Here is a 55,726-nt window from a genome sequence, read left to right on the forward strand (position 1 = left end):
TTGCCCGTCGTGAGCCTTGCGCGCAAGACTCACCGCGGAATATCCGCTGGACGCAGTCTTGCGCAGCTTTACGGGCCTTGAGCCCCGCAAGTTGCGCAAGCAGCAGTCACAGGTGGCGCGGCACTCATAATGAGCGCAGCGCCGAATGCGCAGTACCTAACGAAGACGGTAAAAAGCATGAATCTTCACGAGTATCAGGGTAAGCAGCTGTTCGCTGAATACGGCCTGCCAGTTTCCAAGGGCTACGCAGTAGACACCCCGGAAGCAGCAGCAGAAGCTTGCGACAAAATCGGCGGCACCGAGTGGGTTGTCAAAGCCCAGGTCCACGCTGGTGGTCGCGGTAAAGCGGGCGGCGTTAAGCTGGTTCGCAGCAAAGAAGACGCCAAGGCCTTCGCACAGCAGTGGCTGGGCAAGCGTCTGGTGACTTACCAGACTGATGCCAATGGCCAGCCAGTCACCAAGATCCTGGTTGAATCGTGCACTGATATCGCTAAAGAGCTGTACCTGGGCGCTGTCGTTGACCGTTCGAGCCGTCGCATCGTGTTCATGGCTTCCACCGAAGGTGGCGTGGACATCGAGAAGATCGCTCACGAAACCCCAGAAAAAATTCTGAAAGCCACTATCGACCCACTGGTTGGCGCCCAGCCATTCCAGGGTCGCGAGCTGGCTTTCCAGCTGGGCCTGGAAGGCAAGCAAGTTGCCCAGTTCGCCAAGATCTTCGTAGGTCTGGCCAAACTGTTCCAGGATCACGATCTGGCCCTGCTGGAAGTGAACCCGCTGGTGATCAAGGCTGACGGCGATCTGCACTGCCTCGACGCCAAGATCAACATCGACGCCAACGCCATGTACCGTCAGCCTAAGCTGAAGACTTTCCACGATCCGTCGCAAGACGATCCGCGCGAAGCGCACGCTGCCAAGTTCGAACTGAACTACGTAGCCCTGGAAGGTAACATCGGTTGCATGGTCAACGGTGCCGGCCTGGCCATGGGTACCATGGACATCGTCAACCTGCATGGCGGCAAACCAGCCAACTTCCTCGACGTGGGCGGTGGTGCTACCAAGGAACGCGTAACCGAAGCCTTCAAGATCATCCTGTCCGACTCCAACGTCGCTGCAGTACTGGTCAACATCTTCGGCGGCATCGTTCGTTGCGACATGATTGCCGAAGGCATCATCGGCGCAGTGAAAGAAGTCGGCGTTAAAATCCCGGTTGTTGTTCGCCTTGAAGGCAACAACGCTGAACTGGGCGCTAAAGTACTGGCAGAAAGCGGTTTGAACATCATCGCGGCTACCAGCCTGACCGACGCTGCTCAACAAGTTGTCAAAGCTGCGGAGGGCAAATAATGAGCGTCCTGATCAATAAAGACACCAAAGTTATCTGCCAGGGTATTACCGGTTCGCAAGGTAGTTTCCACACCCAGCAAGCCATCGAATACGGCACCAAGATGGTTGGCGGCGTAACCCCGGGCAAAGGCGGCACCGAGCACCTGGGCCTGCCAGTGTTCAACACCGTGAAAGACGCTGTAGCTGCCACTGGCGCCACCGCCAGCGTGATCTACGTTCCAGCTCCTTTCTGCAAGGACTCGATCCTGGAAGCGGCATTCGGCGGCATCAAGCTGATCGTGTGCATCACCGAAGGCATTCCTACCCTGGACATGCTGGACGCTAAAGTTAAGTGCGACGAGCTGGGCGTAGTCCTGATCGGCCCTAACTGCCCAGGCGTGATCACTCCAGGCGAATGCAAGATCGGCATCATGCCAGGTCACATTCACTTGCCAGGTAAAGTCGGTATCGTTTCCCGTTCCGGCACCCTGACCTACGAAGCTGTGAAGCAAACTACTGACGCCGGTTTCGGTCAGTCGACTTGCGTCGGCATCGGCGGTGACCCGATCCCGGGCTCCAACTTCATCGATATCCTGAAGCTGTTCCAGGAAGACCCGAAGACCGAAGCGATCGTGATGATCGGTGAGATCGGCGGTTCGGCTGAAGAAGAAGCGGCTGCCTACATCAAGGCACACGTGACCAAGCCGGTTGTTTCCTACATCGCTGGTGTGACTGCCCCTGCGGGCAAGCGCATGGGCCATGCTGGCGCAATCATCTCTGGCGGCAAAGGCACTGCAGACGAGAAATTCGCTGCACTGCAAGACGCAGGCGTTAAAACCGTGCGTTCGCTGGCAGACATCGGCAAGGCCTTGGCCGAGCTGACCGGTTGGGCTGTCAAGTAAGCCTCGCGCTTAGCTGACGCTTTACCAGCAAAGGCCACCTTCGGGTGGCCTTTGTGCATTCTGCAGATTGTTGACGATTCAAATGTGGGAGGGGGCTTGCCCCCGATTGCAGTGCATCAGCCAGCTGATGTGGGACTGACGCACCGCTATCGGGAGCAAGCCCCCTCCCACAATTTTGTTTGTATTGCCAAATTAAGTATGAAAACGCGACATCGAGATGTCGCTTATCGGACAGTACGCCCCGCAACAGTGCGTTTGTCAGGCTAATTCTGTACCCTAGCCGCCTCTTTATGCGTCCGCCTCCCAAAAGGAAGCTGCGCGCTAGACCGGTCGGTGCCCATAAGGGCCGGCAGCATTTCCCTCATCCATAGGGAATCCCTCTCTAAATTCCGATTCAGTAGTGTGGTATTTCCTCAAATGAAAGTGTTGAAAAGCCAGGACATCCTGGCGTTGGGCTTCATGACCTTCGCCCTGTTCGTGGGCGCCGGCAACATCATCTTCCCGCCTATCGTTGGTTTGCAGTCCGGGCCTCATGTCTGGATGGCGGCGCTGGGCTTCCTGATCACCGCCGTTGGCCTGCCGGTGGTCACCGTGATCGCCCTGGCCAAGGTCGGTGGCGGCATGGACGCGCTGAGCAGCCCGATCGGCAAGATCGCCGGTGGCCTGCTCGCGGCGGCGGCGTATCTGGCGGTAGGGCCGCTGTTCGCCACCCCGCGTACCGCGACCGTGTCGTTTGAAGTGGGCCTGGCGCCGCTGACCGGCGAAAGCCCGCTGGCGCTGTTCCTCTACAGCTCGGTGTATTTCCTGGTGGTGTTCTTTGTCTCCTTGTACCCAGGCCGACTGCTGGACACCGTGGGTCGCTTCCTGGCGCCGCTGAAGATCATCGCCCTGGCCATCCTCGGCATTGCCGCGTTTGCCCTGCCGGCAGGTGAGGTGGGTGTCGCCACCCCGGAATACGTCGCCGCACCGTTTTCCCAGGGCTTTATCAATGGCTACCTGACCATGGATACCCTGGGGGCGCTGGTGTTTGGCATTGTGATCGTCAATGCGATCCGTTCCCGTGGTGTCGAATCGCCCAAGCTGATCACCCGCTACGCGATCATTGCCGGGTTGATTGCCGGCGTCGGTTTGGCGCTGGTGTATGTCAGCCTGTTCCGCCTCGGGTCGGGCAGCCATGAAGTCGCTGCCGGCGCTGCCAATGGCGCCGCAGTGCTGCACGCTTATGTTCAGCACACCTTCGGTTCCCTGGGCAGTGGGTTCCTGGCTGTATTGATCTCCCTGGCATGCCTGGTCACTGCCGTCGGCCTGACCTGCGCATGTGCCGAGTACTTCAGCAAAATCCTGCCGCTGTCCTACAAGACCCTGGTAGTGATCCTGGCGCTGTTCTCGCTGTTCGTGTCGAACCTGGGCCTGACCAAGCTGATTGCGTTCTCGATCCCGGTACTCACCGCGATCTACCCGCCGTGCATCGTGCTGGTGGCCTTGAGCTTCTGCAAAGACTTCTGGCAGGAACAGGGCCGTATCGTCGGGCCGGTGATGCTGGTGTCGTTCATCTTTGGTTGCATCGACGCGCTCAAGGGCGCAGGCCTGGCAGGCTGGATGCCTTCGCAGCTGGCGAACCTGCCGCTGAGCGAGCAAGGCCTGGCGTGGCTGGTGCCGTCGGTGATGACGCTGGTTGTGGCGGTCGTCATTGATCGCATGCTGGGTAAGCGCAGCGAAGCCATCGCATAACAAGCGGGTTTCATGCAGTACGGAAATGCCTCGTATCAATCGATACGGGGCATTTTTTTTGAGCGCAAGGCAGTGTCTTTTTCTTTGCGCTAACGTCGAACAGACGCAAAAAGTTTCTCAATCTTCTTTCTGCAAGGACCCGCATGTCGTTCGTCGAAGCCAATCAGATCCACCTGCTTGCCGCCCTCTGGTTCATCCTGTGCTGGGGCGGCTACACCCGTTATGCCACCTGGAAAGCCCGAGACACCGCGTGCCTGGCCAGCGTGCTGCATTTGTATCGCGAGGACTGGATGCGCCGCATGCTGCTGCGTGACAACCGCATCGCCGATGCCAGCGTGATCGGCAACCTGGAGCGTAATGCCTCATTCTTCGCCTCCAGCACCTTGATCATCCTCGCCGGCATTCTCACGGTGCTGGGGGCTTCCGAGCGGGCGGTGTCATTGCTGGCGGACATACCCATGGTGCAGCAGGCCTCCCAGGGCATGTCGGAGATCAAGCTGCTCTGCCTGGCGCTGGTCTTCGTGTATGCCTTCTTCACCTTCAGTTGGTGCATGCGCCAGTACAACTTTGCCGCGGTGCTGGTCGGGTCGGCACCGATGATCGGTGAACGGCATGTGTCGGAGCAGGAGCGCAAGGCGTTTGCCCTGCGTGCGGCGCGGGTGATCTCCATGGCCGCCAACCAGTTCAACTTTGGCCTGCGTTCTTATTACTTCGGCATGACCATGCTGGCGTGGTTCGTCAGCCCCTGGTTGTTCATGTTGATGAGTGCCGGGGTGGTGTTTGTGTTGTATCGCCGGGAGTTTCATTCCGACGTACTGCAAGTGATGGTGTATACGCAGACGGATACACCGATGCCTGAGCCCGCCAAAGAGGAGATTTAATGCGTGACGCGCTGAGTTAAAAACAACAGGCAAAGTAAAGCCCGCTCTATAAGCGGGCTTTCTTTTTATTGCAGCGAAGCTATTTCATGCAGCGGTATCAGGAACCGGTGGCAGGAGTAGCTGGTGCTGCTTCTTTTGCGGCGGCTTCGTTCGATTCAGCCTGAGCTTTGGCAGCATCGGCGTTTTCTTTCGCAGCGTCGTTCACTTTATCCTGAGCTTTCGCCATGTCTTTTTGAGCTTGCTCAGAATGCGCTGCGGCATCTTGGGCTTTGTCTTCGGATTTCTTGTCGCAAGCAGCGAGACCGAGGGCAGCGGCCAACATCATGGAAATAGCTAAAGTCTTACGCATGGGGTGTTTCTCCTTAGTGAAGATATCTACTGGCCTTTCGAGCATGGCCGTTCAGCATTAGTTCCTTTTATTCCACAGATATATAAACAACGACCTCAAAGGAACTTTCGCCCGCACCGTCTATTTCGCCCATCAACACTAATAAGAGTCTGCAACGAATGACCGAAAATCCCTTGTTAGAGCGCGCGACGCGCTTTGTCTCGGCCTTGCGCCATTGTCAGGTGCTGGGTATCAGCGTTCATCATGCCAGCGAGGAGGGCATCACGTTGGCCATGCCTTACGCCCCGCAGTTGGTGGGTGATCCCCAGACCGGCGTGATCCACGGTGGCGCGTTGACATCCTTGATGGATACCGCCTGCGGCATGGCCACCCTGTGTGTCCTGCCGGAGTTCGAGGTGTGCCCGACCCTGGACCTGCGTGTCGACTATATGCATCCCGCCGAGCCGCATAAGCCGGTATATGGTTTCGCCCAATGCTACCGGGTGACCACCGACGTGATCTTCACCCGTGGTTTTGCCTACCAGGACGATCCGCAACAACCCATCGCCCATGTGGTGGGCACTTTCATGCGCATGGGCAAGCGTCTCAAGGGCACCCACGGGTTGGGGCGCGCGATCAAGGGAGAGCAGGCATGACCCATCGATTCAAGACCCGCCTGGAACAGGCTCATCAGCGCGGCAACTACGAGGCGCTGCTGGACCTGATCCCCTACGCCAAACTGATCGGTATCGAATGCACCCGGCTGGGGGATGAATTGCTGTTTCGCCTGCCGGCCCACAAGGACAATATTGGTAACCCCATATTGCCGGCGCTTCACGGCGGGGTGATTGCCGGCTTCATGGAACTGGCAGCGGCGTTGCACCTGCTGGTGTTTACCGGAGCGCCGGGCCTCCCGAAAATCATCGATTTCTCCCTCGATTACCTGCGCGCCGGCCAGTTTCGCGACACTTACGCCAAATGCCAGGTGTGGCGCCAGGGCCGACGGGTGGCGAATGTGGCGATCACCGCCTGGCAAACCACCGCCGCCGAGCCCATCGCCACCGCCCGTGCGCATTTCAAGATCGAGGACGTGGTCCGCCCTTGAAATCCTGCTCTTAGCCCCCAACTTTGATGACAACCCGCCGCCAACCCTTCAGGGCGCGGCCACTGCCATCCAATTGGAGTTTGATGACCATGAGTGTGGAAACTCAAAAGGAAACCCTGGGCTTCCAGACCGAGGTGAAGCAACTGCTGCACCTCATGATCCATTCGCTGTATTCCAACAAGGAAATCTTCCTTCGCGAATTGATCTCGAACGCCTCTGACGCTGTCGACAAATTACGTTTCGAAGCCCTGTCCAAGCCTGAACTGCTGGAAGGCGGCGCGGAACTGAAAATCCGTGTGAGCTTCGACAAAGACGCCAATACCGTCACCCTCGAAGACAACGGTATCGGCATGAGCCGTGAAGATGCGATCACCCACCTGGGGACCATCGCCAAATCCGGTACCGCCGACTTCATGAAAAACCTGTCCGGCGACCAGAAGAAAGATTCGCACCTGATCGGCCAGTTCGGTGTGGGCTTCTACTCGGCCTTCATCGTGGCCGACAAGGTTGAAGTGTTCAGCCGTCGTGCCGGCCTTGACGCCAGCGAAGGCGTGCACTGGGCTTCCAAGGGCGAGGGCGAATTTGAAATCGCCACCATCGACAAGGCTGACCGTGGTACCCGCATCGTCCTGCACCTCAAATCCGGTGAAGACGAGTTCGCCGACGGCTGGCGCCTGCGCAATATCATCAAGAAGTACTCCGACCATATTGCCTTGCCGATCGAGCTGCCGAAAGAACAAGCGGCTGCCGAAGGTGAAGAGAAGCCTGCCCAGGAATGGGAAACCGTCAACCGCGCCAGTGCCCTGTGGACCCGTCCGCGTACCGAGATCAAGGACGAGGAATACCAGGAGTTCTACAAGCATATCGGCCACGACTACGAAAACCCGCTGAGCTGGAGCCATAACAAGGTCGAAGGCAAGCTGGAATACAGCTCGCTGCTCTACGTGCCGACCCGTGCGCCGTTCGACCTGTACCAGCGTGAAGCGCCAAAAGGCCTGAAGCTCTACGTGCAGCGCGTGTTCGTGATGGACCAGGCGGAGTCGTTCCTGCCGCTGTACCTGCGCTTTATCAAGGGTGTGGTCGACTCCAATGACCTGTCGCTGAACGTGTCGCGGGAAATCCTGCAAAAAGACCCGATCATCGATTCCATGAAGTCGGCGCTGACCAAGCGCGTACTCGACATGCTGGAAAAACTGGCGAAGAACGAGCCAGAGCAATACAAGGGTTTCTGGAAAAACTTCGGCCAGGTCATGAAAGAAGGCCCGGCGGAAGATTTTGCCAACAAGGAAAAAATCGCCGGTCTGCTGCGCTTTGCTTCCACCCAGGGTGAAGAGGGCGAGCAGGTGGTGTCCCTGGCCGAGTACCTGGCACGTGCCAAGGAAGGCCAGGACAAGATTTACTACCTCACCGGCGAAACCTACGCACAGGTCAAGAACAGCCCGCACCTGGAAGTCTTCCGTAAGAAAGGCATCGAAGTGCTGCTGCTGACCGACCGTATCGATGAGTGGCTGATGAGCTACCTCAACGAGTTCGACGGCAAATCCTTTGTCGACGTGGCCCGTGGCGACCTGGACCTGGGTAACCTGGACTCCGAGGAAGAGAAGAAAGAAGCCGAGGAGGTCGCCAAGGCCAAAGAAGGCCTGGTTGAGCGGATCAAGGCGTCCCTGGGCGATGCCGTCAGCGAAGTGCGGGTTTCCCACCGTCTGACCGATTCCCCGGCGATCCTGGCCATCGGCGAGCAGGACCTGGGCATGCAGATGCGCCAGATCCTCGAAGCCAGCGGCCAGAAGGTCCCGGACTCCAAGCCGATCTTCGAATTCAACCCGGCTCACCCGTTGATCGAGAAACTCGACGGCGAGCAGAGCGAAGAGCGCTTTGGCGACCTGTCCCACATCCTTTTCGACCAGGCGGCCCTGGCCGCTGGCGACAGCCTCAAGGACCCGGCCGCCTACGTGCGCCGACTGAACAAGCTGTTGGTTGAACTGTCGGTTTGATACCGTTGTAGAAAAACCCGCTTCGGCGGGTTTTTTCGTTTGTAGGAGCGAGCTTGCTCGCGAAAAAACTGCGGGCGGCGCTGGGTGTCAGGTTGCCCGCGTGATCGTTGAGGTTCTTCGCGAGCAAGCTCGCACCTACAGCCTATTTCCGTTCTAGTGATCTTCAACTGGAGAAAATGATGAGCCAAGTCACTGTGCGTTCCGTGGTCTATCAGATTGATGGCCAGTCTTATGAAAGCCGCCTGGCGTTCGATGCCAGCCAAAAGAACCCGCTGCCCGGCCTGCTGATGGCGCCGAACTGGATGGGGGTGAGTGCGGGTGCCGAGGAGATCGCCAAGAGCGTTGCCGCCAAGGGCTACGTGGTGCTGATCGCCGACCTCTACGGGCAAACCGTGCGCCCGTCGAATGGCGATGAAGCCGGCGCCGCAATGATGCCGTTGAAGAATGATCGCCCGTTGCTGAACAAACGCATGCAGGCTGCCCTTGAGCAGCTGCAGGGCCAGACCGAAGCGGCAGTGGACACCTCGAAGCTGGCCACCTTTGGTTTCTGCTTCGGCGGTTGCTGCTCCCTGGAGCTGGCACGTACCGGTGCGCCATTGAAGGCTGCCGTATCGTTCCACGGTACCCTCGACACGCCGAACCCGGCAGACGCGAAAAACATCAAGGGTCCAGTGCTGGTACTGCACGGTGCTTCCGACCCGTTGGTGCCGAAAGAGCAACTGCCGGCGTTCGAAGATGAAATGAACGCGGCCGGCGTGGATTGGCAATTGCTGAGTTACGGCGGTGCGGTGCATTCCTTCACTGACCCGGATGCCAATGTGCCGGGCAAGATGATGTATGACGCCAAGACCGCTGCACGGGCGTTCCGGTCGATGCATAACTTGCTGGATGAAGTGTTCAAGGGCTGAATCTTCAGCGCCTGTTCCGGCGTCATCGGGGGCTTGCCCCCGATAGCTATCTCACCGGCAACTCAATTCTTTCAGTTTCACCCGGCACCGTCGGCCAATCCCCAGCGGCCCAGCGTTGCCTGGCCTGCTCGATCTTCAACGGATCGCTCGCGACAAAATTCCAATTGATCCGCCGTGGCCCATCCAGCGGTGCTCCGCCAAACACCACCAACTGGCAATCGCTCTCGGCGAACAGGGTCATTGCCTGCCCGGCCGGCAATACCACCAGGCTGTGCACCTCAAGCCGCTCACCCTCCAACTGGGCTTCACCCTCCAGCACATACACCGCGCGTTCCTCGTGCTCGTCAGGAATCAGCAGGGTCGTGGCCGTTTGCATGTGTACATCTGCATACAACGTAGGCGACAGCACCGGCACCGGTGATTTGAGGCAGAAGCCACTGCCGGCGATCAGGCGAATCCGCACGCCTAGGTTGTCACTCACCGGCAGGCTCGCTGCAGGGTGATGGCTGTAGTGTCCCGGCCCCGCTTCGTGGTCCTTGGGCGACGCCAGCCACACTTGCAGGCCATGCATGCTGAAACCGTGGGCCTTGAGTGCCTCGGGTGTGCGCTCGACATGGGCGATTGCACCGCCTGCAGTCATCCAGCTGACATCACCGGCCTCTACCACTTGATCCGACCCCAGGCTGTCCTTGTGCTGCAGTGCGCCTTCGAACAGATAGGTGAGGGTGGACAGGCCGATATGCGGGTGCTGGCGGATGTTCATGCCGCTGCCCGGTGCATAGCGGGTAGGCAGCACATGGTCGAAAAACACAAAGGGCCCGACGCTGCGACATTCCCGCGAGGGCAGCGGGCGCAGGATCGGCTGGCCTTCGACATCTTCGGGGCGTGGGCGGATCACGGTGAGGGTGGTCATGGTGCGTCCCAGTCTGAGCGGGTTGTAGGGTAATGAGCATAACCCGCTCGACGGGAGGTTGCCGCTATTGGCTGAACGCGCCTTCAGAGAGGCGGGTTTCGATGGTGACCTCGGCGGTGGTCATCAGCTTGTGTACCGGGCAGCGATCGGCCACACGGTGCAGCTCGTCGCGCTGTTCGTCGGTGAGTACGCCCTTGAGCGTCAGCTTGACGTTGAGCCTGTATTTGCCCTTTTGCTCTTCGCTGGCGTCGTGGGTGACTTCCACGGTCACGCCGGTCAGGGGGATGTCTTTTTTCTGGGCATAGAGCTTGACGGTCAGCGCCTTGCACGATGCCAGCGCGGCGTCGAAGTAATCGTGGGGGGAGGGCGCCGAGTCGTCACCACCCAGGCTCTTGGGCAGGTCGGTAAACAGCTCGTGGTTATTGATATTGACGCTGTGGCGGAAGTTGTCGGCGTTCAGCGTATTGACGGTAACAGGCATGGCAAACCTCACGGGGTGGCAGAAGGAAGGTCATGCAGTTATAGAGCATGCTGGCACGGGGGTGTTCCACATTTTTTTGCCGGCTGAACCCCGGTACGACACGCAAGGTCTACCGGTATTCGCCCTTATCGAGGTTATACCGTGCCCTGGACCCGCTTGAGTCTCGCCCTGTTGCTCGCCGCCAACAGTCTTGCCGCGCAGGCTCGCGACTATGCCTACAGCGATGCCCACCTGCATTACGTGGATTTCTTCCAGGAAACGGCGGGGATGGACACGTTGCTCAAGGCGATGGCAGAAAATCGCATCGAGCATGTCATGATTTCCGGCATTCCCGTCGCAAAGAAATGGCACGAAGACGAGCCCAAGCGCCCGCGCTACTACACCGGTGATGACGCGGATGCCTATTGGTACAGCGCCACGGACGTGATTGTTGCCGCAGCGGTAAATAAACTGACACCTGAACAGCGCCAGCACTTTCATCCATTTCTGTCCGGCTTCAACCCCAATGACAAGAATTCGGATGCCCATATCCAGCGCATGCTCGACCTCAACCCGGGGCTGTGGCAGGGCATCGGTGAAGTGTTTACCCGTCACGACGACCTTACCGCCCTCACATCGGGGGATACCCCGCGCGCCAACAACGAGGCCATGACGCGCATCTATCACCTGGCGGCGGAAAACGACTTGCCGGTGATGCTGCACTCCAACATCACCTCCAAGCGCGAGCGTAACCCGCTGTACCTCGCCGAAGTGGAAGAGCCGCTGCGCAACCACCCGCACACCCGCTTTATCTGGGCTCACGCCGGCACCAGCAAGGAAATTCACCGCCACCAGGTGCAAATGGACTTTTTGCTGCCCACCTTGAACCGTATGCTCGAGGCTTACCCCAACCTGTATATCGACCTGTCCTGGAGCATGCTCACGCCGTACTTGCTGGATGATGGGGGCAAGCCTCGGCCGGAGTGGGTAACGCTGGTGGAGCGCTTCCCGGAGCGCTTTATGCTGGGTTCGGATGTCGTCGGGCGTTTCAACAAGCTGGGTGAGGAAATGCACCGCTTTGATGTCTTCCTGGATGCATTGCCTGAAGACGTTGCCCGCAAAGTGGCGAGGGACAACTTCCTGGCCATCCTGCCTAAACCTCGCGGCGATGAGGGTGCGCGTTGATATTGCGTTTTCGTCTCACGCAACTGCGGTTACGGTCTCAAATCCCGTCGCCCATAAAAAAGCCCCGAACCAGTCGGGGCTTTTCATGTGATCAACCTGCGGGGCTCACTTACCCTGCCAGCGTTTCAGCACCAGGGTGGCGTTAGTGCCACCGAAGCCGAAGCTGTTGCTCATCACGGTGTCGACTTTGACGTTTTCAACCGTCTTGGTCAGGATCGGCATATCGGCGACGACCGGGTCGATCTCGTCGATGTTGGCCGAACCGGCCATGAAGTTGCCTTCCATCATCAGCAGGCAGTAGATCGCTTCGTGGACGCCGGCGGCGCCCAGGGAGTGACCCGACAGGCTCTTGGTGGAGCTGATGGCTGGGGCTTTGTCGCCGAATACCGCGCGTACACCTTCCATTTCCTTGGCGTCGCCGACCGGAGTCGAGGTGCCGTGGGTGTTCAGGTAGTCGATCGGGGTATCCACGGTGGACATGGCCATCTGCATGCAACGGATGGCGCCTTCACCGCTTGGCGCAACCATGTCGTAGCCATCGGAAGTGGCGCCGTAGCCGACGATTTCCGCGTAGATCTTGGCGCCACGGGCCAGGGCGTGCTCCAGCTCCTCGACCACCACCATGCCGCCACCGCCGGCGATGACGAAACCGTCACGCTTGGCATCGTAGGCGCGGGAGGCCTTTTCCGGGGTTTCGTTGTACTGGGTGGACAGGGCGCCCATGGCGTCGAACAGGAACGACTGGCTCCAATGTTCTTCTTCGCCGCCGCCGGCGAACACGATGTCCTGCTTGCCCAGTTGGATCTGCTCGACGGCGGTACCGATGCAGTGTGCACTGGTGGCGCATGCGGAGGAGATCGAGTAGTTCACGCCCTTGATCTGGAACGGCGTGGCCAGGCAGGCCGAAACGGTGCTGCCCATGGTCCGCGTGACACGGTACGGGCCAACGCGCTTCACGCCTTTTTCGCGCAGGATGTCCAGCGCTTCCATCTGGTTGAGGGTCGATGCGCCGCCGGAGCCGGCGATCAGGCCGGTGCGTACGTTCGATACCTGGTCTTCGCTCAGGCCGGAGTCGGCGATGGCGTCTTTCATGGCCAGGTAGGCATAGGCGGCAGCGTGGCCCACGAAGCGATAGATCTTGCGATCGATCAGTTCTTCGAGGGGCAGGTCGATGGAGCCGGAAACCTGGCTACGCAGACCCATTTCGGCATATTCCGGGTTGAAGCGGATGCCAGGGCGACTTGCACGCAGGTTAGCGGTGACGGTCTCTTTGTCATTGCCCAGGCAAGAAACGATGCCCAGACCAGTGATAACGACGCGGCGCATGCGGATAACCCTTAAAAGTTGTCAGTGGAAGTAAATACGCCGACCCGAAGGCCTTCGGCAGTATAGATCTCGCGACCGTCGACAGTCACCGAACCGTCGGCGATGGCCAGGTTCAGCTTGCCCTTGAGGACGCGCTTGATTTGAATGTTGTAGGTGACTTTCTTGGCGGTCGGCAGGACCTGGCCGAAGAACTTCACTTCGCCCGAACCCAGGGCGCGGCCACGGCCTGGCAGGCCTTGCCAGCCCAGGTAGAAGCCGACCAGTTGCCACATGGCGTCGAGGCCCAGGCAGCCAGGCATGACAGGGTCACCTTCGAAGTGACAGGCGAAGAACCACAGGTCCGGGGTGATATCCAGCTCGGCGACCAATTCACCTTTGCCGTACTTGCCACCCTCTTCGCTGATATGGGTGATGCGATCCACCATCAGCATGTTCGGGGCGGGCAGTTGCGCGTTACCTGGGCCGAACAGCTCACCGCGACTGCAGCGCAGCAGGTCTTCCCGAGTAAAGGCGTTTTGTTTGGTCATGCGAGCTCCTCAATAATCCCATGCGGCAGGGTAGGGCAAATCTTCCCGAACCGAATGAAGCGTTCATGCCTCATGTCGGCAGCCTACACATAGACTATTGCGTTGTAGTGAAAGTCACAGCGGCAAGGTACTGAATGTACACTTGTTCACTGAAATTTTAAACCGAGCCTGTTTATGGGCCCGTTCGGGTGCCTAAGACTGCCGCACTTTCGTCTTTCACGCCAGTCGGAGTTGGCTAGTGGCGCGCCGCTATTGCACCCAGCGCTGCAGGATTTGCTGCAGATCCGTGCGTTTGAACGGCTTGGCCAGGTAATCGTTCATTCCAGCCGCAAGGCAGGCTTCCCGGTCGCCCTGCAAGGCGTTGGCCGTCAGGGCGATGATCGGCAGGTCGGCGCAGCCGGGCAGTTGGCGAATCTGCCGGGTGGCTTCATAACCGTCGATCAAGGGCAGGCGACAATCCATCAGGATCGCGGTGAATATCAGGCTCTCGGCACTGCGGATCGCCTCGGCGCCATCGGTGGCCAGGCTGACTTCAAAGCCCAGGCTGCGCAGCATGGCTTCGACCACGGCGCGGTTGACCGGATTGTCCTCCACCAGCAACACATTGCGACCCTCGCCGGCGCTGTGCTTGCCCTCGGCATCCAGGGCGATCGACGGCTGGCTGTGGGGGTCGATGGCCAGCGGGATTTCCAGGGTAAACACCGAGCCACGGCCTTCTTCGCTCTGCGCGCGCAGCGTGCCACCCATGCGTTCGGCCAGGGTACGGGCGATGGGCAGCCCGAGACCGGTACCGCCGTAACGTCTTGAAATGGAACTGTCGGCCTGCTGGAACGCATCGAACATCAATTCCAGGCGCTCGGCGGAAATCCCGATGCCGCTGTCACGCACGGTGCAGGTGAACCACACCAACTCATGGTCGAGCACCTGCCAATGGGGCTCGACGCTGACGGTGCCGTATTCGGTGAACTTCAAGGCATTGCCGATCAGGTTCACCAGGATCTGGCGGATCCGCGTCGGATCGCCCTGTACCCGCAGTGCGTCCATGCCGGGCGGGATCGGCAGCTTGAGCGCCAGCCCGCGCTGCTGGGCGCTGTGCTGGAAGGCCTGGGCGCAACTGTTGATCAGGTCGGCCAGGTTGAAGGGGATATGTTCCAGCTCCAGGGCCGCGCGTTCGATGCGCGAGAAGTCGAGAATGTCGTTGATCACCTTGAGCAAATGCTCGGTGGATTCGGAGGCCAGCGCCGCGTATTCGGTCTGTTCCTCGGTCATGTCGGTGGTTTCCAGCAGTTGTAGCATGCCCAGTACACCGTTCATCGGCGTGCGCAGTTCGTGGCTCATCATGGCTAGGAAGTCTGACTTGGCGTTGTTGGCCCGTTCGGCCTCTTCGCGGGTCTGGATCAACTGGGCCATGGCCTGCTGTTGTTCGCGGCTGGCCTGGTTGAGGCCTTCGGCGAGGTTGTTGATATGCCGCGACAGGTCGCCCAGCTCCGAGTCATCCACAATCGGCAGCGGCGTCTTGTAGTCGCCCTGCTGGATGGCCTTGACCGCATTGCCCATGGCGCTGATCGGTTGCGACAGGCTCGCCGCCAGGCGCCGGGCGAGCAGGAACGTAAACAGCAGGGCGAACAGCGCGAGGATACCGGCCTTGAACAGGATCTCCTGCTGGCGCTGGCTGAAGGCGTCATTGGACATGCCGACGATCACCCGGCCCAGATAGTCCGCGCGGGGGGCCTTGGGTTCGTTAAGGTTGTCCTGGAAAAAGTCGTTGCCCAACTGGATATGCTGCAGGCGGATCGGCGCCTGGAACACTTTGACCGACAGCGCGCGGTCGTGTTTCTCCGCGGGTTGCTCGACGTACACCAGGATATTTTCGCTGCTGTCCTGAATCTCCAGGAAGCGCACATGGGGCGTGGCCAGCGTGGCGCGCAGCAGGCTGTCGAGCACATCGTTGTTGCCCGAGATCACCCCATATTCGGTGGCGGGTGCCAGTTGGTTGGCGATCAATTGGCCGGTGTGGTCCAGTTCCTGGCGCAGGTCCTGGATACGCACGAAGGTGAAGAAGCTGATCAACAGCAACGTCAGCAACAGCGCCGGGCCCAGGGTTATGAGCTGGGTGCGGGTATTGATGTCCCAACGACGACGCAAGGTCATGGGCGTTTTTCTCCTTCGGCCATTCGGGCGGCGACGCTGGCTTCGTCCACCTGTTCGATGCCCAGTGAGCGTGCGACCTGCGCGTTGCCCACGACTTTGAAGTGGTCGGGGTACAGCGCGCGTGGCCAAGCGGCCGGCGGCTGGTCGAGCAAACGATCGAGTACCGCCAGCCAATCTTCCTGGTCGCTGTAGGTGCTGGCGAGGCTGCCGGCGCGCACAAACCCTGCATTGGGCCCGAACAGCGGCAATTGCTGGGCGTAGCTGCTCAGCAGCAGGTTTTTAGCGGTCTTCGGGTTGTACAGCTGCGGGTCATCGAGGCCGAGCAGCACGTCGCTGTTCCTGAACAGGGTTTGCAGCGGACGACTGTCGTTAGTGTTGTCCCAGCGCTGCGGCACGATCTCCAGCTCCAGGGCCGCCGCATGCTGGCGCAATTCGGGCAGCAGGAATTCGCTGTCGGTGCCGTAGAGCACGCCGATGCGCCGTGCCTGGGGCAGGACGCTGCTGATCAGGCGCAGCTGCCGCTCCAGCGGCGGGTCGCTCCACAACAGGCTGACCCGCGCGTGCCGTGAGGCCTCCGGGCGCTGATGGGCTTGGAGCCGACTGATACGCAGCACCAGCGTCGGCGGCCCTTGAGTATCCCGCAGGCGCCAGTCGAGGCCGGGCAGGTCGAGCAGGATCAGGCGCGTGCCGGCGGGCAGGTGGCTGGGTGCCGGCAAGGCCGCAAGGGACGTGAAGGTGACGCGGTCTTCGGGGCGTTGCCGGGCCAGCGCCTGGGTAAAGGCCTGCACCCCGGCGCCGTCTTCGGCGGCGGTCAGCAGGATCTCGGCGCTCCACGCCGGTGCGCACAGCAACAGGCCGGCCAGCAGCCCGGCAAGTTGCCGCAGCCTATAGATAAAGAAGAAGGTCATCCGTGACGAGTCGCCCATGTCAGAACTCCAGCTCCGCGCTGAAGTAGAGTACGTGACGATGGTCGTAAGTGTTGTCGGCCCAGGTGGTGGGCTGGTTATCGAGGCGTTGTTGCAACATGCCGGCCAGCTCCACGTTGGCTTTGCCCAGGGCAATGCGCTTGGCCACCCGCAGGTCGACCCGTTCGAAACGATATTGGTTGAGTGCGTCGTCGCCATAGTAGAACAGCGCGCTGGACCAACCTTGGCCCCATTCGCGCAACCAGCCGGCCGAGCCACTGTTACGCGCGGTCTGCGCTTTGTCCAGTGGGTTGCTGGTGGTGGCGTCGACATACGCGTAAGTCAGCCGCAGGCGGTCGGCGTTGCTCACGCGCCAGTCGAACTGGGACTCGGCGCCGGTGAAGCGTGAGCTGTTGGCGTTGCTGGCAATGTACTGGTTATTGCGCAGCGGCGAGCTGATCATGTCGGTGATTTCGTCGTAGAACACCTTCACGTCCATGTTCAGCCCGATGTCGGCAAAGAAGCCGTTGTAGCCCAGTTCCCGCGAGCGCATCAGTTCTTTGTCGAGGTTGCCCGGGCCCCGCGTCTTCACGAAGTACTGTCCGGAACTCTGCCCATAGGTCGGTGAGCTGAGGTTGGTGACGCGGTAGCTCCAGTTGACATTGTTCTCGAACATGTCCGGCGAACGGATGGCTTCCGAGTACACCGCGCGCAAGCCGTGGCGCGGGTTGATCAAATAGTTGACCGCCACCCTTGGCGTCAGCGAATGGCCGCTCAGGTGCGTGTCTTCGAACATGGCGCCGCCTTGCAGCAGCCAATGTTCACTGGCGCGCCATTCCAACTGGCCGAACAGGCGCCAGGTGGTGTCGTCCAGGGTGCCGTTGAAGTAGGTATCGGAGTCGGCGCGGTCGTAGCGGTAATTCATGCCGCTGACCAGGCGCAGGCTGTCGGACAGGCTGAGGGTGTCCTGGATTTCCACATCGTAGCGGCTTTCGCGGGTGCTCTGGTCGATGTCGCCGCATACGCTCTGGTTGGCGCCGTTGCGCCACTGGTCCAGTACCTGGTTGGCCAAGGCTTGTTCGGCGGCGCTGCCCGGTGGTGCGGTGCCCTGGCTGTAGGTGTCCATATGCCGGGCCAGCCGTTCGGCATAGTTGGGGTTGAGCTGCCACAACTGGGTCAGCTCGGGGCTGAACGAGACCTTGGCGTCACAGGCCTTCCAGATTTGCCGGCGGTCCCACTGCTGGGCCGAGCCTTGGATATACAGGCTGTGTTCTGGGTTGAAATCAAAGTTCCAGCGCAGGGAACCGGCGTAGTCCTTGGCCGTGACATCGGAATTGTCGCCGCCCTCGGTAATCCCGGCGAATACGGGGGTGTAGGTGTAAGGGCGCTGGTTGGTGCCTTCCTTGGCATTCAGTTGCCAGTCGATACTCTGTTGCGCGTTCAAGGTCTGGCTCACTGCCAGGCTGAAGCGGTTGAGGCGACGGCCGTCTCGGCGGTCGGCGCCAACGGCATCGCTGTCAAAGCCATCGTCCTGTTGCCCGGACAGCGACAGGCGCAGATCGCCGGTTTCCCAGCCCACGCCCTGGCTGGCATAAAAGTCATTGATACCGCGCTCACCGCGAATCACCTTCACCCGTGAGCCATGGCTGTTGGCCGGTGAGCGCGTGAGGATATTGACCACCGCCATCAAGGCATTCGCCCCGTAGCTGACGGTGTTGGGGCCGCGGAAGACCTCGATGCGCTCGATGTCTTCCATCGCCACCGGAATGTCGCTCCAGTCCACCGTGGCCAGGCCGGCGCGGTACACCGAACGCCCGTCGATCAACACCTGCATGCGTCGCGCATCGCTGGCGCTGGTGCCGTGGTAGTTCACCGCCGCCTGGTTGCCGGTGGTGTAGCCGACCATCATCCCCGGCACCAGGCGCAGCAGCTCGCTGATATCCCTTGCGCCGCTGGCCTTGATCAACTCGCTGTCGATCACGGTCATGCTGCCCGGCACGGCGGCGGCCGATTGCTTGAGGCGCGTGGCGGTCAAGACCTGCGGCAGCGGCTGGCTGTCGAGGAACAGGTCGTCAGCCAGCGCAGGTGCACTGCACAACAGCATAAGCAGTAGAGATGAACGGGAAGGAGGGCCCAAATACACGACATGGCCTTGATAGTGACGGATAGCCGTCCATGTTAACCGAGGCGAGGCTATTTGCCAGTCGCCGCCCTTGCAATTCCGTCCCACAGGCGTGGCATTTCCCGACAGGCCCACGATTTGATACGGGGGCTGGCCGCAAGCGGGTCGCCCCGTATAATGCCGCCATCGCCACTGGTATGGATTAACGGATTGCATATGACTGAACAGCGCCCTATTGCGGTCCTGGGAGGCGGAAGTTTTGGTACCGCCGTGGCTAACCTGCTGGCCGAGAACGGTCATGCGGTGCGCCAGTGGATGCGCGATCCCGAGCAGGCCGAGGCCATTCGCGTACACCGCGAAAACCCGCGTTACCTTAAAGGCATCAAGATTCATCCGGCGGTCGAGCCGGTCACCGACCTGTTGGCCACCCTGGCGGACTGCGACCTGTGCTTTGTTGCGCTGCCTTCCAGCGCCTTGCGCGCGGTGCTGGCGCCCCATGCCGAGCGCCTGGCGGGCAAGCTGCTGGTCAGCCTGACCAAGGGCATCGAGGCGCAGACCTTCAAGTTGATGAGCGAAATCCTCGCCGAGATCGCCCCCCAGGCGCGCATTGGCGTGCTGTCCGGGCCGAACCTGGCGCGGGAAGTCGCCGAGCACGCGCTGACCGCCACGGTGATCGCCAGCGAGGATGAGGCGTTGTGCGAGCGCGTCCAGGCGGTGCTGCATGGCCGGACCTTCCGCGTGTACGCCAGTGGCGACCGCTTTGGCGTGGAACTGGGCGGGGCGCTGAAAAACGTCTACGCGATCATCGCCGGCATGGCGGTGGCGCTGGGCATGGGCGAAAACACCAAGAGCATGCTGATTACCCGTGCCCTGGCGGAAATGACCCGCTTCGCGGTGAACCAGGGCGCCAACCCCATGACCTTCCTGGGCCTGGCCGGCGTGGGCGACTTGATCGTCACCTGCTCGTCGCCGAAAAGCCGCAACTACCAGGTGGGTTTCGCCCTGGGCCAGGGCCTGAGCCTGGAAGACGCGGTGACGCGCCTGGGTGAAGTGGCCGAAGGGGTCAACACCCTCAAAGTGCTCAAGGCCAAGGCCCAGGAAGTCGGTGTGTACATGCCGCTGGTCGCCGGGCTGCACGCGATCCTGTTTGAAGGGCGCACCTTGAACCAGGTCATCGAGTTGCTGATGCGGGCCGAGCCCAAAACCGACGTCGACTTTATTTCCACCAGTGGTTTCAACTGAGGAACGCGCCATGAACGATCCAAAAGCAGCCCCCAAGTACGAGTCCATTGTCCTGCGCATCCTGTGGATGCTGGTGTTTGCCCTGGTGTGGCAGGTGGCGCAGTTCCTGCTCGGCGCATTGGTGGTGGTGCAGTTGATCTACCGCCTGGTCTACAGCGCGCCGAACCTGGGCCTGATGAACTTCGGCGACAGCCTCAGCCAGTTTCTTGCCCAGATCGGCAGCTTTGGCAGCTTCCACACCGAGCAGAAGCCCTGGCCGTTCGCCGACTGGCCAACCCCGCGCGCTCCCGAGGGCGAAGCCGCCCACAGCGTGCCGCCGGCGCCGCACCCGGTGCGGGATGAGGAGCCGAAGCTATGAAGGTGTGGGTCTTGCGTCACGGTGAGGCCGAGGCGCATGCCCGCACGGATGCCGAGCGCAACCTCACCGAACATGGCCGCGCCGAGGTGTTGCGCAGTGCGGCGCACCTGATCGGCCAGCCGCTCAGCGCGATCATTGCCAGCCCGTACGTGCGTGCGCAGCAGACGGCACAGCTGGTGCGGGACGCGTTGGGTTTTGCGCCGGACATCCGCACGGTGCCTTGGCTCACGCCGGAGGGCAATCCGCTGGAGGTCCTGAGCAAGCTCGACAGTGATGACAACGTGCTGCTGGTCAGTCATCAGCCCCTGGTCGGCAGCTTGATCAGTTTTCTGCAGCATGGCCATCAGCGCCAGCCGCAGCCGATGTCCACCGCCAGCCTGGCAGAGCTTGAGGGCGACTTCCCGCTGGCGGGGTTGATGAGCCTGGTCAGCGTGAAGAATCCGTAGGCTACCGCCAGGCCACAGAGGATCGGGTCTTATGTCCGTCGCTTTTCGTTGGAGCGAGCGCAGCGAGGCAGTTGTGTGGCAGGATTAGGGCCGTAATAAAACTAATAAGGACAATTCCATGAGCTTGTGGCGCACCCAACCGAATATCGAGCAACTCAATGCCGGCCAGAAAAACACCATCGGTGAACTGCTGGACATCCGTTTTGAAAGCTTCGACGAGGAATCCCTCACCGCCAGCATGGTGGTCGACCACCGCACTCACCAGCCCTACGGCCTGCTGCATGGCGGTGCGTCGGTGGTTCTGGCCGAGAGCGTCGGCTCCGTGGCGGCCTATTTGTGCATCGACCCGAGCAAGTTCTATTGCGTGGGCCTGGAGGTCAACGCCAATCACCTGCGCGGTGTGCGCAGCGGGCGGGTGACGGCGGTGGCCAAGGCGATCCATATCGGCCGCACCACCCAGGTCTGGGACATTCGCCTGACCACCGATGACGGCAAGTGCAACTGTGTCTCACGGCTGACCATGGCCGTGGTGCCTTTGGGCGAAACCCCTCCGGCGCGATAGGTGTGGCGTGAGTGTCATCATTCCTGGCAGTTACGGTCATTGCTGTGGGGCTTGGGCCTGGTGACAATCAATCTCGGTTTTTGCAGATGGATCCGCTATGTCGCAGCACGTGTTTTTTGCCCACGCCAATGGCTTCCCCTCGGCCACCTACGGCAAGCTGTTTGCCGCCCTGGCCCCGGAGTATGCGGTGGCTCACTTGCCGCAACACGGTCACGACCCCAGGTTTCCAGTGGACGATAACTGGCAGAACCTGGTGGACGAGTTGATCCATCATCTGGAGCAGCAACCGCAGCCCGTCTGGGGCGTGGGCCATTCCCTGGGTGGCGTGCTGCATTTGCACGCGGCCTTGCGCTGCCCGCAGCTGTATCGCGGGGTGGTGATGCTCGATTCGCCGGTATTGACCCGCGCCGACCGTTGGGTGATCCGCGCCGCCAAGCGCTTCGGTTTTATCGACCGCCTCACGCCGGCCGGGCGCACCCTGGGCCGTCGTGAAGAATTCAGCGACCTGGACGCCGCGCGCAGCTACTTCGCCGGCAAGACCCTGTTCCGAGGCTTTGACCCGGAATGCTTCGACGCCTACCTGCAACACGGCCTGTACCAGGCGGGTGATCGCCTGCGCCTGCGTTTCGACCCGGCCACCGAAATCAGCATCTACCGGGGCGTGCCCCACACCAGTCCCGGCCAGGTGCGCCAATTGAAAGTGCCGCTGGCGGTGGTGCGCGGTCGCCAGAGCCGCGTGGTGATGCGTCACCACGCCAGCGGCGTCGACCGTCTGCCCATGGGCGAAATGCTCACCATGCCCGGCGGCCATATGTTTCCCCTCGAACGCCCCCAGGACACCGCGACCTTGATCAAGACCCTGTTCGCCCGCTGGGAAGCCCGGGAGCGCAGCTGCGCATGAGCACACCCGTCGAAGAGGTTCGCCTGAGCCTGCCGCACATTGAGTTGGCGGCCCATCTGTTTGGCCCCGAGGACGGTTTGCCGGTGATCGCCCTGCATGGCTGGCTGGACAATGCCAACAGCTTTGCACGCCTGGCGCCGAAGCTTGCGGGTTTGCGTATCGTGGCGCTGGACATGGCCGGCCATGGGCATTCGGCGCATCGTCCTACAGGTGCCGGTTATGCCTTGTGGGATTACGTCCACGACGTGCTGCACGTTGCCGAGCAACTGGGCTGGAAACGTTTTGCATTACTCGGCCACTCCCTCGGCGCCATCGTGTCCCTGGTGCTGGCCGGTGCCTTGCCGGAACGGGTGACGCACCTGGGTTTGATTGACGGCGTGATCCCGCCCACTGCCAGCGGTGAGAACGCCGCCGAGCGCCTGGGCATGGCCTTGCAGGCGCAATTGAATCTGCAGGATAAGCGCAAGCCGGTCTACACCACCCTCGACCGGGCGGTTGAGGCGCGTATGAAAGGTCTGGTCGCCGTGAGCCGTGAAGCCGCAGAACTGCTGGCCCAGCGCGGTTTGATGCCGGTGCCGGGCGGTTATACCTGGCGCTCGGACAGTCGCCTGACCCTGGCATCGCCGATGCGCCTGACCGATGAGCAGGCGATGGCTTTCGTGCGCCGCGTGGGTTGCCCTACGCAGTTGGTGGTCGCCGCCGATGGCATGTTGGCGAAACATCCCGAATTGCTTTCCCAGCTACCCTTTACGGTAACCACGTTGCCGGGTGGCCATCATTTACACCTGAATGATGAGCCTGGTGCGGTCCTTGTTGCAGACTGTTTCAATCGGTTCTTCTCCGCGCCTTGACTTGGGGCGGTCAACTGCCGAGGCTGGGCGGATTGAAAGGGAGTCAACCATGAACCAACTCAACACTGCTGCGACCTCCGATGGCCAGGGCTCACCGATCCGATGAGCCTGCGTAAAGGATGTATACGTGCTCTCGGACTGTGCTGTTTCAGCCCCTTGGTGTTCGCCGCCGATGTGCCGGGAAGCCAGGACCTGCCTGCCGTGGCCCGTCAGGTCGACGCACAGATCGTCGATTACCGTCCCGCTGAAGAAAAGGAACGCATCTACCCCATGGGGGCGATCCGCAAGATCAGTGGCCAGTTGCGTTATGAGGGCCAGGCCACCGCCCGTGGGCAAGCCACAGCGATTACCTACGAGCTGCCTGCCGAACACACCTCCAGTGCTGCGTTCACGTCGACGCGCGAAGCGTTGCAGGCCAACGGCGCGCAGTTGTTGTTCTGGTGCCAGGCCCGCGATTGCGGTGAAAGCAGCCTGTGGGCCAACGAAGTGTTCGGTAATGCCAAGCTGGTAGGTGCCGACGGCCAGCAGGAATACCTGCTGCTGCGTCTCGCCGCCCCGCAGGAAAACTCCCTGGTGGCCATCTACGGCATCACCCGAGGCAACCGTCGTGCCTACCTGCATGTGGAGCAGTTGGATGCCGGCGCACCGCTGGGCGACCTGCTGCCCACCTCGGCCACCTTGTTGCGCGAGCTCAAAAGCACCGGTGAGCTGGATTTCCCCGCGCTTGGCGGCGACCCCGACGACACCTGGCTGACCCTGATTTCCCGGGGCTTGAACCTCGATACGACCTTGCGCGTCAGCCTGACCGGCCCGAAAGCCGAAGCCTGGCGCCAGGCTTTGGTCGACAAAGGCGTGCGTGCCGCGCGCCTGGAAACCGGCAGCACTGAAACCAAAGGCCTGCACCTGCATCTGATACGCTGACCGCAACAGGGCGAACGGACCCGTGCCGTTCGCCTAAGCTCTCTTCCTACAGCCTTTTCTAGAGATACCCCATGCTCAATAACGATCGCCTGCTGGTGCAAATCCTGCTGCTGGTGCTGTTTGGTGCCAGCTTCTGGGTGATCGCGCCGTTCTGGTCGGCGCTGTTCTGGGGGGCGGTGCTGGCGTTTGCCAGTTGGCCGCTGATGGTGCTGCTGACCCGCGCGCTGGGTGGCCGTGAATCCCTGGCCGCCGGCATCCTGACCCTGGGCTGGATGTTGCTGGTGGCGGTGCCGCTGGTATGGCTGGGGTTCAATCTCGCGGACCATGTGCGCGATGCCGTGGCGTTGATCAAGGATATTCAGGTCGATGGGCTGCCCGAGGCGCCAGCCTGGTTGGGGGCGATTCCCTTTGTGGGGGAACGCCTGGTCGGCATGTGGAACAGCATCGACGAGCAGGGCGCGGCGCTGATGGTCAGCCTCAAGCCGTACCTGGGGCAGGTGGGCAATTGGCTGTTGGCGCGCAGTGCGCAGATCGGCGGCGGCATCCTCGAACTGACCCTGAGCCTGGTGTTCGTGTTCTTTTTTTATCGTGATGGGCCGCGTCTGGCGATGTTCGTGCATCGCTTGCTGGAACGACTGATCGGTGACCGTGCCGGTTACTACATCGAACTGGTGGCCGGTACGGTGCAGCGGGTGGTCAACGGTGTGATCGGCACTGCCGCCGCCCAGGCCCTGCTGGCACTGATCGGCTTCCTGATCGCCGGCGTGCCGGGTGCGTTGGTGCTGGGGATCGTGACGTTCCTGCTCAGCCTGATCCCGATGGGCCCGCCGCTGGTATGGATCCCGGCCACGGCCTGGCTGGCGTGGAAAGGCGACTACACCTATGCGGTGTTCCTTGGCGTGTGGGGGACGTTCATCATCAGCGGCGTGGACAACGTGCTCAAGCCCTACCTGATCAGCCGTGGCGGCAACCTGCCGCTGGTGATCGTGTTGCTCGGGGTCTTCGGCGGCTTGATTGCCTTTGGCTTTATCGGCCTGTTTATCGGCCCGACCCTGCTGGCCGTGGCCTACAGCCTGCTGATGGATTGGAGCGCAACCCAGGCCCAGGTTCGGCGTGAAGACAAGCCCCTTTAAGCCCTGGGCAACCACATCACGGCGGTCAAGCCGCCGCCTGGGGTCTCTTCCAGGCTCAGGCGGCCGCCCAGGCGCTCCGCGGCTTCCTTGGAAATGGTCATGCCCAGGCCAACGCCGCCGGAATTGCGGTTACGCGAGCCTTCCAGCCGATAGAACGGCTCGAACACCGCCTCACGCTTATCGGGCGCAATCCCCGGCCCGTGGTCGATCACACGGATGACCAGCGCTTCGCGGCTGTCCTCCAGCTCCACGCGGGCGGTGCCGGCATAACGCAAGGCGTTGTCGATCAGGTTGTTGAGGCATGAGCGCAGGGCCATCGGTTGCACCTGCAAGGGCAGGCAGCTGCCCGCACATTGCACATCGGAGCCTTGGTCCTGGGCGTTTTCACTCATGGACTCCACCAGCGCCTGCACATCCAGCCAATGCCGGGTTTCACTGGTGCGCTGTTCGTGCAGGTAGCTCAGGGTGGCGTCGAGCATGTCGATCATGTCGTTCAGGTCCTGGCGCATCTGGCCCTGCAGCCGGGTGTCCTCGATCTGCTCCAGGCGCAGCTTGAGGCGTGACAGCGGGGTGCGCAGGTCATGGGAGACGGCGCCGAGCATGCGCGCGCGTTGGCTGACCTGCTCGCGAATACGCCTTTGCATCAGGTTGAAGGTCGAGGCGGCCTGCCGTGCTTCCCTCGGGCCGGATTCATCGAGGGGTGGGCTGTCGAGGTCCAGGCTCAAGCGTTCCGCCGCTTCACTCAGGCGCTGTATCGGCCGGCTCAGCAGTTTGGCACCGTACCAGGCCGCGATAATCAACGAGACGAATTGAAAGGTCAGGGGCACCACCGGGCCGCCAAACCAGGGGCGTGGGTGCTTGTCGCGCATCGGCGCCAGGGTCCCGTCCGGCTGCTCGATAAATCGCTCAGGAGGGGGCGGCGGCGGTTGGCCGTAGTGGTGAAACCAGAAGAACGCCAGCCCATGGGCCAGCACAATCGCCACCAGTAACACGCCGAACAGCCGACCGAACAGCGTGTTGAAGGGCGCGCGCATCAGCCAATATCCCGGGCGTCGAACAGGTAGCCTTCGCCGCGCACGGTCTTGATCAACTGCGGTGCCTTGGGGTCATCCCCGAGTTTTTGCCGCAGGCGTGACACCAGCAAGTCGATACTGCGATCAAAGGCCTCTATCGAGCGGCCACGGGCGGCATCAAGCAGCTGCTCCCGGCTCAGCACCCGGCGCGGGCGTTCGATAAACACCCACAACAGGCGGAATTCCGCGTTGGACAGCGGCACCACCAGGCCATCGTCGGCCACCAATTGACGCAACACGCTGTTGAGGCGCCAGTTGTCGAAGCGGATATTCGCGCGCTGTTCGGTGCGGTCATCGCGCACGCGGCGCAGGATGGTCTGGATGCGAGCTACCAGTTCACGGGGTTCGAAGGGCTTGGACATATAGTCGTCGGCCCCCAGTTCCAGGCCGATGATGCGGTCGGTGGGCTCGCAGCGGGCGGTGAGCATCAGGATCGGGATATCCGATTCGGCGCGCAGCCAGCGGCACAGGGTCAGGCCGTCTTCCCCCGGCAGCATCAGGTCGAGTACCACCACATCATAGGTTTCGGCTTGCATGGCCAGGCGCATCGCGGCGCCGTCGGTCACGCCGGTGGCGAGGATATTGAAGCGTGCCAGGTAGTCGATCAGCAATTCGCGGATCGGCACATCGTCGTCGACGATCAGCGCACGGGTGTTCCAGCGCTTGTCATCGGCGACCACCGCGCCTTTTTGCTCGTCGTTCACGGGGACGGAAGGGGTATGCATAGTGCGATCATCTGCCTGGTTGTTACGGTCAGCATAGGCGCCCAGCCCCATGGCTGGTAGTGCTGGTCGGTGGGTCGTGCGGGCGAGGCTAGCGGCAGGGCGTGTTGTGGGCATGTCATGAATGTATCAGCTTTGAAATAATCATCTGGAATGCCTGGCTGATGGCGGTTGGTCAGTATTTACCGATCATCGGATCCCGCAACGGCGCTGCTTGCGCTACAATCCGCGCCGATTTCGACTTGCCTGAGAGCCCATTCCAATGTCCGTCTGCCAGACTCCTATCATCGTCGCCCTGGATTACCCCACCCGTGACGCCGCACTGAAGCTGGCTGACCAGTTGGACCCCAGGCTTTGCCGGGTCAAGGTCGGCAAGGAACTGTTCACCAGCTGCGCCGCGGAAATCGTCGGCACCCTGCGTGACAAAGGCTTCGAGGTGTTCCTCGACCTGAAATTCCACGACATCCCCAACACCACCGCCATGGCGGTCAAGGCTGCGGCCGAGATGGGCGTGTGGATGGTCAACGTACACTGCTCCGGCGGCCTGCGCATGATGACCGCCTGCCGCGAAGTGCTGGAACAGCGCAGCGGTCCCAAGCCGTTGCTGATCGGCGTGACCGTGCTGACCAGCATGGAGCGCGAGGACCTGGCGGGCATTGGCCTGGATATCGAGCCTCAGGAGCAGGTGCTGCGCCTGGCCGCCCTGGCGCAGAAAGCCGGCCTTGATGGCCTGGTGTGCTCGGCGCTGGAAGCCCAGGCCTTGAAAACTGCCCATCCGTCGTTGCAATTGGTGACCCCGGGGATTCGCCCTGCGGGCAGTGCCCAGGACGACCAGCGCCGCATCCTGACCCCGCGCCAGGCACTGGACGCGGGTTCCGACTACCTGGTGATCGGTCGTCCGATCAGCCAGGCGGCGGATCCGGCCAAGGCGTTGGCGGCGGTAGTCGCCGAGATCGCCTGATCGATGCGCGTTCCCACGTTCGCGTGGGAACGCGCGGATCTGCCGTGTATCAGCTGACCTTGAGCACCAATTTGCCAAAGTTTTCGCCGTTGAACAGCTTCATCAGCGTCTCCGGGAACGTCTCCAGCCCCTCGACGATATCCTCCTTGCTCTTGAGCTTGCCCTGGGCCATCCAGCCGGCCATTTCCTGCCCGGCGGCGGCAAAGTTCGCCGCGTGATCCATCACCACAAAGCCTTCCATCCTTGCGCGGTTGACCAGCAGTGAGAGGTAGTTGGCCGGGCCTTTCACCGCTTCCTTGTTGTTGTACTGGCTGATGGCCCCGCAAATCACCACGCGGGCTTTCAACGCCAGCCGACTGAGCACCGCGTCAAGAATGTCGCCGCCGACGTTATCGAAATACACATCCACGCCTTTAGGGCACTCGCGCTTCAGGGCGGCGGGCACGTCTTCGTTCTTGTAGTCGATGGCGGCGTCGAAGCCCAGCTCATCCACCAGGAACTTGCACTTGTCGGCGCCGCCGGCAATGCCGACCACGCGGCAGCCTTTGAGCTTGGCGATCTGCCCGGCAATGCTGCCCACGGCACCGGCCGCGCCGGAGATCACCACGGTTTCACCGGCCTTGGGCGCGCCGGTGTCCAGCAGTGCGAAGTAGGCGGTCATGCCGGTCATGCCCAGCGCAGACAGGTAGCGGGGCAGGGGCGCCAGATTGGGGTCGACCTTGTAGAAGCCGCGCGGTTCGCCCAGGAAGTAATCCTGCACGCCCAGGGCGCCATTCACGTAGTCCCCGACGGAGAATTTCGGGTTATTCGAGGCAATCACCTTGCCTACACCCAGCGCGCGCATGACCTCGCCGAGGCCTACGGGCGGAATGTAGGACTTGCCTTCATTCATCCAGCCACGCATGGCCGGGTCGAGGGACAGGTATTCGTTGTGCACCAGCACCTGCCCGTCCCCGGGCGTGCCCACCGGCACGACCTGGTAAGTGAAGGTTTCCCGCGTGGCCGCGCCGACCGGGCGTTTGGCGAGCAGGAATTGGCGGTTGGTCTGGGCGGTCATGGCAAGGACTCTTTAGAAGTGAAGCATGATTGATAGACCTTGGACGGCCCGGGGGCAAGGTCAGCCTAGGGTGCGAATGCTCATCGATAGGTGCCATTGATAGTGAGCCCGGTTGCCTTATCACTATGACTCATGCAGCACTAACCGGACTTCTGATAGTGCTGACGTGTGCGTCTCGGCGTTGGCTAGACTCGTGCCACTGCCATTAATCCCAATAGGACATCCTCCATGAGCATGACGTTTTCCGGCCAGGTCGCCCTGGTGACTGGCGCCGCCGCCGGTATTGGTCGCGCCACTGCGCTGGCGTTCGCCGCCGAAGGCTTGAAGGTCGTGGTCGCCGACCTGGACGTAGCTGGCGGCGAGGGTACGGTCGCGCTGATCCACCAGGCCGGGGGCGAGGCGCTGTTCGTGCGCTGCAACGTCACCCAGGAGGCGGATGTGCAGCAGTTGATGGCACAGACCATCGGCGCCTATGGTCGCCTGGACTATGCGTTCAATAACGCCGGCATCGAGATCGAGAAGGGCAGGCTGGCGGACGGCAGCCTGGATGAGTTCGACGCGATCATGGGCGTCAACGTCAAGGGTGTGTGGTTGTGCATGAAGTACCAGTTGCCGCTGCTGCTGGCCCAGGGCGGTGGGGCCATCGTCAACACCGCGTCGGTGGCGGGGTTGGGCGCGGCGCCGAAGATGAGTATCTACGCGGCCTCAAAGCACGCGGTGATCGGCCTGACCAAGTCCGCAGCTATCGAATACGCGAAGAAGAAAATCCGCGTCAATGCCGTCTGCCCGGCGGTGATCGATACCGATATGTTCCGGCGCGCCTATGAAGCCGACCCCCGCAAGGCCGAATTCGCCGCCGCCATGCACCCGGTCGGGCGTATCGGCAAGGTGGAGGAAATCGCCAGCGCAGTGCTGTACCTGTGCAGCGACGGAGCGGCGTTCACCACCGGCCACGCCTTGGCCGTGGACGGTGGCGCGACGGCTATCTAGGACCTGGCGCCGGCCCCTTGTTCGAAAACGTCTGGGCGCGCGTGGGGCTTTTCCAAAGCTGTCAAAACGCTGTGACCGAATATGTGTCAGTAGGTAAATAAGTCAATAAAATCAATAATTTAATAAATTTATGCGGCCGGCAACCTGCTGCTTCTGTGCTTAACTCTCCGGGTTGATAACAGACAGTTGAAGTGAGTGGCTCATGGATTTAGGGATCGATCGACAGGCCCTTGTACCGGTAGTGCAGCAAATCGTCAGTGCAGTGGTGCAATGGATTCGCAAGGACGGCGTGAGCCCCGGAACGCGCTTGCCGTCCGTCCGCCAGTTGGCCCTGGATAACCTGCTCAGCCAATCCAGCGTGATCGAAGCATTCGAACGGATGGTCGCCCAAGGGGTGCTGGCGCCCCGGCAGGGCTCGGGATTTGTGGTGGCCCAGCCGGCTGCCTGCCACGAAGGCAATTGGTATGAGGGGGCGGAGCGCGAGTGGGGCGCCTTTGCCGACAATCCGTTGGGCGAGTTGAAGCTGGGCTGTGGCTGGTTGCCCGATGCCTGGCGCGAAAGCGATGACATCAGTTACGCGATTCGTGAAGTCACCCGCACCGACACGGCTGGCCTGTTCAACTACAGCACCCCTCTGGGTCTGCCTGCGCTGCGCGAGCAACTGCTCAAGCGCCTGACCCAGATTCACATCGCCACCAGCCTGGAGCGCATCCTGACCACCGCAGGTGCCAGCCATGCCCAGGACCTGCTGATACGTACGCTGCTCAAGGCCGGCGACAGCGTGGTGGTCGAAACCCCCGGGTATGCCAACCTCTATCGGCAGCTGGCGTTCCAGGGCGTGCAACTGCTGGAAGTACCGCGTACCCGAGGCGGCCCCGACCTCCCGGCGCTTGAAGCGCTGCTGCAGCACCATCATCCCAAGTGCCTGTTCATCCACAGCCTCTATCACAATCCCACGGGCACCAGCCTGTGCCGGCTGGTGGCCGAGCGCTTGCTGGAACTGGCACACCGCAAGAACTTCCTGATCATCGAGGAAGATGTCTACGGCGATCTGCAACAGGCCAGTTGCACGCGGCTTTCTGCATTGCCCCATGATGATCGGGTGATCTACGTCGCGAGTTTTTCCAAGACCCTGAGCAGCGCCTTGCGCGTGGGCTACCTCTGCGCCAGCAGCGCAATCATCACGCAACTGGCCAGCCTCAAGACCTTGAGCGGCTTCGGCACCTCCCGGTTTGCTGAAGCGGTGGTCGCCACGTTGCTGGCCAATGGCACGTATCGCAAGTGGGTGCAGCGCCTGCGCAAGCGGTTGAGCAGTGAAATGGCCGTGACCCTGCAAGTGCTGGAGGACGAAGAGTGGGAGGTGTTCGCCGTACCCACCGGCGGTATGTTCCTGTGGGCACGCCCGGGGACGGCGCAGCCTTCGCGGTTGCAGGCGTGCGCCCGGCAGTTGGGGGTGTTGTTGTCGCCCGGGGCGTTGTTCAGTCCCACCGGCGGGCACAGTGAGTGGCTACGCCTTAATGTCGCCTATGCTACTGATCAACGTGCCTTGGCGTTGTTCCGTGCGATGGGGCCCGCCAGATCGACCTCGACCATTCTGAAAACGACGAGTGTGTAGCTTTTTGCCATTATTGTGGCGCCAGTGCCTTGTGCTCAGTGCCTTTTGGTTGCGAATCTCGTTGCTTGTCCATCGGACTTGATGGCGTCCGCCATTGCAAGAGGATTCAAGTGCAATGATTTCAGGCGTGCAACGACGTTTCGCCAACCTGGGTATGGCGAAAAAACTGGGCTTGGGCTTCACCCTGGTGCTGCTGCTGACGGCGTTGGTCGCGGCTATCGGCGTGTGGTCCCTGCAAACCGTTGGCCAGCGTTTTGAAGGCCTCAAAGCCATGTCGTCGCTCAACAGCGGCTTGCTCAAGGTGCGCCTGATCGAACAGGACTACGCGCTACACGCCGACCCCAAGGCCGTCGACGCCTTGCATGAAAGTCTCGATGCCCTGGCGGCCCAGGCGGCCGGCCTCAAGGCCCGGTCTGCGGCGAATGTGCCGGTGATGGCCGAGGTCGAGCAGGCTCTGGCAGCCTACCGGAAGGCGTTCGATGAGTTCGTCGAGCTGACGCAGACCAAGGATCTGGCGCTGGAAATGGCCAGTTGGTCGGTGTCCAGCGTGGCGAATAACCTGGATGTATTGCAGGCCGGGCTGGCGGACGACGGCGCCTATGGCCTCAAGGAAAGCCAAGGTAAGGAGGGGGCCGAGTTTATCGAGCAGGCAGGCCAGATCAGTCAGGTTTCCCGCTTGATGTTGCAGGCCATGAACGAAGCCCATGTGCGCCTGGACCAGAGCCGCAAGGCGGATGCTGACGACGCCGAGCAAGGCAAGATCGAGCAGGCCGACCAGGCCCTGGCCCAGGTCGAGCAATTGAAAACGTCGGTCAAGGACCCTGGTTATCAGACGGTGCTCAACGAAGTTTCCGGGCATATCGCCGCCTTCAGCGAAAAGCTGGGGGAATACACCGGCCTGCTGGCCCAGGAAAAAGTCGTCTACAAACAACTGCATGATCGAGCTGACCAAGTCGTCAGCCGGGTCAACCAGGCCTATGACGCTGAAGACCTGTCGATGCAGGCGCAACTGAAGAAAAGCGCGATGTTGATCATTGGCTCGTCGGCCCTGGCCTTGCTGGTGGGGTTGATTGCGGCCTGGGTGATTACCCGCTTGATTGTCGCGCCGCTGCGCAGTGTGATCGCGGTAGCCCGACAGATTGCCGCCGGGGATCTGAGCGGGCGCATGGAGGTCAGCCGCCGTGATGAAATCGGCCAGTTGATGCAGGCGATGCAACAGATGGGCGGCGGCCTTAGCCAGATGGTCAGCGGCCTGCAGGCCGGTATCGAACAATTGGCCAGCTCGGCGCAGTCGCTGTCCAGCGTGACCGAGCAGACCAATGTCGAGGTCAGCAGCCAGAAGGAAGAAACCGAGCAGGTCGCTACCGCGATGAACCAGATGACCGCCACCGTGCACGATGTGGCACGCAACGCCGAGCAGGCCGCACAAGCCGCGCAGACGGCGGATGAAAAAGTCGACAGCGGCCAGCAGGTGGTGCGCCAGAGTTTGCAGCGTATCGAATTGTTGGCCACGTCCAGTACACGCGCGAGCACCAGCATCGAGAGCCTCAGTGCCGAAATCCAGAATATCGGCACCGTGCTGAGCGTGATCAAAAGCGTCGCCGAACAGACCAACCTGCTGGCCCTGAACGCAGCCATCGAAGCCGCCCGCGCAGGCGAACAGGGCCGGGGTTTTGCGGTGGTGGCCGATGAAGTACGGGCACTGGCCAAGCGCACCCAGCAGTCGACCGAAGAAATCGAGCGGCTGGTCAGTACCTTGCGCAGCGCGGCGCAATCATCGGTGCAGCAGATCCAGCAAAGTGGCGAACTGGTCAAGCTGGCGGTCAGCGATGCGCTGGAAACCGAAAGTGCCCTGGGCAGCATTGCGGTAGCGGTGTCGTTGATCCAGCAGATGAACCAGCAGATTGCCGCTGCGGCTGAGGAGCAGAGCTCGGTGGCCGAAGAGATCAACCGTAGTGTCACCAGTATTCGTGCGAGTGCCGATCAATCGGCGTTGAGCATGCAGGGCAATGCGGCGTCGAGCATCCAGCTGGCGCAGTTGGGGGCGGAGCTCAAGGGGATGGTGGGGCACTTCCGCCTTTGATCGTCGCCCCGAGGCGGCGATCAAAAGGGAGGGCGATCAGGCGTGGTTGGCGAGGAAGGTCAGCAGCGCTTCGTTGACGAAATCCGGGTTCTCCCGGCTGGAGATATGCCCGGCGTCTGGAATCAGGATCAGGGCACAGCCAATCAGTTCGGCCATTTCCTCGGATTCGGCGGGTGGCCGAGGCTTGTCCTGTTCGCCACACATCACCAAGGTGGTATCGGCGTCCAGCCGCGGTAGTTGCTCCAGTACATCTTCGCGGCTGAAGATCAATCGACCCAGGGGGACGATGCTGTGCAGCAGGCGTTCCCGGGGAAAGTCCTGCAGTGACTTGCGAAAATCCTGGTAGAGCGCCGATTCGCGGTCGATGTCGGGGCGAAAGAAGATCGGCGCGATCACATCCAGCAACGGCTCAGGAATGGCGCCGGCATCTTCAATCATCTTGAACAACGAGAAGTAATACTGGCGCGTGGCCTCTGGCTCGGCACCGAGGTAGGTGTCCATCAGCACCAGGCTGTTGATCCGCTCGGGGGCCTGCAATGCCAGGCGTGCGCCCCACATTCCGCCCACCGACAGGCCTGCCAGGTTGATCTGTGCGATCTCCAAATGGTCAAGCAGGGCCAGGACCTGGCGCGCAAGGTCGTCGAGGGTGTGGGTGGGGGCGGGGAGTTGGCCCGATTCGCCGTGGCCCCACAGTTCGGGCACGATGACCCGGTACTGTTGTGACAGGGCTTCGATCTGCGGGGCCCACATGTCGCGGTCCCACAGGTAGCTTGAGCCGAGCAGGACGACAGGGCCGGTGCCCTGGTCGACGTAATGCAGCGGTTGTCCATCAATGACGGCGATAGGCATAGCGGGCCTCTGACTTCACGGAGTGAGGGGCACTTTTTTACGCTAGTCGGGGGCGGGGCGATAGATGCAAATTGATGGCATGTTGGGGCGAGCGGGCAGCCCGCTCACCCCAGGGGAGTGGGCAGATCAGTCGTAGATGACTTTCTTTTTCCACTCGGCATCGGCGTCGACTTCTTTCATGCCTTCGGTCAATTCGTTGACTTCCTCCGCCGCCTGTTTGCTGTTAGCCAGCACGGTCGAGTTGGCGCGGGCCAGTTGACCTTCCAGCAATTGCAGCTGTGCACTGTAGAGCACCGGTTCAGGCTGCTTGCGCAGGTACTGCACGCCACGCTCGAAGGCCAGGCGCGCCTGGCCAGGCTGGCCCTGCTGCAAGGCGTGCTGGCCGAGGTTGTTGAAGAACTCTATGTGCAACAGCACCAGGATATGACGGATTTCCTTGATCCAGTGCTTGGCTTCGTTGGTCGGCAGGAACCCGTCCTGGGCGGCGCGGGTGACCTGGCCATGCAGGGCTTCCAGCAGGAAGCGCACGTCCTTGGCCTTGGCTTCGGTCTGGATCGGCGCCGGCGGGTTGTTCACCGGGATGGACTCGCCCTGGGCCACCAGCGTGTTCAGCTCGGTGATACGGGCCTTGAGCGGTGCACTGGTCTTGTTGAGGTTCAACAGGCGCTGATTGACGTTGAGCTCCAGGCGGGCCAATAACAGCTTGAGCGCCGGCGTCATCAGTTGGCCAGGGAAGGTCTCGGTGATCTCACCGCAACGGCGCAGGCGATCATTAAGCTCGATCTCGGTGCGCTTCTTTTCCAGCTTGTTGTTTTCCACCACGTGGTTCATGTAGCCAATGGCGATCAGTATTACGATCCCGGCAATTACCAGCAGGGTGATCATGAGTGGTGTCACCGGTGTGACCTCTTTGATAGGGTTTACAGTGGAGTGTAGTGACTGGGCTTGTCGACGGATAGGACTGATCGACCAGTTACCCAGGTAGTTCTTCTATATAAGTAGCCGCTCCCTGCGTAGATGCACATTGCCATCACTTGCTGGAACGAACTATAGCGCCTTGTCGGACGCCAGAATATAGGCGTCAAGGCCTGGACGGGCAGAATGCCCCGCGCGGGCCGGTAAACACGGGCGAAGTCATTGATTTAAATAAATTTATCCTTGGGGGTTGACGACCTTTCAATCCATCCATAGAATGCGCGCCACTTACAGCGTAAAGCACACAGCGAAACGCGGTAGGGAGTGAATGTTGTACGTGTGTCCCCTTCGTCTAGTGGCCTAGGACACCGCCCTTTCACGGCGGTAACAGGGGTTCGAGTCCCCTAGGGGACGCCATATGCGGGAATAGCTCAGTTGGTAGAGCACGACCTTGCCAAGGTCGGGGTCGCGAGTTCGAGTCTCGTTTCCCGCTCCAATTTACAAGCAGTGTGGCTTTCGGGCGGCACTGAGTGAAACCAGGACCAAGTCTTCGGACGAGGCCTCTGGGCACTGAAATACACACCATGTGTTTCAGTAGCGTGTCCCCTTCGTCTAGTGGCCTAGGACACCGCCCTTTCACGGCGGTAACAGGGGTTCGAGTCCCCTAGGGGACGCCATTTGCGGGAATAGCTCAGTTGGTAGAGCACGACCTTGCCAAGGTCGGGGTCGCGAGTTCGAGTCTCGTTTCCCGCTCCATATTCAACAAAAACGCCGATCAGTGATGATCGGCGTTTTTGTTTGTGCGTTATTTGTTCATCTGCCTGAACCTGTCATCTTCCTGACTCAGTTCCTGGCGTGTTCGAGATATAGTCTGGCGTTTGAGTTCAAGGAGCACGCGTGATGGCAGAAACTTCTCAATCGTCCGGTGAAACCAAGGTCGCCCCATTGGGTATCAGCGCCTTGGAAAAAGCATGGGATTTCCATTGGGCAATGCGCTTTGTCAGCGTTGTGCTGTTTCTCGATATCGCTTTGCTAATCCGTACCCGGACGCCCTTGGTGGAGTGGACGACCAGCAGCGATGCATTGCTCGCTGACTTGGGGTTCCTGGCGGTCACCGCGGCCTCTTTTGCGCTGGTGGTGTCTTTCGTTCTGCCGCTGTTGACGGAAATCGTTCGTGGGATCGGCACAAGGTTGCGAATGGCCTTTCCAAAGCTCTTGGGTGATGCCTATACACCTCCTTCAAGGGGGATCGGTTATGTGTGGGCCAACGACCTTCTGGACCTGGCACTGAAGGAAAACAGTGATTTCCTGCTTAGCTGGTATCAGCGGCATGTGCAGTTGCGAGAACAGCACCGGTTGATGATGAACAAAGTCGCGCACTTGGTGTTTGGTTGTTTGGTGCTGTCCGTCGTGGATTGGGCGGTGCCATATTTTGGATTCGGCACTGGTTCGCTGATTTTCTCGGCCATGCATGTACTGGGTGATACGGGGCTGTTTCTGGCCAGCATGGTCGTGGTAGCGGGCGGGGTAATGTTGGCGTCGGCATGGTTTGCCATCGAGTCTTCCCTGTATATCTACTACCCACCCCTGGACATGTTGCAGCGGGAGCAGGAGCGCAAGCGATACCAGGGCGCATGAAGAACCTGAGTAAAAATGCCGATCATCACTGATCGGCGTTTTTTTGCGCACACTTCAATCGCTGTCAGAGCTTCGGCAACTGTCCGATACGCCCCATCATTTCGGTGACGATCTGCAGATCCAGCAAGAACTGGTCGACCGTCTTGAACTCATTGTCGGTGTGCCCGGTGTATTTCACTTCCGGCCGCGCCAGGCCGAATTGCACGCCATTGGGCAGTTCATGCACGGACGTCGCGCCGGCCGAGGTGCCGAATTTGTGCTCCATACCGAGGTTTTCGCTGGCCACGGCCAACAAGGCCTTCACCCACTCACCTTCCGGGTTGCGGTACATCGGTTCGGCGACCGAGTAGGTGAAGTCCACGTTGACCTTGGTTTGCTTGTCCCAGGCGCTCAACTTGTCGGAAATTTCGGCTTTCAGTTTCTCCGGCGATTTGCCCTTTGGTACACGCAGGTTCACCGCCAGCTTGAAGGCTTTGTCATCCAGGCCGACAAAGGTCAGCGAGGTGGTCAGCGGCCCCATGAAATCATCGGAGAAACCCACGCCCAATTTGCCGCCCAGATAATCCAGACCCCAGTTGTCCGAGGCATAACGGGCCGCGTCGGTGATGTGGTTGTGCTTGAGGGCGATCTTGCCGTCGATGCTGTGGATCAGCTCCAGCATGCGCGACACCGGGTTGATACCGGATTCGGGCTCGGAGGAGTGCGCGGAAACCCCGGTCACTGTCAGCTTGACCTCTTTGCCAACCACCTTGGCTGTTACTTCGAAGTCACCGCCGTTGCGTTTGGCATACTCCGTACCGGCTTTTTGCAGGCTGGCGGCCAGTTCGGCAGGCGTGTCGCTGATCAACGTGGCAACCGAGGCCGAGGGAATCTGGTTGGTGGCCATGCCGCCGGTCATAGCGATGATTTCCGCGCCTTGGCCTTCCCCTTTGCGGCGCGGGAAGGTGGCCATGACAGTGCCATAACCTTTTTCGGCAATCACCACCGGGTAGCCGCCATCCAGCGCCAGGTTGTACTGCGGCGTCGGGTTGCGTTCGAAGTAATAGGGGATCGCGTCGCCGGAAGTTTCTTCGGTGGTGTCCACCAGCAGCTTGAAATTGCGCGCCAGCGGCAACTTCTCTTCCTTGATCACCTTCATGGCGTACATCGCCACCACGATGCCGTTTTTGTCATCCTCGGTGCCACGGCCATACATGCGGTCGCCGATCAGCGTGACCTTGAACGGGTCGAGCCTGGTGCCGTCTTTCAACACCCAGTTCTCCGGCGTCACCGGCACCACGTCGGCGTGGGCGTGGATACCCACCACTTCGTCGCCGTTGCCTTCCAGGGAAATCTCGTACACGCGGTTGTCGACGTTGCGGAAGTTCAGGTTGAAGGTCTTGGCCAGGGCCTGGATCTTGGCGGCAATCCGGATGAATTCCGGATTTTTGTACTGCGGCATGCCGTCCACGTTGAAGGTCGGAATTTCCACCAGTTCGCGCAAGGTATCGAGGGCGGCTTTGCCGTATTTCACTCGGGTGTAAATACCCAAAAGGCGATGGATTTCGTTCTGCTGGTCGGCGGTCAGGGTTTTGTTATCGAGGAAGGCACCGATCGCCGGGCCTACGTCGTTGGCCTTGCCCAGGTCGCCTTTGGCCAGGGTGCCGAGGAAACCACGGAAATCCGTGACCGACGTTTCGCTGAAGCTCGTCAGGATCGCCGTGCTTTGCTCTGGGGTGATGTTGGCAAAGGCAGGTGTGGTCATCACCGAAAGGCCGGCCGCGAACAGGGTGGCAGCCGCTAATTGCTTGAGTCGAAAGTGCATGGTCAGGGGCATTCCTTTGCAAAGGGAAATGGGGGATTCCTGATCAATATGTCAGAAATATTTCGACACACTACCACTGCCAAGGTGTGCCCGGGAGACCACTGGGAGGCTTATCTAAAAACTCGATAGCACCCGACTCTGCTCTCTAGTCCAGGCTGTAACGCACCGACAACGCACCCTTTTTCTCCGAAAGCGCCAGGATCGTTACCTGACCCAACTCGCCCAGCGTTTGCACATGGGTACCGCCGCAAGCGTAGGTGGGCAGATCACCGAAGCCCACTTCGCGGGTGCCGTCGTCCAGGGCCATATGGCGCGGGTAGTCGGCGGCGATCCATTGGTTGATCTGCTGTTGAATGATCTCGGCGTCCATGGCTTGCGCGGTTTCGCCACGGATAAAAGTGATCTTGCCTTCACCTGGCCAGTGGTGCGCCTTGATCGGCATCCAACCCAGGGTTTCGCCAGCGTTGCCGATCAAATGCCCGGCGGAGTGCAGGCGGGTGTGCAGGGCGCGGCGTGGTTCGTCGACCCGCGCGGTGATGGGGCCCGGTTCCACCGGTTGGTTGACATAGTGCACCACGCGATCGGTTTCCTGGGTGACTCGCAGCACCTGGCTGTCGCCCAGCCAGCCGGTATCGAACGGCTGGCCACCGCCTTGGGGATGGAAAATCGTCGACTGCAAAACGACCGCAAACTGGCCCTCGCAGGGGGTGCAACTGAGTACTTCAAGCTCGGCGGTCAGGTGGTCATGGGTGAAAAACAGGCGCTCGGTCATTTTCTACATCCGCATCAGGGTTCTGCGGGCAGTATAAATATTGCCTGGATAGGTGATAATCCGCTCAAATATCAATGGACCTGTGCGTCATGAGCATCAATCTTCCTTTGCCGCTGCTGGGCGAAATGGCGATTTTCGTCAAGGTAGTAGAGACCGGCAGCTTCTCCGAAGCGGCGCGGCAGTTGAGCGTTTCGCCGTCGGCTGTAAGCCGCAGTATTTCGCGCCTGGAAAAGGCCCTGTCCACCCGTTTGCTGCAACGCACCACGCGCAAATTGCGCCTGAGTGAAGCCGGTGAGGAGGTTTTCAAGCGCTGCCAGGAAATGGTCAGCGCGGCGCGCTCAGTGATGGAAATCAGCGGCCAGTTCACCCACGAGGCCGAGGGCCTGGTGCGGGTCAGTGTGCCGAAGGCGGTGGGGCGGTTTGTGGTGCACCCGCATATGCCGGAGTTCCTGCGGCGTTATCCCAGGGTGGATGTGCAATTGATCCTCGAGGACCGGCATGTGGACCTGATCGATGACAATGTCGACCTCAGCATCCGCATCACCGACAGCCCGCCGCCGGGCCTGGTGGGGCGGCAGTTATTGCCGATTGAGCATTTACTCTGTGCCACGCCGCAGTATCTAGCCGAGCATGGTGCGCCGGAGCATCCCCATGATTTGCTGGCGCACAGTTGCATCTATCTCGGTGAAACCCCGGGGGATTCACGCTGGAAATTCCGCCAGGGCGGCAAGGCGGTGACGGTCGGCGTGCGTGGACGTTATGCGGCGAACCACACCGGCGTTCGGCTGGATGCGGTGTTGCAGCACGTGGGAATTGGCAGCTTGCCGTATTTCACCGCGCGGCATGCGTTGGAGGAGGGGCGGTTGGTACAGGTGCTGCCCGGGTGGGACTTTATTGCGTCCTACCATGGCGAAGCGTGGTTGTTGCATTCGCCCACGCGTTACCTGCCGCCGAAGCTTCGGGTGTTTATCGATTATCTGGTGGAGTGCATGGCGAGGGAGCCGACATTGCGCCGGCGATAGGCGCACGGTCGAAAATGTGGGAGGAGGGCTTGCTCCCTCCCGCATTCAGTTATGCAGTGTCTTGAACAATCAGTGTTTGCTTTGGTCCTGCGGCATGGCCAGCAGTTGCTTTTCCTGGTTCCAGTCGAAGGGTTCGTCGTTTTGTTCGGCTTCAAAGCGACGCTCTTCCAGGGCCTGGTACAGGTCCAGTTCTTCGTCGGGCATGAAGTGCAGGCAATCGCCGCCGAAGAACCACAGCAGGTCGCGCGGGACCAGGTGGGCGATCTGCGGGTAGCGCAGGATGACCTGGCTCATCAGGTCCTGGCCCAGGTACTGGCTTTCGATCGGGTCGATCGGCAGCAGGGCGCGCAGTTCGTCGAAGCGCTCCAGGAACAGGGTGTGGCTTTCCTCGGGCACCTGTTCGGCTTCGCCGACGGCAACCAGGATGCTGCGCAGGTGGTCGAGCAAGACGAGATGATCGGCAACGACGTTGGACACGAGATAAGTCCTCTAAAGCAAAAACGGGCGCGAGAGTATATGCCTCTCGCGCCCGTTTTTATATGACCGCCGGACTCAGCGGACTTTACCTTCAGCGTGTACCAGCTCTTCCTTGCTGAAATCATCCACGTCGATCACCTTGCGCCGTGCCGCTTCGGCGTCGCGCAAGCTCTGCGCTTCCGCCGGTTGCAGCACACCGGCGTGCAGGGCGGCATCGATCGCATGTTCGCCGGCAGCGGGTTTGACCTGGCCACTTTTGAGCGCGGTGTGCAGTTTTTTCTGCAATGGATGGCTGGCACCCAATAGATCGTAGGCGTGTTGCAGAGCGCCCACTGGATCTTCTGCCGATTGTGGGCGGTAGCAGCCGGCCAGCAATTCTTCCAGGGTCGGGTCGCCTTTGGCGCGGCCAATCACCGCGGCCACTTCGGCATCCAGCGCATCGGACGGACCGGTATGGCGACGCCCGAACGGGAATACAATCACCCGCAGCAGGCAACCCAGCACTTTATTCGGGAAGTTGCTCAGCAGCTCATCCAACGCACGCTCGGACTCGCCGAGGCTTTCTTCCATGGCCCAGGCGAACAGCGGTTCCAAGTGATCCGGCGAATCCAGGTCGTGGTAACGCTTGAGTGCCGCCGACGCCAGGTACATATGGCTTAGCACGTCACCGAGGCGTGCCGACAGGCGTTCGCGGCGTTTCAACTCGCCACCCAGCAGCATCATGCTCAGGTCCGCCAGCAGCGCGAACGCGGCAGCCTGGCGGTTCAATGCGCGGAAATAACCCTGGCTCAAACGGTTGCCCGGGGCTTTCTCGAAGTGCCCCACGCCGAGGTTCAGCACCAGGGTGCTGGCGGCATTGCTCACGGCAAAACCAATGTGTTGCATCAGCAGCCCGTCGAACTCCTTCAGCGCCTGATCGTGGTCCTCACGCCCGGCCAGCGCCATTTCCTTGAGCACGAACGGATGGCAGCGGATGGCACCCTGGCCGAAGATCATCAGGTTGCGCGAGAGGATGTTCGCGCCTTCCACGGTGATGAAGATCGGCGCGCCCTGCCAGCTGCGGCCCAGGTAGTTGTTCGGGCCCATGATGATGCCCTTGCCGCCGTGTACGTCCATGGCGTGGCTGATGCACTCACGGCCGCGTTCGGTCAGGTGGTACTTGAGGATCGCCGACAGCACCGAGGGTTTTTCCCCAAGGTCCACGGCATTGGCGGTGAGCATGCGTGCGCTGTCCATCAGCCAGGCGTTGCCGCCGATGCGCGCCAGGGCTTCCTGGATACCTTCGAAGGCTGACAGCGGTACGTTGAACTGCTCGCGCACCTGGGCGTACTGGCCGGTGACCAGGCTGGTGAACTTGGCGGCGCCGGTACCCACGGCGGGCAGGGAGATCGAACGGCCGACCGACAGGCAGTTCATCAGCATCATCCAGCCTTTGCCGAGCATTTCCTGGCCGCCGATGAGGTATTCCAAGGGGATGAACACGTCCTTGCCGGAGTTCGGACCGTTCATGAACGCGGCGCCGAGGGGCAGGTGGCGACGGCCGATTTCCACACCGGGGGTGTCGGTCGGGATCAGCGCGAGGCTGATACCCAGGTCTTCTTCTTCACCCAGCAGGTGGTCTGGGTCGTGGGCCTTGAAGGCCAGGCCCAGCAGGGTCGCGACCGGGCCAAGGGTGATGTAGCGTTTTTCCCAGTTCAGGCGCAGGCCGAGGGTTTCCTTGCCTTCCCATTCGCCTTTGCAGATCACCCCCGTGTCAGGCATGGCGCCGGCATCGGAGCCCGCCAGCGGGCCGGTGAGGGCGAAGCAGGGGATGTCATCGCCACGCGCCAGGCGTGGCAGGTAGTGGTTGCGTTGTTCGTCGGTGCCGTAATGCAACAGCAATTCGGCCGGGCCGAGGGAGTTGGGCACCATCACTGTGGAGGCCAGGTCGCCGCTGCGGGTGGCGAGTTTCATCGCGACCTGGGAGTGGGCATAAGCGGAGAAGCCCTTGCCGCCATATTCCTTGGGAATGATCAGGGCGAAGAAACCGTGGGTCTTGATGTGCTCCCACGCTGCCGGCGGCAGGTCCATGGCCTGGCCGATTTCCCAGTCGCTGACCATGGCGCAGAGTTCTTCGGTGGGGCCGTCGATAAAGGCCTGTTCTTCCTCGGTCAGTTGCACCTTGGGGTAGGCCAGCAGCTTGTCCCAGTCGGGACGACCGCTGAACAGTTCGCCGTCCCACCACACGGTGCCGGCGTCGATGGCGTCGCGCTCGGTCTCGGACATCGGCGGCAAGACTTTCTGGAACCAGCTGAACAGCGGCTTGGTGAAGTATTGGCGGCGCAGGTCCGGCAGCAGCAAGGGCGCGGCCACCACTGCGATCAATACCCAGAAAATCAGCAGCAGCCAACCCGGTGCATGGCTCCAGGCGCCCATCGCCAGCAGGTAAACGGCGACCACGCCCAGGGCGGGCAGGGGGGCGACGCGGCGATGTGCCAGGTAGGCAATGCCGACCACCAGAACCAGTATCCACAACAACAGCATATTCAATCCTCCGTGAAACCAGGGGCGAAACCACCAGGGAGCTTAGTCGGCATCCGAACAAGCGGGGTGATCAGGGTGTTACAAGTTGTACTGGGAACACCTGGCATCAGGCGCCGACATTTGGCCGAATCGTCGTTATCTCCGTGGCGGACCTGTCGTTAAACTCCAGGCTTCCTTCGGAGATCAAGCTCATGGATACGTATCTGAGTCCCAGCCGCTTCATCGATAGTGACCACCCTGCGGTGGTGGAGTTCGCCGAAAAACACCGCGGCTCCAGCGCGAATTTACGTGACCAGGCGGTCAGTCTCTATTACGCCGTGCGTGAGGCGATTCGCTATAACCCCTACACCTTCAGCCGCGATCCCGCCACCTTGAATGCCAGCTTCGCCCTGGCCGCCGGCGAAAGCTATTGCGTGCCCAAGGCCACCTTGCTCGCCGCCTGCGCCCGTCACTGCGGCATCCCGGCGCGCATCGGTCTTGCGGATGTGCGCAATCACCTGTCGACACCGCGCCTGATCGCGTTGCTCAAAAGCGATGTGTTTGCCATGCATGGCTACACCGAGCTTTACCTGGACGGCCGCTGGGTCAAGGCGACGCCGGCGTTCAACCGCCAACTCTGTGAGGTGTTCGACGTACCACCACTGGACTTCGACGGGATCAGCGACAGCGTATTCCATGCATTCAACCGCCAGGGGCAGCGCTCGATGGAGTACGTGGTGGACCATGGGCAGTTTCCCGATGTGCCCGAGGATTTCTTCTTCGCCCATCTGGAGAAATGTTACCCACACCTGTTTGCTGAACAGATGCCGATCTTGTCGGGCGACTTGCCGAGCGATTTGAGCCGCGGGTGAACCGGCGTATGCTGCTGCGTTCATCCAGCCATGTTCATCAACAAAAAGGCGCGGTCATGCTGAAGATCTGGGGTCGTAAAAATTCATCAAACGTCAGGAAAGCACTGTGGTGCGCCGAGGAACTCGGCCTGGACTATGAGGCAATTGATGCGGGCGGGGCTTTTGGTGTGGTCTACACGCCGCAATACCGGGCATTGAACCCGAATGGCCGGGTGCCGATGATCGAGGACGGCGACTTTGTGTTGTGGGAGTCCAACACCATCGTGCGCTACCTCTGTGCCAAGCACGGGTCGGCGTTTTACCCGAGCGACCTGCAAGTGCGTGCCAGCGCCGAAAAATGGATGGACTGGACCACCTCGACCCTCGCCGAGCCGTTCAAGGCCGTGTTCTGGGGCGTTGTGCGCACCCCCGCGGAAAAGCGGAACTGGGACAGCATCAACGCTGGGTGTCAGGCCTGTATCGATGCACTGAGCACCGTGGACAGCGCATTGGCCCACCAGCCTTACCTGTCGGGCGACACCTTTGGCATCGGTGATATTCCCCTCGGCTGCTTTATCTACGCCTGGTTCGAGATGCCCATCGAACGCCCTGCGATGCCCAACCTAGAGGCCTGGTACCAGCGTCTGCAACAGCGCCCGGCCTACCGCAAGGCGGTCATGACCGCGTTGACTTAATACTGACTATTAATACAGGTGACTGTACTTGTGCGGCGCGGGCAAGCACCATGCCTGTCATGCGCCGCCGTTGAACTACCTGCGCTGCGCCCTCATCTACTCTTTCTATTCCCTTCTTTGGTGCGTATTCCGATATGAGTTCCGCTCTGTCCATCCGGCAGCTAACCAAAACCTACGGCAACGGTTTCCAGGCCCTGAGTGGTATCGATCTGGACGTTGCCGAAGGTGACTTCTTCGCCTTGCTCGGCCCCAACGGCGCCGGCAAATCCACCACCATCGGTATCCTCTCCACTCTGGTCAACAAGACCAGCGGCACGGTGAATATCTTCGGCCACGACCTGGACAAATCCCCGGCGGCGCTCAAGCGCTCCATCGGTGTGGTGCCCCAGGAATTCAACTTTAACCAGTTCGAAAAGACTTTCGACATTGTCGTGACCCAGGCTGGCTACTACGGCATCCCGGCGAAAGTTGCCAAGGAGCGCGCCGAGCAATACCTGACCCAGTTGGGCCTGTGGGACAAGCGCGACGTGCCGTCCCGCTCGCTGTCCGGCGGCATGAAGCGTCGCCTGATGATTGCCCGCGCACTGGTGCATGAACCGCGCCTGTTGATCCTCGATGAGCCCACCGCCGGCGTGGACATCGAACTGCGTCGTTCGATGTGGACCTTCCTCACCGAGCTGAACGAGAAGGGCATCACCATCATCCTCACCACCCATTACCTGGAGGAGGCTGAGCAGCTGTGCCGCAACATCGGCATCATCGACCACGGCACCATCGTCGAGAACACCAGCATGCGTAACCTGCTGGGCCAACTGCATGTGGAAACCTTCCTGCTCGACCTGAAGAACAACCTGTCGGCACCGCCGCAACTGCTCGGCTACCCCAGCCGCCTGGTGGACAGCCACACCCTGGAAGTCCAGGTGGATAAAGCCATGGGCATCACTGCGTTGTTCACCCAGTTGGCGGCGCAGAACATCGACGTGCTGAGCCTGCGTAATAAAACCAATCGCCTTGAGGAGTTGTTCGTGTCCCTGGTGGAGAAAAATCTGACGAAGGTGGCGGTATGAGTTCTGAGCTGCAACCCAACCTCGTCGCACTGCAGACCATCGTCTACCGCGAAGTGAAGCGCTTTACCCGGATCTGGCCGCAGACCCTGCTGCCGCCGGCGATCACCATGGTGTTGTACTTTGTGATCTTCGGTAACCTGATCGGCCGGCAGATCGGCGACATGGGTGGTTTCACCTATATGGAGTACATCGTGCCGGGCCTGATCATGATGTCGGTGATCACCAACTCCTACGGCAACGTGGTCTCCAGTTTCTTCGGCAGTAAGTTCCAGCGCTCCATCGAAGAGCTGATGGTCTCGCCGGTGTCGCCGCATACCATTTTGATCGGCTACACCCTGGGTGGCGTACTGCGCGGCTTGATGGTGGGCGTGATCGTGACGCTGCTATCACTGTTCTTCACCCACCTGCAGGTGCATCACCTCGGCGTCACCATTCTGGTGGTGGTGCTGACGGCGACCATCTTCTCGCTGCTGGGGTTTATCAACGCCGTGTTTGCACGCAACTTCGATGACATCTCGATCATCCCGACTTTCGTGCTGACGCCGCTGACCTACCTGGGCGGGGTGTTCTACTCCATCACCTTGCTGCCGCCGTTCTGGCAGACCGTGTCGCTGGCCAACCCGGTGCTGCACATGGTCAACGCCTTCCGCTACGGCATCCTGGGCGTGTCGGATATCAAGATCAGCGTGGCGATCACCTTCATGCTGGTGGCGACTGTGGTGTTGTATATCGGTTGCGCGAAGCTGCTGGTGAGCGGGCGCGGGATGCGTACCTGATAAAACGCGGTCAAAAAATGTGGGAGGGGGCTTGCTCCCGATTGCGATGTGTCAGCTACAGATAAGCTGACTGACATACCGCTATCGGGAGCAAGCCCCCTCCCACATTTGGTTTTTGTGTCAGGTCTTCAGGCTTTCAGTGCCAGCTCGATCAGCGCGTGCAGCTCTTCAACCGTCAGCGGCGCGCTTGAGAACAGAATACGAAACACCGTCGGCGCTGCCAGCAGATTGATCAAGTGGTCCACGCTCGGTGGCGACTGGTGCGGATAACGGTCGACAATCGCCTGCAGCTGCCCACTCAAGATGCTCACGCAGTAGCCCGGCGTCCCCCTGCATTGCAGGTCGCGCATCATGTTGCGGCCCGGCTCCGAACTCATCTCATCCAGGTATTGCTCGGCCCACGCCCGCAAGTCACCACGCAGGCTGCCGGTGTTGGCGGGCTCGCTGTCGGGGCGCATGCGCGCCAGGGCCACATCCGCCAGCAGCACCGAGAGGTCGCCCCAGCGCCGATAGATGGTCGAGGGCGTTACGCCTGCGCGCGCGGCAATCATCGGCACCGTGACACTGGAGCGCTCATGGGTTTCGAGCAATTCACGCACGGCCGAATGGACCGATTCCTGTACCCGGGCACTGCGGCCCCCCGGGCGGAGGCCTTCTTTTATCGCCATGCGTGTGACCTTAACACAAAGAATTTGCTTTAAGCGCCGGCGAGTAGCACACTCCGCAAAAGCAAAAAATTAGCTTTAGCGGAGCGTGCCCATGTCCAGCCTCACTTCTCATCGTTCCAGCCTGGTGTTCCTCGCGGTCACGTTGCTGACGTTTCTCGCCGCTTCCAGTGCGCCGACACCGTTGTATCACCTGTACCAGGAGGGGCTGCATTTTTCGGCGGGCACGCTCACGCTGATCTTTGGCGTGTACGCCCTGAGCCTGTTGGCGGCGCTGTTGACCGTGGGCGCGCTGTCGGACCACCTGGGACGCAGGCCAGTGATTTTTACGGCGTTGGTCCTGAATATGTTGGCGATGCTGCTGTTTATCAATGAAGACAGCGTGGCCTGGCTGATCGCTGCGCGTACCGTACAGGGGTTTGCCACCGGCATGGCCACGGCGGTGCTGGGCGCGGCCTTGCTCGACACCGACCGCCAGCAGGGCCCGCTGGTCAACAGCGTGGCGCCGCTGCTGGGCATGGCGTGCGGTGCGATGGGCAGCAGCGTGCTGGCGGAGTTCGCGCCACTGCCGACGCAGTTGATCTACTGGACGCTGCTGACGCTGATGCTGATGCAGGCGCTGTATGTGTGGCGCCTGCCGGAAACCGTTGATCGTATTCCCGGTGCACTGGCCTCGCTGCGCCCCACGCTGCATGTGCCGCCCCAGGCGCGTCGCGCGTTGTGGCTGTCATTGCCGGTGGACGTGGCGGTGTGGGCGATGGGGGGCTTTTACCTGTCCCTGGCGCCGTCGCTGGTACGGGCGGCGACAGGCTCTACATCGAACCTTATCGGTGGCGGCCTGGTGGCGGTGCTGACGTTGAGTGGCGCGCTGATGATCTTCACCCTGCGCAATCGCCCGGCCAGCAAGGTGCTGCGCCTGGGCGCGACGCTGCTGGCGGTGGGGGTGGCGCTGATCCTTACTGCGGTGCACAGCGCCAGCCTGCCGCTGTTTTTTATCGCCACATTGATCGCCGGCAGCGGCTTCGGCGCCGGCTTTCTCGGCGCATTGCGCAGTGTGGTGCCGCTGGCTTTGCCCCATGAACGGGCAGGCTTGATGTCGGCATTCTATGTGCTGAGTTATTTGGCGTTCTGCTTACCTTCGCTGCTGGCGGGCAACCTGATTCGCAGCTTTGGCCTGATCGTCACCACCGACGGTTACGGCGCTGTACTGATCCTGCTGGCCCTCGGGGCGTTGGTCGCCTTGCTGCTGCAGGATTCGGCAAAATCCAAGGCGGCCTGCATATCTGTAAAGTAGATAACAGTTAGAGATATTACCCGTTATATAGATATTCGAACAGGTTCTACCATGGCCTCAACCTCATGCGAGGAAGAGGATTGCCATCATGAACTGCTCGACGACCATCAGCTACAAACCCTTCAGTCACCTGACCCGGCCTCGGGAAGTGATTCGCCAATTCACCCCCAACTGGTTCGCCGCGACCATGGGCACCGGCGTGCTGGCGCTGGCCCTGGCGCAATGGCCGGTCAACCTGCCAGGTGTGCAGGTCATTGCCGAAGCACTGTGGTGGTTCACCATTGGTCTGTTCATTCTGTTCAGTGCCCTGTATACCGCGCGCTGGGTGATGTTTTTCCAGGAGGCGCGGCGGATTTTCGGGCACTCCACGGTCTCGATGTTCTTCGGCACCATCCCCATGGGCCTGGCGACCATTCTCAATGGCTTGCTGCTGTTTGGCCTGCCGCGTTGGGGCGCCGATGTGATTGCGTTGGCCGAAGCCCTGTGGTGGCTGGATGTGGCGATGGCCCTGGCCTGCGGTGTGCTGATTCCCTTCATGATGTTCACCCGCCAGGAACACAGCATCGATCAGATGACTGCGGTCTGGTTGCTGCCGGTGGTGGCGGCCGAAGTCGCCGCAGCCAGCGGCGGCTTGCTCGCGCCGCACCTGGCGGACGCTCATTCGCAACTGGTGATGCTGGTGACCAGCTACGTGTTGTGGGCGTTTTCCCTGCCGGTGGCGTTCAGCATCCTGACCATCCTGATGTTGCGCATGGCCCTGCACAAACTGCCCCACGCCAACATGGCGGCGTCGAGCTGGCTGGCGCTGGGCCCGATCGGTACCGGTGCCCTGGGCATGTTGTTGCTGGGCGGCGATGCTCCGGCGATCTTTGCCGCCAATGGCTTGTCCGGCGTGGGTGAAATAGCCAATGGGCTCGGCCTGGTCGCAGGCATCACCCTGTGGGGCTTCGGCTTGTGGTGGATGCTGATCGCGGTATTGATCACCCTGCGTTACCTGCGCGGCGGTATCCCGTTCAACCTCGGTTGGTGGGGCTTTACCTTCCCATTGGGGGTGTACGCCCTGGCCACGCTGAAGTTGGCGAGCCTGCTGCACCTGGGCTTCTTCAGCGCCTTCGGTAGCCTGCTGGTGGTGGCGTTGGCGCTGATGTGGCTGATCGTGGCCAAGCGCACCGTGCAGGGCGCCTATAAGGGAGAGCTTTTTGTTTCGCCGTGCATTGCAGGACTAGGGAATAAGTAAGCGGAGTTAGGTAAAGTCGTGGCCTGATAACTATTAGGCCACGCAGGAACACGGACGATGAGCCACCCCTCACAATTCACCTTGCTGCGCACACGGCGCTTCCTGCCGTTTTTCATCACCCAGTTGCTGGGCGCTTTCAACGACAACATCTTCAAGCAATCGCTGATCCTGGCGATTCTCTACAAGCTCACCATCGACGGTGACCGCAGCATTTGGGTCAACCTGTGCGCCTTGCTGTTTATCCTGCCGTTCTTCCTGTTTTCGGCGCTGGCCGGGCAGTTTGGCGAAAAATTCAACAAGGATGCGTTGATCCGTGCGATCAAGATCGGCGAGATCGTGATCATGGCCGTCGGTGCCACAGGCTTCCTGTTCAACCATTTGGAATTGATGCTGCTGGCGTTGTTTGCCATGGGTACCCATTCGGCGCTGTTCGGTCCGGTGAAGTACTCGATCATGCCCCAGGCCCTGCACGAAGATGAGCTGGTAGGTGGCAACGGCCTGGTGGAGATGGGTACGTTCCTGGCCATCCTGGCCGGCACCATTGGCGCCGGTATCATGATGTCGTCCACCCATTACGCGCCGATCGTGGCGGTGGCGATTGTCGGCGTGGCGGTGCTGGGTTACCTGGCCAGCCGCAGCATTCCACGGGCGGCCGCATCCACGCCGCAACTGCGCCTGGATTGGAATATCTTCACCCAGTCCTGGGCCACGCTGCGCATGGGCCTGGGGCAGACGCCCGCGGTGTCGCGCTCGATTGTCGGTAACTCGTGGTTCTGGTTTGTCGGCGCGATCTACCTGACGCAGATCCCGGCCTACGCCAAGGAATGGTTGTACGGCGATGAAACCGTGGTCACCCTGATCCTCACGGTGTTCTCGGTGGGCATCGCCCTGGGCTCGATGCTCTGCGAAAAACTCTCCGGGCGTAAGGTGGAAATCGGCCTGGTACCGTTTGGCTCGTTCGGCCTGACGGTGTTCGGCCTGCTGCTGTGGTGGCATTCCGGCGGTTTCCCGCAGAACGTCCAGGCCAACGATTGGCTCGCGGTGCTCAGCTACGGCCAAGCCTGGTGGGTGTTGTTCGATATCCTTGGCCTGGGTGTGTTCGGCGGCTTCTATATCGTGCCGCTGTACGCGCTGATCCAGTCGCGTACCGCCGAGAACGAGCGGGCGCGGGTGATCGCCGCCAACAACATTCTCAATGCGCTGTTCATGGTGGTATCGGCGATCGTGTCGATCCTGCTGCTGAGCGTGGCCAAGCTGTCGATCCCGGAGTTGTTCTTGGTGGTGTCGCTGCTCAACATCGCGGTCAACGCCTACATCTTCAAGATCGTCCCCGAGTTCACCATGCGCTTCATGATTTGGCTGCTCAGCCACTCCATGTACCGCGTGGAGCATCGCAACCTCGACCTGATCCCGGACGAAGGCGCAGCGTTGCTGGTGTGCAATCACGTGTCGTTTGTCGATGCGTTGTTGATCGGTGGCGCGGTGCGTCGGCCGATTCGCTTTGTCATGTACTACAAGATCTACCGTTTGCCGGTGCTGAACTTTATCTTCCGCACCGCCGGGGCGATTCCGATTGCCGGGCGCAATGAAGATATCCAGATCTACGAAAAGGCCTTCACGCGCATTGCCCAGTACCTGAAGGACGGGGAGTTGGTGTGTATCTTCCCGGAAGGCAAATTGACGGCGGATGGCGAGATGAATGAGTTCCGTGGTGGGGTGACGCGCATCCTGGAAGAGACACCGGTGCCGGTGATTCCGATGGCGTTGCAGGGGCTGTGGGGGAGTTTCTTCAGCCGCGATCCGCACAAGGGCTTCTTTCATCGGATCTGGTCGCGGGTGGTATTGGTGGCGGGTGAGCCTGTTGCCGTGGGGGCGGCTACGCCTGCGCAGTTGCAGGCGGTGGTGGGTGTTTTGCGGGGGAGTGTCAGGTAGTTCTGTGCTGGATGTTCCGGACTCATCGGGGGCTTGCCCCCGATGGCGGTAGCGGCCTAAGCGCTGATCTTAAGCCCAACAAGCCCGCAAATGATCAACGCCACACTGGCCAATCGAAACAACGCCATGGACTCCCCGAACAGGACAATCCCGGCAATCACGGTGCCCACCGCACCCACGCCGGTCCAGATGGCATAGGCGGTGCCCAGGGGCAGTTCTTTCATGGCCAGCCCCAGCAGGCCGAGGCTGATAGCCATGGCTGCAATCGTCAGGGCCGTGGGCAGTGGCTTGCTGAAACCGTCGGTGTACTTGAGGCCGACGGCCCAGCCGACTTCGAACAAGCCGGCAAAAAACAGAATGATCCAGGACATGATGACCTCGCTTCCATAGGCGGGGTCGTCCCCGGATTGTGCGCCTCGACAGCGTCGCGAGGTCGTCCCCGCGAAGCTCGGTAGAGTGCCGAAAATTGATCATGCGATCAAGTTTGCGGCGTGTTCTCCATTACGCGGCGGTCTTCCTTCTCGCTCATGCGGCGGAAATACGTCGACAGCAATGCCCCGGAAATATTGTGCCAGACACTAAACAACGCACTGGGCACTGCCGCCAACGGCGAAAAGTGCGCACTGGCCAAGGCGGCGCCCAGCCCTGAGTTCTGCATGCCCACTTCCAGCGCCAACGACTTGCGTTGGGCCAATGGCAACTTGAACACGCGGCCGGTGAAGTAGCCCAGCAGGTAGCCGAAGCTGTTGTGCAGCATCACCACAGCCATGATCAGCAGGCCCGATTCGGCAATTTTCGCCTGGCTGGCAGCCACTACCGCGGCGACGATGATCACAATGCTGACCACCGACACCAGGGGCAGCACGTCCACCGCATGGCGGACCCGCTCGCCGAGCACGCGTTGCGCGACCACGCCGAGCACGATCGGCAGCAGCACCACTTGCAGGATCGACCAGAACAACTCCATGAACGACACCGGCAACCAGGCCGAGGCCAACAGCCAGATCAGCGCCGGGGTGAGCAGCGGGGCGAGGAGGGTGGTGACGGCAGCGATGGCCACCGACAGCGCCAGGTCGCCACGGGCCAGCCAGGTCATCACGTTGGAGGAGGTGCCGCTTGGGCAGCAACCGACCAGGATCACGCCGACGGCAATTTCCGGCGGCAGGTGAAAGGCCTGGCACAGCAGCCAGGCCACCCCCGGCATGATCACGAAATGCGCGACCACGCCCAGAGCCACGCGCCACGGGTGGCGAGCGACTTCGGCGAAGTCTTCAAGTTTGAGGGTCAGCCCCATGCCGAACATCACCAGGCCCAGCAGCGGGACGATGGCGCTTTTCAGGCCGATGAACCAGCTGGGCTCGAGGAAAGCCACGACGGCGAAGATCAACACCCAGTAGGCGAAGGTATTGCCGACGAAGCGGCTCAAGGCGGCGAGTGCGCGCATGGGGGTGTCCTTGTTATTAGATTCTTGAAGTGCAAATGCGATCAAATGTGTGAGGGGCAATTCCCCTCCCACAATTTGATCTTCAAACGGCTTAGATACCTTGCGGGGTTTCTTCGCCGCCAAGGGCTTCGATCAGCGCCGGCAGGAAGTCACCGAAGGTCAGCATCATCAGCGTGAAGCTGGCGTCCAGTTGACCCAGGGCCTCTTCACCACCGTCCTGTTCCGCCTGGTCTTGCAGCAGGTCTTCGAACTTCAGGCGCTTGACGGTCATCTTGTCGTCGAGCATGAAGGACAGCTTGTCCTGCCAGGCCAGGGACAATTGGGTCACGACTTTGCCGGTGGTCAGGTGCAACTGGATTTCTTCGCCGGTCAGGTCCTGGCGCTTGCAACGCACAATGCCGCCGTCTTCGTGGGTGTCGCGCAGTTCGCATTCGTCGAGGACGAAGAAGTCAGCGGCCGGTTTCTGGGTGGTGACCCATTCGGTCATGATGGCCGTGGGCGCGGTCTTCACGGTGAGTGGGCGAACCGGCAGGGTGCCGATCACTTCCCGCAGGGTGGAGAGCAGGTCTTCGGCGCGTTTCGGGCTGGCGGAGTTCACCAGGATCAGGCCCTGTTTCGGCGCGATGGCGGCAAAGGTCGACGAACGACGAATAAAGGCGCGGGGCAGGAAGGCCTGGATGATTTCATCCTTGATCTGGTCGCGTTCCTTTTTATAGACCTTGCGCATTTGCTCGGCTTCGATCTCTTCGACTTTCTCTTTCAGTGCGTCACGCACCACGCTACCCGGCAGGATGCGTTCTTCCTTGCGGGCGGCGATCAGCAGGAAGTCACCGCTGACGTGAACCAGGGGAGCGTCCTCGCCTTTACCGAAAGGCGCGACGAAACCGTAGGTGGTCAACTCCTGGCTTGCACAAGGGCGCGCCAGTTTGGTGGCCATGGCCGCTTCCAACGCCTCGGCATCAACAGGCAGATCTTGGGTCAGGCGATAGATAAGCAGGTTCTTGAACCACATGGGGTGAGTCTCTCCTTTATACAAAGGGGGGCATTATTCTCTTGATAGCGCCCCAGGCCAACCCTGCCTAAGCCATTGGAAGGCCTCAAAAAAAAGATTTAAGAAAGTGCTTGCCAGACCCAAGGTCGCTCCGTAGAATGCGCGCCACACCGAGACGAAGGGTGATTAGCTCAGCTGGGAGAGCATCTGCCTTACAAGCAGAGGGTCGGCGGTTCGATCCCGTCATCACCCACCATTCGCTTCATGTGTTACGCGCAGCGGTAGTTCAGTCGGTTAGAATACCGGCCTGTCACGCCGGGGGTCGCGGGTTCGAGTCCCGTCCGCTGCGCCATATTCTGTAGCCTGGAACGCTGAACGCCAGGTCACCACAGAAAGCCCGCCTGATCGCGGGCTTTTTGCTGTCCGGAATATGGCAAAAAATCGTACGATGAACTTTTTTTGAATAAATTGCATTTAAATCAAGACATTACGATTTTTTGGTGTATGATGCGCCCACACCGAAACGAAGGGTGATTAGCTCAGCTGGGAGAGCATCTGCCTTACAAGCAGAGGGTCGGCGGTTCGATCCCGTCATCACCCACCATTCGCTTCACGTGTTACGCGCAGCGGTAGTTCAGTCGGTTAGAATACCGGCCTGTCACGCCGGGGGTCGCGGGTTCGAGTCCCGTCCGCTGCGCCATATTCGGTTACCTGGCCCACTGAACGCCAGGTCACCACAGAAATCCCGCTCATTGAGCGGGTTTTTTTTTGCCTGCGATTTGACCTTTCTGCGCCTTGCCTTTGCGCTGACGCTACCTGACCTTTTTCTTGCGTGGCTGGCGCGTGGCCAAGTGCTCGAAGCAAAAAGACGCAGTGCCGAACACGGCGATTATGCTCAGGACGATCATGCCTAGGGTTGAGCTTTCCACGATGGGCTTCCTACGTGATGGAGTAGGCGTCCACGGTAGAGTTACGGCGAAAGCGCCTCAATAGACCCGACGCAATCCTTACGACGCCGGGCCCATTGTTACGCAGTCTTTACGGGGCGTTGCGGCTGTGGCGGTAATCGCTGACCGCTTCATACACCGCCTTGCGCAAGCGATTGATGCCACCGATGGG

52 protein-coding genes, 8 tRNA genes and 1 pseudogene (1 of these 61 running past the window's edge) are annotated in these 55,726 nt (G+C 60.9%); 39 read left to right on the forward strand and 22 right to left on the reverse strand.

The annotated features are described in order from the left end of the window. Positions 1–177 precede the first annotated feature (177 nt). From sucC to BFQ01_RS05425, 4 genes are all read left to right on the forward strand, one after another. Complete coding sequence (gene sucC, locus BFQ01_RS05410; RefSeq protein ID WP_003233235.1) at positions 178–1,344, forward strand: ADP-forming succinate--CoA ligase subunit beta; 1,167 nt, start codon at positions 178–180, stop codon at positions 1,342–1,344. Continuing rightward, entirely contained in the window at positions 1,344–2,225 is an 882-nt protein-coding gene (gene sucD, locus BFQ01_RS05415; RefSeq protein ID WP_003172813.1) for a succinate--CoA ligase subunit alpha, read from the forward strand. The genes sucC and sucD overlap by 1 nt, the downstream gene beginning before the upstream one ends. 417 nt (positions 2,226–2,642) lie before the next feature. Beyond that, positions 2,643–3,956, forward strand: a complete 1,314-nt coding sequence (gene brnQ, locus BFQ01_RS05420) for a branched-chain amino acid transport system II carrier protein (protein WP_065924491.1) — start codon at positions 2,643–2,645, stop codon at positions 3,954–3,956. Between the two features lie 143 nt (positions 3,957–4,099). Next, positions 4,100–4,837, forward strand: coding sequence for a DUF599 domain-containing protein (locus BFQ01_RS05425; RefSeq protein ID WP_027607062.1), 738 nt, complete (start codon positions 4,100–4,102; stop codon positions 4,835–4,837). A 97-nt stretch (positions 4,838–4,934) separates the two neighbouring features. On the opposite strand, the gene BFQ01_RS05430 is transcribed toward BFQ01_RS05425, so the two are convergent. Further along, on the reverse strand, positions 4,935–5,186 hold the full coding sequence (locus tag BFQ01_RS05430; protein WP_010211724.1) for a hypothetical protein: 252 nt from the start codon (positions 5,184–5,186) through the stop codon (positions 4,935–4,937). A gap of 158 nt (positions 5,187–5,344) precedes the next feature. Between BFQ01_RS05430 and BFQ01_RS05435 the strand changes: the two genes are divergently transcribed. From BFQ01_RS05435 to BFQ01_RS05450, 4 genes are all read left to right on the forward strand, one after another. Then, a complete protein-coding gene (locus BFQ01_RS05435) occupies positions 5,345–5,821 on the forward strand; it encodes a PaaI family thioesterase (RefSeq protein WP_065924492.1) in 477 nt (158 codons plus the stop codon). Next, positions 5,818–6,270, forward strand: coding sequence for a PaaI family thioesterase (locus BFQ01_RS05440; RefSeq protein ID WP_065924493.1), 453 nt, complete (start codon positions 5,818–5,820; stop codon positions 6,268–6,270). Before BFQ01_RS05435 ends, BFQ01_RS05440 begins: the two co-directional genes overlap by 4 nt. Positions 6,271–6,359: 89 nt before the next feature. Continuing rightward, on the forward strand, positions 6,360–8,264 hold the full coding sequence (gene htpG / locus BFQ01_RS05445; protein WP_065924494.1) for a molecular chaperone HtpG: 1,905 nt from the start codon (positions 6,360–6,362) through the stop codon (positions 8,262–8,264). Between the two features lie 179 nt (positions 8,265–8,443). Continuing rightward, positions 8,444–9,172, forward strand: coding sequence for a dienelactone hydrolase family protein (locus BFQ01_RS05450; RefSeq protein ID WP_065924495.1), 729 nt, complete (start codon positions 8,444–8,446; stop codon positions 9,170–9,172). A 46-nt stretch (positions 9,173–9,218) separates the two neighbouring features. Here BFQ01_RS05450 and BFQ01_RS05455 read toward each other — a convergent pair whose 3' ends face one another. Further along, positions 9,219–10,085 carry a pirin family protein gene (locus BFQ01_RS05455; protein ID WP_065924496.1) on the reverse strand — a complete coding sequence of 289 codons (867 nt, stop codon included), beginning with the start codon at positions 10,083–10,085 and terminating at the stop codon, positions 9,219–9,221. A gap of 64 nt (positions 10,086–10,149) precedes the next feature. Then, on the reverse strand, positions 10,150–10,566 hold the full coding sequence (locus tag BFQ01_RS05460; protein WP_065924497.1) for an OsmC family protein: 417 nt from the start codon (positions 10,564–10,566) through the stop codon (positions 10,150–10,152). Between the two features lie 141 nt (positions 10,567–10,707). On the opposite strand from BFQ01_RS05460, the gene BFQ01_RS05465 reads away from it, so the two are divergent. Then, positions 10,708–11,730, forward strand: coding sequence for an amidohydrolase family protein (locus tag BFQ01_RS05465; RefSeq protein WP_065924498.1), 1,023 nt, complete (start codon positions 10,708–10,710; stop codon positions 11,728–11,730). 105 nt (positions 11,731–11,835) lie between these two features. Here the strand turns inward: BFQ01_RS05465 and fabB are convergent, their stop codons facing one another. From fabB to BFQ01_RS05490, 5 genes are all read right to left on the reverse strand, one after another. Beyond that, positions 11,836–13,056 (reverse strand): beta-ketoacyl-ACP synthase I, encoded by a 1,221-nt coding sequence (gene fabB / locus BFQ01_RS05470; RefSeq protein ID WP_027607070.1) that lies wholly within the window; start codon positions 13,054–13,056, stop codon positions 11,836–11,838. 11 nt (positions 13,057–13,067) lie between these two features. Then, positions 13,068–13,583 (reverse strand): 3-hydroxyacyl-[acyl-carrier-protein] dehydratase FabA, encoded by a 516-nt coding sequence (gene fabA, locus BFQ01_RS05475; RefSeq protein WP_003210552.1) that lies wholly within the window; start codon positions 13,581–13,583, stop codon positions 13,068–13,070. A 249-nt stretch (positions 13,584–13,832) separates the two neighbouring features. Beyond that, a complete protein-coding gene (locus BFQ01_RS05480; protein ID WP_065924499.1) occupies positions 13,833–15,734 on the reverse strand; it encodes an ATP-binding protein in 1,902 nt (633 codons plus the stop codon). Beyond that, entirely contained in the window at positions 15,731–16,660 is a 930-nt protein-coding gene (locus BFQ01_RS05485) for an ABC transporter substrate-binding protein (protein WP_065924500.1), read from the reverse strand. The genes BFQ01_RS05480 and BFQ01_RS05485 overlap by 4 nt, the downstream gene beginning before the upstream one ends. Position 16,661: 1 nt before the next feature. After that, positions 16,662–18,782: a TonB-dependent receptor plug domain-containing protein gene (locus tag BFQ01_RS05490; protein WP_323146955.1), complete on the reverse strand. Its 2,121-nt coding sequence runs from the start codon at positions 18,780–18,782 to the stop codon at positions 16,662–16,664. A 195-nt stretch (positions 18,783–18,977) separates the two neighbouring features. Here BFQ01_RS05490 and BFQ01_RS05495 point away from each other — a divergent pair, with 195 nt between their 5' ends. The 8 genes from BFQ01_RS05495 (at position 18,978) to BFQ01_RS05530 (ending at position 25,175) form a co-directional block, all read left to right on the forward strand. Next, entirely contained in the window at positions 18,978–20,003 is a 1,026-nt protein-coding gene (locus tag BFQ01_RS05495; protein WP_065924502.1) for an NAD(P)H-dependent glycerol-3-phosphate dehydrogenase, read from the forward strand. A gap of 10 nt (positions 20,004–20,013) precedes the next feature. Beyond that, the gene (locus BFQ01_RS05500) at positions 20,014–20,361 is read left to right on the forward strand and encodes a DUF4389 domain-containing protein (protein ID WP_065924503.1); all 348 of its coding nucleotides are present in this window, start codon (positions 20,014–20,016) and stop codon (positions 20,359–20,361) included. Continuing rightward, positions 20,358–20,807: a phosphohistidine phosphatase SixA gene (gene sixA / locus BFQ01_RS05505; protein WP_065924504.1), complete on the forward strand. Its 450-nt coding sequence runs from the start codon at positions 20,358–20,360 to the stop codon at positions 20,805–20,807. Before BFQ01_RS05500 ends, sixA begins: the two co-directional genes overlap by 4 nt. Positions 20,808–20,925: 118 nt before the next feature. Next, entirely contained in the window at positions 20,926–21,369 is a 444-nt protein-coding gene (locus BFQ01_RS05510; RefSeq protein WP_065924505.1) for a hotdog fold thioesterase, read from the forward strand. A 97-nt stretch (positions 21,370–21,466) separates the two neighbouring features. Then, positions 21,467–22,270 (forward strand): alpha/beta fold hydrolase, encoded by an 804-nt coding sequence (locus BFQ01_RS05515; RefSeq protein ID WP_027607078.1) that lies wholly within the window; start codon positions 21,467–21,469, stop codon positions 22,268–22,270. Continuing rightward, positions 22,267–23,121, forward strand: a complete 855-nt coding sequence (locus tag BFQ01_RS05520; RefSeq protein WP_065924506.1) for an alpha/beta hydrolase — start codon at positions 22,267–22,269, stop codon at positions 23,119–23,121. The genes BFQ01_RS05515 and BFQ01_RS05520 overlap by 4 nt, the downstream gene beginning before the upstream one ends. A gap of 102 nt (positions 23,122–23,223) precedes the next feature. Continuing rightward, on the forward strand, positions 23,224–24,042 hold the full coding sequence (locus BFQ01_RS05525; protein ID WP_065924507.1) for a DUF4892 domain-containing protein: 819 nt from the start codon (positions 23,224–23,226) through the stop codon (positions 24,040–24,042). Between the two features lie 71 nt (positions 24,043–24,113). After that, complete coding sequence (locus tag BFQ01_RS05530) at positions 24,114–25,175, forward strand: AI-2E family transporter (protein ID WP_065924508.1); 1,062 nt, start codon at positions 24,114–24,116, stop codon at positions 25,173–25,175. Here BFQ01_RS05530 and BFQ01_RS05535 read toward each other — a convergent pair. Next, the gene (locus BFQ01_RS05535; RefSeq protein ID WP_065924509.1) at positions 25,172–26,209 is read right to left on the reverse strand and encodes a sensor histidine kinase; all 1,038 of its coding nucleotides are present in this window, start codon (positions 26,207–26,209) and stop codon (positions 25,172–25,174) included. The genes BFQ01_RS05530 and BFQ01_RS05535 overlap by 4 nt on opposite strands. Continuing rightward, entirely contained in the window at positions 26,209–26,973 is a 765-nt protein-coding gene (locus BFQ01_RS05540; protein ID WP_065924552.1) for a response regulator, read from the reverse strand. Before BFQ01_RS05540 ends, BFQ01_RS05535 begins: the two co-directional genes overlap by 1 nt. Positions 26,974–27,232: 259 nt before the next feature. On the opposite strand from BFQ01_RS05540, the gene pyrF reads away from it, so the two are divergent. Further along, positions 27,233–27,931, forward strand: coding sequence for an orotidine-5'-phosphate decarboxylase (gene pyrF, locus BFQ01_RS05545; protein WP_065924510.1), 699 nt, complete (start codon positions 27,233–27,235; stop codon positions 27,929–27,931). Between the two features lie 49 nt (positions 27,932–27,980). Here pyrF and BFQ01_RS05550 read toward each other — a convergent pair whose 3' ends face one another. Then, positions 27,981–28,988 carry an NADP-dependent oxidoreductase gene (locus BFQ01_RS05550; RefSeq protein WP_065924511.1) on the reverse strand — a complete coding sequence of 336 codons (1,008 nt, stop codon included), beginning with the start codon at positions 28,986–28,988 and terminating at the stop codon, positions 27,981–27,983. A 228-nt stretch (positions 28,989–29,216) separates the two neighbouring features. Between BFQ01_RS05550 and BFQ01_RS05555 the strand changes: the two genes are divergently transcribed. The 4 genes and pseudogenes from BFQ01_RS05555 to BFQ01_RS33275 all read left to right on the forward strand — a co-directional run bounded on the left by BFQ01_RS05555 (position 29,217) and on the right by BFQ01_RS33275 (position 33,676). After that, the gene (locus tag BFQ01_RS05555; RefSeq protein ID WP_065924512.1) at positions 29,217–29,978 is read left to right on the forward strand and encodes an SDR family oxidoreductase; all 762 of its coding nucleotides are present in this window, start codon (positions 29,217–29,219) and stop codon (positions 29,976–29,978) included. 202 nt (positions 29,979–30,180) lie between these two features. After that, entirely contained in the window at positions 30,181–31,593 is a 1,413-nt protein-coding gene (locus BFQ01_RS05560; protein WP_065924513.1) for an aminotransferase-like domain-containing protein, read from the forward strand. Between the two features lie 1,024 nt (positions 31,594–32,617). After that, positions 32,618–32,815 (forward strand): annotated as a pseudogene (locus BFQ01_RS33270) (HAMP domain-containing protein); the annotation flags it as partial. 18 nt (positions 32,816–32,833) lie between these two features. Continuing rightward, a complete protein-coding gene (locus tag BFQ01_RS33275; RefSeq protein WP_370671245.1) occupies positions 32,834–33,676 on the forward strand; it encodes a methyl-accepting chemotaxis protein in 843 nt (280 codons plus the stop codon). 36 nt (positions 33,677–33,712) lie between these two features. On the opposite strand, the gene BFQ01_RS05570 is transcribed toward BFQ01_RS33275, so the two are convergent. Both BFQ01_RS05570 and BFQ01_RS05575 read right to left on the reverse strand, forming a co-directional pair. Beyond that, the gene (locus BFQ01_RS05570; protein WP_065924515.1) at positions 33,713–34,525 is read right to left on the reverse strand and encodes an alpha/beta fold hydrolase; all 813 of its coding nucleotides are present in this window, start codon (positions 34,523–34,525) and stop codon (positions 33,713–33,715) included. A gap of 126 nt (positions 34,526–34,651) precedes the next feature. Further along, a complete protein-coding gene (locus BFQ01_RS05575; RefSeq protein ID WP_027607090.1) occupies positions 34,652–35,422 on the reverse strand; it encodes a hypothetical protein in 771 nt (256 codons plus the stop codon). 359 nt (positions 35,423–35,781) lie between these two features. Here BFQ01_RS05575 and BFQ01_RS05580 point away from each other — a divergent pair. The 5 genes from BFQ01_RS05580 to BFQ01_RS05600 all read left to right on the forward strand — a co-directional run bounded on the left by BFQ01_RS05580 (position 35,782) and on the right by BFQ01_RS05600 (position 37,078). After that, positions 35,782–35,857, forward strand: a tRNA-Glu gene (locus tag BFQ01_RS05580). Positions 35,858–35,860: 3 nt separating this feature from the next. Continuing rightward, a tRNA-Gly gene (locus BFQ01_RS05585) sits at positions 35,861–35,936 on the forward strand. 105 nt (positions 35,937–36,041) lie between these two features. Next, positions 36,042–36,117: transfer RNA gene (locus BFQ01_RS05590), tRNA-Glu, on the forward strand. A gap of 3 nt (positions 36,118–36,120) precedes the next feature. Next, positions 36,121–36,196, forward strand: a tRNA-Gly gene (locus tag BFQ01_RS05595). Positions 36,197–36,340: 144 nt separating this feature from the next. Beyond that, complete coding sequence (locus BFQ01_RS05600) at positions 36,341–37,078, forward strand: hypothetical protein (RefSeq protein ID WP_065924516.1); 738 nt, start codon at positions 36,341–36,343, stop codon at positions 37,076–37,078. Positions 37,079–37,142: 64 nt separating this feature from the next. Here the strand turns inward: BFQ01_RS05600 and BFQ01_RS05605 are convergent, their stop codons facing one another. Together BFQ01_RS05605 and BFQ01_RS05610 are read right to left on the reverse strand one after the other, a co-directional pair. Further along, entirely contained in the window at positions 37,143–38,882 is a 1,740-nt protein-coding gene (locus BFQ01_RS05605; protein WP_065924553.1) for a dipeptidase, read from the reverse strand. A 145-nt stretch (positions 38,883–39,027) separates the two neighbouring features. Next, entirely contained in the window at positions 39,028–39,654 is a 627-nt protein-coding gene (locus tag BFQ01_RS05610; RefSeq protein WP_065924517.1) for a hypothetical protein, read from the reverse strand. Between the two features lie 89 nt (positions 39,655–39,743). Here BFQ01_RS05610 and BFQ01_RS05615 point away from each other — a divergent pair, with 89 nt between their 5' ends. Then, positions 39,744–40,676 carry a LysR family transcriptional regulator gene (locus tag BFQ01_RS05615; RefSeq protein WP_065924554.1) on the forward strand — a complete coding sequence of 311 codons (933 nt, stop codon included), beginning with the start codon at positions 39,744–39,746 and terminating at the stop codon, positions 40,674–40,676. 69 nt (positions 40,677–40,745) lie between these two features. Here the strand turns inward: BFQ01_RS05615 and BFQ01_RS05620 are convergent, their stop codons facing one another. Both BFQ01_RS05620 and BFQ01_RS05625 read right to left on the reverse strand, forming a co-directional pair. Continuing rightward, complete coding sequence (locus tag BFQ01_RS05620; protein ID WP_010567536.1) at positions 40,746–41,153, reverse strand: PA2817 family protein; 408 nt, start codon at positions 41,151–41,153, stop codon at positions 40,746–40,748. Between the two features lie 75 nt (positions 41,154–41,228). Further along, positions 41,229–43,676, reverse strand: a complete 2,448-nt coding sequence (locus tag BFQ01_RS05625; RefSeq protein WP_065924518.1) for an acyl-CoA dehydrogenase — start codon at positions 43,674–43,676, stop codon at positions 41,229–41,231. 191 nt (positions 43,677–43,867) lie between these two features. On the opposite strand from BFQ01_RS05625, the gene BFQ01_RS05630 reads away from it, so the two are divergent. From BFQ01_RS05630 to BFQ01_RS05645, 4 genes are all read left to right on the forward strand, one after another. After that, positions 43,868–44,527: a transglutaminase-like domain-containing protein gene (locus tag BFQ01_RS05630; RefSeq protein WP_065924519.1), complete on the forward strand. Its 660-nt coding sequence runs from the start codon at positions 43,868–43,870 to the stop codon at positions 44,525–44,527. A 56-nt stretch (positions 44,528–44,583) separates the two neighbouring features. Further along, positions 44,584–45,201 (forward strand): glutathione S-transferase family protein, encoded by a 618-nt coding sequence (locus BFQ01_RS05635; RefSeq protein WP_065924555.1) that lies wholly within the window; start codon positions 44,584–44,586, stop codon positions 45,199–45,201. Positions 45,202–45,335: 134 nt separating this feature from the next. After that, entirely contained in the window at positions 45,336–46,268 is a 933-nt protein-coding gene (locus BFQ01_RS05640) for an ABC transporter ATP-binding protein (protein WP_027607098.1), read from the forward strand. Further along, the gene (locus BFQ01_RS05645) at positions 46,265–47,044 is read left to right on the forward strand and encodes an ABC transporter permease (protein WP_012723134.1); all 780 of its coding nucleotides are present in this window, start codon (positions 46,265–46,267) and stop codon (positions 47,042–47,044) included. Before BFQ01_RS05640 ends, BFQ01_RS05645 begins: the two co-directional genes overlap by 4 nt. A 128-nt stretch (positions 47,045–47,172) precedes the next feature. On the opposite strand, the gene BFQ01_RS05650 is transcribed toward BFQ01_RS05645, so the two are convergent. Further along, the gene (locus BFQ01_RS05650) at positions 47,173–47,712 is read right to left on the reverse strand and encodes a TetR/AcrR family transcriptional regulator (RefSeq protein ID WP_065924520.1); all 540 of its coding nucleotides are present in this window, start codon (positions 47,710–47,712) and stop codon (positions 47,173–47,175) included. A gap of 91 nt (positions 47,713–47,803) precedes the next feature. On the opposite strand from BFQ01_RS05650, the gene BFQ01_RS05655 reads away from it, so the two are divergent. From BFQ01_RS05655 to BFQ01_RS05665, 3 genes are all read left to right on the forward strand, one after another. Continuing rightward, the gene (locus BFQ01_RS05655; protein ID WP_065924521.1) at positions 47,804–49,003 is read left to right on the forward strand and encodes an MFS transporter; all 1,200 of its coding nucleotides are present in this window, start codon (positions 47,804–47,806) and stop codon (positions 49,001–49,003) included. 88 nt (positions 49,004–49,091) lie between these two features. Then, entirely contained in the window at positions 49,092–50,240 is a 1,149-nt protein-coding gene (locus tag BFQ01_RS05660; RefSeq protein ID WP_065924522.1) for a TDT family transporter, read from the forward strand. Between the two features lie 57 nt (positions 50,241–50,297). Beyond that, positions 50,298–52,172, forward strand: a complete 1,875-nt coding sequence (locus BFQ01_RS05665; protein WP_065924523.1) for an MFS transporter — start codon at positions 50,298–50,300, stop codon at positions 52,170–52,172. A gap of 56 nt (positions 52,173–52,228) precedes the next feature. On the opposite strand, the gene sugE is transcribed toward BFQ01_RS05665, so the two are convergent. The 3 genes from sugE to rdgC form a co-directional block, all read right to left on the reverse strand. Further along, the gene (sugE, locus tag BFQ01_RS05670; protein ID WP_027607103.1) at positions 52,229–52,543 is read right to left on the reverse strand and encodes a quaternary ammonium compound efflux SMR transporter SugE; all 315 of its coding nucleotides are present in this window, start codon (positions 52,541–52,543) and stop codon (positions 52,229–52,231) included. 107 nt (positions 52,544–52,650) lie between these two features. Then, positions 52,651–53,616 (reverse strand): bile acid:sodium symporter family protein, encoded by a 966-nt coding sequence (locus tag BFQ01_RS05675; RefSeq protein ID WP_065924524.1) that lies wholly within the window; start codon positions 53,614–53,616, stop codon positions 52,651–52,653. A 91-nt stretch (positions 53,617–53,707) separates the two neighbouring features. Then, a complete protein-coding gene (gene rdgC / locus BFQ01_RS05680) occupies positions 53,708–54,628 on the reverse strand; it encodes a recombination-associated protein RdgC (RefSeq protein WP_065924525.1) in 921 nt (306 codons plus the stop codon). Between the two features lie 159 nt (positions 54,629–54,787). Between rdgC and BFQ01_RS05685 the strand changes: the two genes are divergently transcribed. The 4 genes from BFQ01_RS05685 (at position 54,788) to BFQ01_RS05700 (ending at position 55,307) form a co-directional block, all read left to right on the forward strand. Beyond that, positions 54,788–54,863 (forward strand) — tRNA-Val (locus BFQ01_RS05685). Between the two features lie 19 nt (positions 54,864–54,882). Continuing rightward, a tRNA-Asp gene (locus BFQ01_RS05690) sits at positions 54,883–54,959 on the forward strand. Positions 54,960–55,135: 176 nt separating this feature from the next. Beyond that, positions 55,136–55,211 (forward strand) — tRNA-Val (locus BFQ01_RS05695). A 19-nt stretch (positions 55,212–55,230) separates the two neighbouring features. Beyond that, positions 55,231–55,307, forward strand: a tRNA-Asp gene (locus BFQ01_RS05700). A 338-nt stretch (positions 55,308–55,645) separates the two neighbouring features. Here the strand turns inward: BFQ01_RS05700 and BFQ01_RS05705 are convergent. Further along, positions 55,646–55,726, reverse strand: the final stretch of a protein-coding gene (locus tag BFQ01_RS05705; protein ID WP_065924526.1) for a catalase family protein. Its footprint extends 1,086 nt past the window's final position; 81 of the gene's 1,167 nt are visible here — the last part of the coding sequence; the start codon falls outside the window, past its right edge; it ends in the stop codon at positions 55,646–55,648.

It is taken from the genome of Pseudomonas sp. 8 R 14 (assembly GCF_900005955.1).
In the GTDB taxonomy this organism is placed as follows: Bacteria; Pseudomonadota; Gammaproteobacteria; order Pseudomonadales; family Pseudomonadaceae; genus Aquipseudomonas; species Aquipseudomonas marginalis.

Bases quoted from the DNA above. Each gene is read 5' to 3' on its own strand.
- sugE (WP_027607103.1), bottom strand. From the start codon at position 52,543: ATGTCCTGGATCATTCTGTTTTTTGCCGGCTTGTTCGAAGTCGGCTGG.
- BFQ01_RS05430 (WP_010211724.1), bottom strand. From the start codon at position 5,186: ATGCGTAAGACTTTAGCTATTTCCATGATGTTGGCCGCTGCCCTCGGT.
- BFQ01_RS05485 (WP_065924500.1), bottom strand. From the start codon at position 16,660: ATGGGCGACTCGTCACGGATGACCTTCTTCTTTATCTATAGGCTGCGG.
- BFQ01_RS05525 (WP_065924507.1), top strand. From the start codon at position 23,224: ATGAGCCTGCGTAAAGGATGTATACGTGCTCTCGGACTGTGCTGTTTC.
- BFQ01_RS05655 (WP_065924521.1), top strand. From the start codon at position 47,804: ATGTCCAGCCTCACTTCTCATCGTTCCAGCCTGGTGTTCCTCGCGGTC.
- BFQ01_RS05510 (WP_065924505.1), top strand. From the start codon at position 20,926: ATGAGCTTGTGGCGCACCCAACCGAATATCGAGCAACTCAATGCCGGC.
- rdgC (WP_065924525.1), bottom strand. From the start codon at position 54,628: ATGTGGTTCAAGAACCTGCTTATCTATCGCCTGACCCAAGATCTGCCT.
- BFQ01_RS05605 (WP_065924553.1), bottom strand. From the start codon at position 38,882: ATGCACTTTCGACTCAAGCAATTAGCGGCTGCCACCCTGTTCGCGGCC.
- BFQ01_RS05660 (WP_065924522.1), top strand. From the start codon at position 49,092: ATGAACTGCTCGACGACCATCAGCTACAAACCCTTCAGTCACCTGACC.
- BFQ01_RS05610 (WP_065924517.1), bottom strand. From the start codon at position 39,654: ATGACCGAGCGCCTGTTTTTCACCCATGACCACCTGACCGCCGAGCTT.
- BFQ01_RS05500 (WP_065924503.1), top strand. From the start codon at position 20,014: ATGAACGATCCAAAAGCAGCCCCCAAGTACGAGTCCATTGTCCTGCGC.
- BFQ01_RS05535 (WP_065924509.1), bottom strand. From the start codon at position 26,209: ATGCGCGCGCCCTTCAACACGCTGTTCGGTCGGCTGTTCGGCGTGTTA.
- BFQ01_RS05495 (WP_065924502.1), top strand. From the start codon at position 18,978: ATGACTGAACAGCGCCCTATTGCGGTCCTGGGAGGCGGAAGTTTTGGT.
- htpG (WP_065924494.1), top strand. From the start codon at position 6,360: ATGAGTGTGGAAACTCAAAAGGAAACCCTGGGCTTCCAGACCGAGGTG.
- BFQ01_RS05625 (WP_065924518.1), bottom strand. From the start codon at position 43,676: ATGCTGTTGTTGTGGATACTGGTTCTGGTGGTCGGCATTGCCTACCTG.
- BFQ01_RS05635 (WP_065924555.1), top strand. From the start codon at position 44,584: ATGCTGAAGATCTGGGGTCGTAAAAATTCATCAAACGTCAGGAAAGCA.
- BFQ01_RS05455 (WP_065924496.1), bottom strand. From the start codon at position 10,085: ATGACCACCCTCACCGTGATCCGCCCACGCCCCGAAGATGTCGAAGGC.
- BFQ01_RS05645 (WP_012723134.1), top strand. From the start codon at position 46,265: ATGAGTTCTGAGCTGCAACCCAACCTCGTCGCACTGCAGACCATCGTC.
- BFQ01_RS05675 (WP_065924524.1), bottom strand. From the start codon at position 53,616: ATGCGCGCACTCGCCGCCTTGAGCCGCTTCGTCGGCAATACCTTCGCC.
- fabB (WP_027607070.1), bottom strand. From the start codon at position 13,056: ATGCGCCGCGTCGTTATCACTGGTCTGGGCATCGTTTCTTGCCTGGGC.
- BFQ01_RS05550 (WP_065924511.1), bottom strand. From the start codon at position 28,988: ATGACCGCCCAGACCAACCGCCAATTCCTGCTCGCCAAACGCCCGGTC.
- BFQ01_RS05560 (WP_065924513.1), top strand. From the start codon at position 30,181: ATGGATTTAGGGATCGATCGACAGGCCCTTGTACCGGTAGTGCAGCAA.
- BFQ01_RS05530 (WP_065924508.1), top strand. From the start codon at position 24,114: ATGCTCAATAACGATCGCCTGCTGGTGCAAATCCTGCTGCTGGTGCTG.
- BFQ01_RS05480 (WP_065924499.1), bottom strand. From the start codon at position 15,734: ATGACCTTGCGTCGTCGTTGGGACATCAATACCCGCACCCAGCTCATA.
- BFQ01_RS05665 (WP_065924523.1), top strand. From the start codon at position 50,298: ATGAGCCACCCCTCACAATTCACCTTGCTGCGCACACGGCGCTTCCTG.
- BFQ01_RS05460 (WP_065924497.1), bottom strand. From the start codon at position 10,566: ATGCCTGTTACCGTCAATACGCTGAACGCCGACAACTTCCGCCACAGC.
- sucD (WP_003172813.1), top strand. From the start codon at position 1,344: ATGAGCGTCCTGATCAATAAAGACACCAAAGTTATCTGCCAGGGTATT.
- BFQ01_RS05540 (WP_065924552.1), bottom strand. From the start codon at position 26,973: ATGCATACCCCTTCCGTCCCCGTGAACGACGAGCAAAAAGGCGCGGTG.
- BFQ01_RS05450 (WP_065924495.1), top strand. From the start codon at position 8,444: ATGAGCCAAGTCACTGTGCGTTCCGTGGTCTATCAGATTGATGGCCAG.
- BFQ01_RS05440 (WP_065924493.1), top strand. From the start codon at position 5,818: ATGACCCATCGATTCAAGACCCGCCTGGAACAGGCTCATCAGCGCGGC.
- BFQ01_RS05615 (WP_065924554.1), top strand. From the start codon at position 39,744: ATGAGCATCAATCTTCCTTTGCCGCTGCTGGGCGAAATGGCGATTTTC.
- sixA (WP_065924504.1), top strand. From the start codon at position 20,358: ATGAAGGTGTGGGTCTTGCGTCACGGTGAGGCCGAGGCGCATGCCCGC.
- BFQ01_RS05650 (WP_065924520.1), bottom strand. From the start codon at position 47,712: ATGGCGATAAAAGAAGGCCTCCGCCCGGGGGGCCGCAGTGCCCGGGTA.
- BFQ01_RS05520 (WP_065924506.1), top strand. From the start codon at position 22,267: ATGAGCACACCCGTCGAAGAGGTTCGCCTGAGCCTGCCGCACATTGAG.
- BFQ01_RS05600 (WP_065924516.1), top strand. From the start codon at position 36,341: ATGGCAGAAACTTCTCAATCGTCCGGTGAAACCAAGGTCGCCCCATTG.
- BFQ01_RS05425 (WP_027607062.1), top strand. From the start codon at position 4,100: ATGTCGTTCGTCGAAGCCAATCAGATCCACCTGCTTGCCGCCCTCTGG.
- sucC (WP_003233235.1), top strand. From the start codon at position 178: ATGAATCTTCACGAGTATCAGGGTAAGCAGCTGTTCGCTGAATACGGC.
- BFQ01_RS05570 (WP_065924515.1), bottom strand. From the start codon at position 34,525: ATGCCTATCGCCGTCATTGATGGACAACCGCTGCATTACGTCGACCAG.
- pyrF (WP_065924510.1), top strand. From the start codon at position 27,233: ATGTCCGTCTGCCAGACTCCTATCATCGTCGCCCTGGATTACCCCACC.
- fabA (WP_003210552.1), bottom strand. From the start codon at position 13,583: ATGACCAAACAAAACGCCTTTACTCGGGAAGACCTGCTGCGCTGCAGT.
- BFQ01_RS33275 (WP_370671245.1), top strand. From the start codon at position 32,834: ATGGTCAGCGGCCTGCAGGCCGGTATCGAACAATTGGCCAGCTCGGCG.
- BFQ01_RS05555 (WP_065924512.1), top strand. From the start codon at position 29,217: ATGAGCATGACGTTTTCCGGCCAGGTCGCCCTGGTGACTGGCGCCGCC.
- BFQ01_RS05435 (WP_065924492.1), top strand. From the start codon at position 5,345: ATGACCGAAAATCCCTTGTTAGAGCGCGCGACGCGCTTTGTCTCGGCC.
- BFQ01_RS05515 (WP_027607078.1), top strand. From the start codon at position 21,467: ATGTCGCAGCACGTGTTTTTTGCCCACGCCAATGGCTTCCCCTCGGCC.
- brnQ (WP_065924491.1), top strand. From the start codon at position 2,643: ATGAAAGTGTTGAAAAGCCAGGACATCCTGGCGTTGGGCTTCATGACC.
- BFQ01_RS05630 (WP_065924519.1), top strand. From the start codon at position 43,868: ATGGATACGTATCTGAGTCCCAGCCGCTTCATCGATAGTGACCACCCT.
- BFQ01_RS05640 (WP_027607098.1), top strand. From the start codon at position 45,336: ATGAGTTCCGCTCTGTCCATCCGGCAGCTAACCAAAACCTACGGCAAC.